Here is a 56546-nt window from a genome sequence, read left to right as displayed (position 1 = left end):
TTCGCCTTCGAGAACGTGACTCCGCTCATCCGCAAGGCCGATGTGCCGAAGGCCGGACAGGACGTGCTCGACACCCTGTCCGCCAAGCTCGACACCCCTGAGCTGATGGAACTCGACGCGCAGGTGCAGTACGAGCACAAGGACGCGCTCGCGGTCGCCCGCGCCTGGCTCACGTCGAAGAGCCTGCTCTGAGAAGACCTGCTCCCGGAAGACCCGCTCCGAGGGGCACTTTCAGGCCGCCGGGACGATCCGGCCCCTCACCTCGCCCAGGCCGACCCGGGTCCCGTCGGGCCCGGGGGCCCAGGCGGTGAGGGTCACCTCGTCGCCGTCCTCCAGGAACGTCCGCTTGCCGTCGGGCAGTTCGACGGGCTCGGTGCTGTTCCACGTCAGTTCGAGGAGGGAGCCGCGCTGCTCGCGCCCGGGGCCGCTGACCGTACCGGAGCCGTAGACGTCTCCCGTACGGAGAGAGGCGCCGTTCACGGTCAGATGGGCGAGCTGCTGCGCCGCCGTCCAGTACATGGAGGAGAACGGCGGCTCCGAGATCACCTGCCCGTTGAGTGCCACCGAGATCCGCAGGTCGAACCCGCCCGGGTCCTCCTCCTCGGCGTCGTCCAGATAGGGGAGCAGCTCCTCCGTACGGGCCGGTGGCGCCACCCGGGCCGCGTCCAGGGCCTCCAGCGGGGTCACCCACGCGGAGACCGACGTGGCGAAGGACTTCCCGAGGAACGGGCCGAGGGGCACGTACTCCCACGCCTGGATGTCCCGCGCCGACCAGTCGTTCAGCAGCGAGAGGCCGAAGACGTGGTCGCGGAAGGACGCCAGGTCCACCGGGGTGCCCTGCGCGGACGGCGTACCGACGACAAAGGCGACCTCCGCCTCGATGTCGAGCTTGGCCGAGGGGCCGAAGACGGGCGCCGCGTCGGCGGGCGCCTTGCGCTGCCCGGAGGGGCGTACGACCTCCGTGCCCGAGACCACGACCGTGCCCGCCCTGCCGTGGTAACCGATCGGCAGGTGCTTCCAGTTGACGGGCAGCGCGAGGCCGTCGGGGCGGAAGATCCTGCCGACGTTGGTCGCGTGGTGCTCGCTCGCGTAGAAGTCGACATAGTCGGCGACCTCGTACGGCAGGTGCAGCGTGACCGTGCCGAGGGGGTGCAGCAGCGGCTCCATCTCGGCGCGGTGCGCGGGCACGGTGACCCAGGCGGTCAGGGCCCGGCGCACATCGCGCCAGGCCGTGCGGCCGGCCGCCATCAGGGGGCCCAGGCCCGGCTGGTCCAGCAGCTTCGCGTACGGAGAACCCAGGGCGTGCGCCGCCGCTCCCGCGTCGAGCACCGCGTCGCCCAGGCGGACACCGAGACGGCGCCTGCCGGGCTCCTCTGCGGTCGAGAAGACGCCGTACGGGAGGTTGTGGGGGCCGAAGGGGTCACCTTCGACCGGTTCGAGCGGGCTCTGCTCGGGCATGTGCTGCCTCGCTTTCCGGATCGATGCAGGACACGTTACGTCGGCGCCACCCCGCCGCGGCAGTGGCGAAAGGCCCGCAATGCCCGAAAAGCGGACTGATCGCGACCATACGGGCGGTGCCGGGAAGGCGCCCATGGTGATCGAAAGCCGACCGGATACGCTGACTTGAGTGAGGACAGCGACACATCGACAATCAGCGTGAGCGTCAGCAGACAGGAGTACCCCTCGTGACCGTCGTCGGGCCGTTCGGGCTGAGCGTGCGGGACCCGGCTCTTGAAGCCGATGTCCAAGCCGGATTGTCGGCCGTGGAGGCGGGTCTGCTCGACGCCACCAAGAGCGAGGTCTCGTTCATCACCGAGGCGGCGCAGCACCTGGTGCGCGCCGGTGGCAAGCGGCTGCGGCCGCTGTTCGTGATGCTCGCCGCCCAGTTCGGTGACCCGTACGCGCCCGGCATCGTCCCGGCGGCCGTGGTGGTCGAGCTGACCCACCTGGCGACGCTCTACCACGACGACGTGATGGACGAGGCGGACGTACGCCGGGGTGTGGACAGCGCCAACACCCGCTGGGGCAACTCCGTCGCCGTCCTCACCGGGGACTTCCTCTTCGCCCGCGCCTCGCACACCCTGGCGGACCTGGGCCCCGAGGCCGTCCGCATCCAGGCGGAGGCCTTCGAGCGGCTGGTCACGGGACAGATCCTGGAGACGGCGGGGCCGCGCGACGGGCGCGACCCGGTCAGCCACTACCTCGACGTGCTCGCCGGGAAGACCGGCGCCCTGTTCGCCGTCTCGGGCCGCTTCGGCGCGCTGATGTCCGGCGCCGACGAGTCGGTGGTCGACATCCTCACCCAGTACGGCGAGCGCCTCGGCGTGGCCTTCCAGCTCGCGGACGACGTCCTCGACATCGCGAGCGACTCGCACGAGTCAGGCAAGACCCCCGGCACCGACCTGCGGGAGGGCATCCCGACGCTGCCGGTGCTGCTGCTGCGCGCCCAGGCGGAGGCGCACGGGAGGCAGGCGGACCTGGACCTGGTCGCGATGCTCGACGGCGACCTGTCGGACGACGCCCGGCTGACGGAGGCGCTGCGGCTGCTGCGGGCCCATCCGGCGATGGAGCAGGCCCGGCGCGACACCGTGCGGTACGCGGAGGCGGCGCGCGCCACCCTGGCCCCGCTGCCGGAGTGTTACGCGAAGTCGGCGCTGGTGGAGCTGTGCGACGCGGTGGTGCACCGGGCGGGCTGATCCCCGTACCCCACCGGTCCTGACCCCCGTCCCCTACGGGTCGGGGGCGGCGGCCGTCCGGCTCTCATCCTTCAGCAGTACGACAAGTTGCTCCCCGGGACTGACGCTTACGCACCGCCGATTTGGTGAGATGGAGAAGACCGAGAGCACCGCCGAGCCGGAGGTAGGGCACACATGGCACCGAACGACAGCGCGCACATCGCCGAGGAGGACGACCTCGGTACCGGCCGCCGCAGGGCGGCGCGGTACGCGGTCCCGGTCGCGGTCATCGGAGTGGCCGCGGCGACGATCGGCCTCGTGCCGGCCCTCGCCGCCGCGGGCGACCCCAGCCTGCCGAAGATCAGCGCCCAGGAACTCATCGAGAAGATCGCCGCCTCCGACACCGAGCGGCTCTCCGGCTCGGTGAAGATCAGCACGGACCTGGGGCTGCCCTCGCTGGCCGGCCTCGGGGACCTGGCGGGCGGCGCGCTCGCCCCCAAGGACGGCGCGGGCGGCGGCGGTTCGGCCTCCACCGCCGACCCGAGCACCAAGCTGATGGAGCTGGGTTCCGGTACGCACACCCTGCGGGTGGCGGCGGACGGGCCCGACAAGCAGCGGGTGTCGATCCTGGAGGACGCGGCCGAGTACAGCCTGATCCACAACGGGGACGACGTCTGGGCGTACGACAGCGCCTCGAACGAGGCCTTCCACGCGACCTCCCCGGAGGGCACGGAGAAGGGCAGGTCCGGAAACAAGGCCGAGGGGCTGTCCGGCAAGGACGTTCCCGCGACCCCCCGTGAGTTCGCCGAGCAGGCGCTCGCGGCGGCGGGCGACACCACGTCGGTCACCGTGGACGGCACCGCGCGGGTCGCCGGGCGTGAGGCGTACCGCCTGGTCCTCAAGCCCAAGCAGAGCGGCTCGACGGTCGAGTCCGTCAAGATCGCGGTCGATGCCGAGACCGGCACCCCGCTCAAGTTCACGCTCGCGCCGAGCAGCGGCGGCAAGGCCGTCGTCGACGTGGGCTTCACCAAGGTCGACTTCGGCAAGCCGGCCGCCTCCACCTTCGACTTCACCCCGCCGAAGGGCACGAAGGTCACCCAGGGCGACGAGGCGCGGCAGGCCGACCCGGTCGAGCCCAAGCTCCCGAAGGGCGGCGAGGGCGCCGGGAAGACCGCGCCTCCGACCGTCATCGGGAAGGGCTGGAGCGCGGTGTACGCGTTCACGTCCCCGGACGGCGCGCCCACCGCGAAGGACACCGCCGGTCTGCCGAAGGAGGCGCAGGGCTTCCTGGACGCGCTCGGCGACAAGGTCACCGGGAAGTTCGGCTCGGGCACGGTCTACAAGACCCGCCTGGTCAACGCCCTGATGACGGACGACGGCAAGATCTACGTCGGCGCGGTGACCCCCGACACGCTCGTCAGGGCGGCGGACGGCGCCAAGTAGCCGCGGAGCGGACGCGCACGCCACGCACGACCCGCTCGTACCGCCCCGTCGTACGCTTCGTACGGCGGGGCGGCACGCTGAGCGGCCCACGGAACCGGCAGGACCACACGAGCGGGGTGCGCGATGACAGCGGCCGTCATCGAGACACGCGGTCTCACCAAGCGCTACCGGGGCGGTCAACTCGCCGTCGAGGGGCTCGACCTGGCGGTGCCCGCAGGCAGTGTCTTCGGCTTCCTGGGACCCAACGGCTCCGGCAAGACCACGACCATCCGCATGCTGATGGGCCTGATCGAGCCGACCGCCGGTTCGGCCACCCTTCTCGGGCAGCGGATGCCCCGCGCGGCCCGTACCGTCCTGCCGCGGGTGGGCGCTCTCATCGAAGGCCCGGCGTTGTACGGGTACTTGAGCGGCCGGGACAATCTCGTACGGTACGACTCCGCCGACCCGACGGCCGACCCCCGCACCCGGCGTACGCGCGTCGCCACGGCCCTGGACCGGGTCGGGCTGACGGCGGCCGGGACCAAGAAGGCCAAGGCGTACTCCCTCGGGATGAAGCAGCGGCTCGGGCTGGCGGCGGCGCTGCTCCAGCCGCGCCGCCTGCTGGTGCTGGACGAGCCGACGAACGGCCTGGACCCGCAGGGCATGCGGGAGATCAGGACGCTGGTGCGGGAGCTGGCAGCCGACGGCACGACCGTCTTCCTCTCCTCGCACCTCCTGGACGAGATCGAGCAGGTCTGCACCCACGCGGCGGTGATGGCGCGGGGCCGGCTGATCACGCAGGGGCCGGTCGCCGAGCTGGCGGCGGGGACCCGGGGCCGGCTGGCGGTGGTCACACCGGATCCGGCGGAGGCCGCGCGGGTGCTCAAGGAGCTGGGCGTGGGCGGGGTGACGGTGACGGAGGACCGGGTGAGCGGTGACCCGCCGGCGGCCGGGGTGGAGCTGGCCGACCTGAACGCGGCGCTGGTACGGGCCGGGGTACGGGTGCGGTCGTTCGGCGTCGAACGCGCGTCGCTGGAGGACGCCTTCGTGGCGCTGACGGGGGAGGGCTTCGATGTCGCGGGCTGAGGCGCGTGAGGGGGGATTCCGTACGGAAGGACCCCGTACCGAAGGACCCCGTACCGAAGAATCCCGTACCGAAGAATCCCGTACCCCTTCCCTCTGGTGGACCCTCGGTCTCTTCCGGTCCGAACTGACCACCACCCTGCGGCGCTGGCGCACCGTCGCCCTGCTGGGCGTGCTGGCCGCGGTCCCTGTCCTCATCGGGATCGCCGTCAAGATCGAGACGAGCGACGACGGCTCGGTCGGCGGTGGCGGGGGAGCCGGGCCGGCCTTCCTCACCCAGGTCACCAACAACGGCCTGTTCCTGGTCTTCGCCGCGCTCGCCGCCACCCTGCCCGTCTTCCTGCCCATGGCCGTCGGGGTCGTGGCGGGTGACGCGATCGCGGGCGAGGCCAACAGCGGCACCCTGCGCTATCTGCTGGTCGCACCGGCGGGCCGTACCAGACTGCTGCTCGCCAAGTACGCGTCCACGCTGGCGTTCTGCCTGGTCGCGACCTTGGTCGTGGCACTTTCCGCGCTGCTGGTCGGCGCGCTGCTCTTCCCCCTGGGCGACGTCACCACGATCTCGGGCACGCGCATCTCCTTCGGGGACGGCCTGCTGAGGGCCCTGCTGATCGCACTCCTCGTGGCGGCCTCCCTGACCGGGATCGCGGCGCTGGGCCTGTTCCTCTCCACCCTGACCAACAGCGGCATCGCGGCGATGGCCGCGACGGTCGGCCTGCTCATCACGGTGCAGATCCTGGGCGCGATCCCCCAGCTCCACGGCATCCAGCCCTACCTCTTCCCCACCCACTGGCTGTCCTTCGCGGACGTCCTGCGCGAACCGGTCCACTGGGACGACATCGCCAAGAACCTGGAACTCCAGGCGCTGTACGTGGCGGTGTTCGGGGCGGCGGCGTGGGCGCGCTTCACGACAAAGGACATCACGGTCTGAAAACAAGGGAACGGCCCGCCGTGCGGTCCTTGGGGCGAGCGTGCAGTGCGAAAGGAATTGCCTGTCGCCGAAAAGGCTGCGAAATGCGCGCGGGAATGCGTGTACGCGTGCGCGTATATCGCATGCATATGTGTGTACGCGCATGCGCCCCGGCCCACCGGATTTCGGAGTACGGGATCCGGGCGTCACAAAAGGCCGGTGGTCACCTGTTTCGCTTCACGGGCGTAAACGGACCGTCCTCGGGGGCTCCGTACGCCTCGACGACGGCCTTCGTTCCGGTCACGGTCCCTTCCAGGCAGAGCGAACCGCCGAGGACGCGCAGGTCGAGGTAGAAGTGCGTCGTCGCGCCTGACCGTTCAAGGCGGTGGATGCGCTCGTCGAGGTAGCCGAGGTCGGTCAGGGCCTTCCTGACCTGGGCGGTGGTGAGTTCCTCCGGGCCGCTGAGCGCCTTGGTGACGCGCGCCGCATGCAGTCGGCCCTCACACTTCTGGAGGGCGTTCAGCGCCACCTCCCGCGGTGTCGCGCCGGGCGACGGCGGGGGGCTGCCGGAGGGCGGGACGCTCCCGACCGGCAGCAACTCCACCGGCGCGCTCGGAGGCTTCTCCCCCGCCGGAACCGGTTCCTCATCGGACGGTGCGTCCGGCCTGCACGGCTGCCCCACCGCTTCCAGCATGTCCAGGAAGGCCGGCCACGGATCGGGGCGCGACGGCGTGTCCGCGGGCCTGGCCGTGACGGCGCCGGCGGGTCTGACCTGCGAACCTCCGGCACCTGTGGTCGCTGTCCCGCAGGAGGCGAGCGACAGCGTGGCGAGGGCGGTGACCGCGAGGGTGAGGCCCAGGCGGGGGGAGCGGGCAACAGCGGCGACCGGGGCGGGAATTCGCATCATGGGCACAGCATCCGGTCGTGCCGCCCGGCACACATGAGTATCCGTACTCAGAAGCCTCTCCCTTTAAGCGGAAGGGGATTGCCTCACTTATCCGCCGGGCGAAAATGGAGTCTCGGGCTCCAATTCTGGGCCTTGTGGGCGCGTTGATCGGCGATCTATGGTCTGCATCAATCACCCACCATTCATTTACCCGAGGGGGGACTTGTGCGCAGAACCGTAATTCCGGTCATTGCCGCGCTTTCGCTGTCTCTGTTGCTGCCGCAGCAGCCTGCGGCGGCGGCGGACAAAATCGCCGCACCGGCACTGGCGGCGGACGAAATACAGCAGATAGGCCCCGGGATCTATCTCTCGGAAATCCGGTCCTTCGAGGTCGCGGACACCGATGTGTCCGCCGGCTCCGTCGGCCGAAGACACAGCGTCGTCGCCCCGGCGTCCGGCGGCCCCGCCCAGCCGGAATCGGCCCCCGCCTCCCGCGCCGACCTGGGTGTCTTCGGCCCTGGCTGGGAGGCCGAGTTCGCGGGCGGCAGCCTCAGCCGGAAGCTGGAACAGCAGTCGGGCGCCTACGTCGTCACCGACCTCGGCGTGAACGAGCCGGTCCGCTACGACTTCGTCAGCGGCGCCGCCTTCCCGGACGGCGGCGGCGTCGACAAGTACCGGAGCGCCGACGGCTCCACGGTCACCGAGACCACGAAGTGGGACGCGGCGGCCGGATCCCTGGTCACCACCGTCGTCGAGGTCCTCAACGCGAACCTCTCCACGACGGAGGAGGGCGACGACACCTTCACGGACGCGGACGGCAACCCCATACCCGCCGACGACCTCAAGCCCACCTACACGTGGAAGCAGGCCGCTCCCGGCAGCGACCCGTGGCGGGTCACCGGCGTGGGCAGCAAGGCCAACGGCACCTCCAGCGCCGGCTACGACGCCCAGGGCCGGGTGACCACCATCAAGGAACCGGCCGGAGCGGACGAACCGGCGGAGTCGCTGACCATCAGCTACGCGCCGACCACCACGGCCGCCGGATCGGTGTTCGGAGACTTCGCCGGCCGCGCCAAGGCGATCACTCTCACCAGCGGCACCACGACGCAGACGGTCGCCCGCTACGCCTACGACGCGTCGGGCCTGCTGCGCACCGTGACCAACCCCGTGGAGAGCGCCGAGCCGTCGGCGTCGTACAGCTACGACACCGCCGGCCGCCTGGCCCGGACAGCGTCGGCGGCCAACGGCGCGTGGAACCTGGACTTCTCGGCGGGATCGGCCGTCCCGAACGTCGAGGCCACCGGCCCGGCGCGGCCCGCCTCGGAATCGGTGATCCAGGGCGCGCCCGGGATCACCGACCCGAACGCCACGGCCCCTCCGGTCTCGGACTTCCCCGGCGGTGAGACCTCCGATCCGCAGGCGTACCCGCGCCACTGCTCTGCCGCCACGTCGTGGTTGTGGTACACGAAGAGCGGCTGCGCCGCGTGGGCGGCGCACTACGGCTGGCGCGCCCCGGCCTGGAAACAGCTCCCCAGCCGGCTGTGGGTGGTGGGCATCAAGTACGACCACTGCACCACCTCTCCCGACAAGCCCTCCGGTTACGACTTCCGGTCCGCGTGCGACATGCACGACTACGGGTACGGACTGATCGGCAACACGTACAAGGGCTACCGCTACTACCTCGACCGCAGCAAGAAGTCGAACGTGGACAACGCCTTCCACACGACGCTCCGCGACTACACCTGCTCGGCCTACCGGGTGAAGCGCCTGTGCCGCTCCATCGCGTACGGCTACTACCAGGCCGTCAAGAAGGGCGGCAATCCCAAGAACGGCGCCAACCGCACCTGATGCCCGGCCCGGCCTTCTGAGGAGCACGTCCCGCACGGGAAGGCCGGGTGGCGGAACGTTTCGCCACCCGGCCTTCGATGCCCGGTGCCTTCGATGCCCGGCACCTTCGATGCCCGGCACCTTCCACGCCCACCACCCCGCGGGCCGAGCCACGCCCGCTTCTCCCAGGAGAGACCTTGACGAGACCGAAGCGACCGAAGAGACCGATACGGATCAGGGTCGTCATCGCCACGATGACGACCGTGGCCCTCGGCGCCCTCGGCGCCCTGCCGTCCCACGCCGTCGAGCCGCGCGACGCCCCCGCGGCGGCCGGCGCGGCGAGCGGCCCGATCGACCCCCCGCTGTACGACGAGACCGCCGACGGCGGCACCGTACGCGTCAACGTCGTCACCGAGAACCGCACGGACCTGTCGACCGCGGCGACCGCCGGGCGGACGCTGCGGTCCTTCGACACCCTGCCGGTCGTCACCCTCAAGGTCGGCACGGACGGCCTGGACAGGCTGGCCTCCCAGCCGGGCGTGGTCAGTGTCACCGAGGACATCGCCGTACCGCCGTCGCGGGACGACAGCGTCGCCCTCACCGGCGCCGCCCCGGCCGCCGCGCCGGGCCGGGCCGGGCGCGCCGCGGCGGCCGGGGACGGAGCGGGCAGCGCGATAGCCGTCCTGGACACCGGCGTCGCCACCCACCATCCGTACCTGAAGGACCGGATCGTGGCCGAGGCGTGCTTCTCGCCCGTCGACGCCGATTCCTCCGCCTCCAGCCTGTGCCCCAACGGCACCGAACAACAGGAAGGGCCCGGCACCGCCGATTCCGAGGCCGGCCCCTGCGCGGCCATGGCCGGGTGCGATCACGGCACCCATGTGGCCGGTATCGCGGCGGGCGACGGCGCCGGCCTCGCCGGAGCCCCCGCCTCCGGGGTCGCCCCCGGCGCAGGCATCGTGGCCATCCAGGTCTTCAGCAAGTTCGACTCCGAGGACTACTGCGGCGGGCCCGACGTCACGCCCTGCGTCCTGAGCTACACCAGCGCCCAGATCGCCGCGCTGGAGAAGGTCATGGAGCTGCGTCAGGCCGGCACACCGGTGATCGCGGCGAACCTCAGCCTCGGCGCCGGACGGTACGCCACCGCCTGCGACGGCGACCCGCGCGGGCTCGCCGTCGACCTGCTCCTCGGCCTCGATGTCACCACCGTGGTCGCGGCCGGCAACAACGCGTACGGTGACGCCGTCAGCGCCCCCGCCTGTATCGCGTCCGCCGTCGCGGTCGGCTCGACCACCGCCGACGACGAACTGTCCTCCTTCAGCAACCGGGGCGCGCTGCTGGACCTCCTCGCCCGGGGCACCGGGGTCGTCTCGTCCGTACCCGGTGGCGGGTACGCCTCGAAGAACGGCACCTCCATGGCCGCGCCGCAGGTGGCCGGCGCCTTCGCGGTACTCCGGCAGGCCTTCCCCGAGGAAAGTGCCGCGCGCCTCGAATCCCGGCTGAAGGCCGGCGGCAGGACCATCTCGTACACGGGGGGCAGCACGCCCCGGCTCGACATCACCGGCGCGCTCGGTGACACGGGCCAACCGGCCCCCGGTATCACGGACTTCAACTGCGACCGGATCGAGGATCTCGCCGTCGCCGACCCCGAGGCGACCGTCGGCGGGGACGCCAGGGCGGGACTGGTACGCATCGTCTACGGCGGCGGGAAGGGGACGTCCGAGGTCCATCAGGATCTCGCCGCGGTCCCCGGCGACGCCGAGGCGAACGACTACTTCGGCGAAGCGCTGGCCACCGTCGACCACGACGGGGACGGCTGCACCGACCTGGTCGTCGGCACTCCCCGCGAGGACCTCGGGTCCCAGGCGGACGCCGGCACCGTGGACGTGATGTACGGAGCCTCCGGCGGCCTCGCCTCCGGCGGGGCGGCGGAGCACCTTGAGCAGGGCACGGGAACCGGGGACATCCTGGCCGCGGCCTCCGAGGCCGGGGACCGCATGGGCGCGGCCGTCGCCGCGGGTCTCACGGACGCCGGCGAGCCGTACCTCGTCATCGGAGTCCCGGGTGAGGACGTCGACGGCAAGGCGGACGCCGGAGGCGCCTTCTATCTGCGGGGCTCCGTCAACCGGGCGCTGGTCCAGGGGAAGGCGGGCGTGGCCGGCACCCCGGAGGCGGGTGACAAGTACGGGTCCTCCGTCGCCGGGGCGCCCGAGCACCTGGTGATCGGCGTCCCGGGCGAGGGAATGGTTCCCTCGCGGGTCACGGGTACGACCGAAGTGGTCGCGGGCCAGGTCGACGTGATGGCCCATCAGCTCAACTCCGACGGGGTGCCCCTGCACCGGGGATCCATCGATCAGAACAGCTTCCGTGTGACCGCCGAGGTGGAGGCGGGGGACCAATTCGGCGCGGCGGTCTCGGCGGCCCCGGGCCGGTTCACGCGGGGAGTGTCCTTCTCCTTCCCGAGCACGTACATCGCCATCGGGGTCCCCGGTGAGGACATCACCTACGGAGGGGCCGCCAGGGCCGACGCCGGACGTGTGGTGGTCGTCAGGATCACCGAGGGCTGGGGACTTCTGCTCAACCAGGTCAACAACGGCTACGACCAGGGCCCCGACGACGTCGTCGGATCGCCCGAGGCAGGTGACCGCATGGGAGCCGCGGTGACCGTCGTCAACCGTACGCCCGGCCCCCTCGCCACCGCCGCCAGCCTGGTGATGGCCGTCGGCGTACCGGGCGAGGACGTGGGTACGGTCGCCGACGCGGGCGCGGTCAGCGTCTTCGGCCTGGTCGGCGAGCCGGGCGCCAACGACCGGTGGATCGAGGCCGGCAACCCCTCCGGCATGCCGGGCGCCCCGGGAGCCGGCCGGAAGACGGGTACCAGCCTGCACGGCACGCCGACCCGCCTCTATGTCGGAATGCCCTACGGCCCGGGTGCCTACGGCTCGCTGTACGCGATGACGTGGACCAACGTGACCGGCGGTGGCGCCCAGCCGGTCACCACCTACGCGCCGGGGACGGGCGGACTCCCGGCCGCCGGGCTGCGGTTCGGCATGACGGCCCGCTGAGGGACGGCGCTCCGGTTGTGTGAACACCGGAGACAGGCAGAGGCCCCGCCCACCCGGTGACGGGTGGGCGGGGCCCTCGCTGTTCAGTTCAGCACGACTCCGTACGGCTAGAAGGTCAGCTTCCAGCTGTCGATGTAGCCCGTGTCCGACGCGGCGATGTCCTGGACCTTGAGCTTCCAGACGCCGTTCGCCACCTCCGACGAGGCGTTGACCGTGTACGTGGCGATGACGTTGTCCGCCGAGTCGCCGCTGCTGGAGGGCTTCAGGCGGTACGCCGTCCCGTCCGGGGCGACCAGGTCGATCACCAGGTCACCGCGCCAGGTGTGCTTGATGTCCACGCCGACCTTCAGCGTGGTGGGGGCGTTGCCCGTGCGGCCCGAGACGGTCAGCGACGAGGTGACGGCCGCGCCGTTGTCGGGGATGGCCACGTCGGCGAGGTTCTCGAACACCGTGCCCGCCGGAGGTACGGGGGTCTCGCCCGAGAGCCCCCAGACCGCGTAGGCCACCGCGTCGCTGTTGCGGTCGAGCGCCGTGTCGTTGATGTTCGCGGTCGTGTCGCACGACGTGTGGTAGCAGCGGTCGAAGGCCTGCCCCGAGGTGCCGCCCCACTTCGTCGCCTGCGCGGCGGTCTTGATGTAGTCGGCGCCCGCGAAGAGGCCGCCGACCGGGATGCCGATGTTCTTGAACGCGGTGTGGTCGGAGCGGCCGTCACCCTCGGTCTCGATCTCCGTCGGGACACCGAGCCCGGCGTAGTAGTCCTTGAACGTCTGCTCGATCGTCGGGTCGTCGTCGTAGACGAAGTACCCCGGGTTGGGGGACCCGAGCATGTCGAAGTTCAGGTAGCCCTTGATCTTGGTGCGCTCGGCGGACGGCAGGTTGTTGACGTAGTACTTGGAGCCGACCAGGCCCAGCTCCTCCGCTCCCCACCAGGCGAACCGCAGGTGCTTCACGGGCTGGTACCCGGAGCGGGCGACGGTGAGGGCGGTCTCCAGGGTGGCGGACGAACCCGAGCCGTTGTCGTTGATGCCGGCGCCGGACGTCACGGAGTCGAGGTGCGAGCCGGTCATGATGACCTGGTCCGGGTCCCCGCCGGGCCAGTCGGCGATCAGGTTGTAGCCGGTGGCGCCGCCGGAGGTGAACTGCTGGAGGCTGGTGGTGAACCCGGCCGCGTCCAGCTTGCCCCGCACGTAGTTGACCGACGCGAGGTAACCGGCCCTGCCATGGGCGCGGTTGCCGCCGTTGGCGGCGGCGATGGACGACAACTGGGTCAGGTGCGCCTTGACGTTGGCGAGCGGTATGTCGGGGGCGGCGAGCGCGGGCGCGGCCGCGGATCTCTGTCCGGCCGCCGCGGTCGTGGGGGCGGCGGTCGCGGCACTCGCGCCGGCGGCCAGCAGCCCGGCCAGGGCGAGCCCGGCGGCGACTGCCGTACGGACGGATATGTGAGGCGCTCCGTGAACGGAGAGTTTCATGTGGGGGCTCCGGATTCCGAACGGGGGTGGGACGGAACGTGACTGCGCCCCACGGCGACGGTGACGTGGGGCGTTGGAGCTGTACGTGTGCCGAGTGTGGCGGTGCGTGCTGAATGGTGGGGGAGAGGTTGACTCAACGTCAAGAGTGCAAACCGGACACGGCTGTTCGCTGAACGGACGGGGTGGGTGACCGCGGCCGGAGCCCGTCCGTCTTCGCAATGAATTAAGGCAGTCGACGCAAGAAACAAACGAACTGACGTAGCTGGACTGCAATGTTACGAAATGAGTTCGCAGAAACCTTGTGGAGAGAGGGGGCCGGGTCCTAATGTCACCTCACCCTCATGGCGGCCGCTCCCGCCGGGCGTCCGGGCCGTGGAGCGTTCAGCCGTGGAGCCTCCCGAGAGAAACGAGCTTTCGATGTCGTGGAGCATCAGAGGTGCCGGCGCGAGACGGTCCGGCAGACCCCCGCGACGGGCGGCGGTGGTGGTCGCGTCGATGACCGCGGCCGCGGTCGGTCTGAGCGTCCTGGCCGGTGGTACGGCGGTGGCGCGCCCGGGCGGCGACAGCGGGGCGGTCGGGGCCGCGGGTGCGAAGGCCACCGCACAGGCCCCCGCCGTGACCCGCGCCGCCCTCGCGCCGTCGCTCGTCGCGGGCCGGGGCGCCGACGTGGACTTCGCCGAGCAGGAGGCGGAGGGCGCGGTCACGAACGGGACGGTGATCGGCCCGGACCGTACCGCCTACACCCTCCCGGCGGAGGCCTCCGGCCGGCAGGCGGTCAGGCTGACCCCGGGCAAGTACGTGGAGTTCACGCTGCCGAGCGCCGCCAACGCGATCAACGTGCGCTACAGCATCCCGGACGCGCCGGGCGGCGGCGGCATCACCGCGCCGCTCGACGTCACGGTCAACGGCAAGAACCGCTCGACCCTGACGCTCACTTCGCAGTACGCCTGGCTCTACAACCAGTACCCGTTCTCCAACGACCCCGGCGCGGACCTGCTGCACCCCGACTGGTGGATCACCGAGTGCGCGTGTGTGCCCAGCGCCACCACCCCGGCACCGGTGATCAGCAAGCCGTTCCGCCCGAACCACTTCTACGACGAGCAGCGGCTGCTGCTCGGGAAGACGTACCGCGCGGGCGACAAGGTACGGCTCACGGTCCCCGCCGGGAGCAGGGCCGCGTGGACCGTGGTCGACCTGCTCGACTCGCAGCTCGTCGGCGCGCCGCACGTACGGCTCAACGCGGCCAACGTGCTGGCGTTCGGGGCCGATCCCTCGGGCCGGCGTGACTCCGCGCCCGCGCTCGACCGGGCGATCGCCTTCGCCAAGCGCGCGCACCTCAAGGTGTACGTCCCGCCGGGCACGTACCAGGTGAACCGGCACATCATCGTGGACGACGTGACGATCGAGGGCGCGGGCAGCTGGTACACGATCTTCAAGGGCCGCGAGGTGGCCCTCGGCACCCCGGCCCCCGACGGCTCGGTGCACACCGGCGTCGGCTTCTACGGCAAGGACGCGTCGGCGGGCGGCAGCCGCAACGTCCACCTGTCGGGCTTCGCGATCGAGGGGGACGTCCGCGAGCGCATCGACACCGACCAGGTGAACGGCGTGGGCGGCGCGATGAGCGACTCGACCATCGACGGGCTCTACATCCGCCACACCAAGGTGGGCCTGTGGTTCGACGGCCCCATGACCAACACGCGCGTCACGGACAACGTGATCGTGGACCAGATAGCCGACGGCCTCAACTTCCACACAGGCGTGACGAATTCGTCGGTCTCCCACAACTTCGTCCGCAACTCGGGTGACGACGGCCTGGCGATGTGGTCGGAGAAGAAGTCGAACGCGAACAACACCTTCTCCCACAACACCGTCCAGTCACCGGTCCTCGCCAACGGCATCGCGATCTACGGCGGTACGGACCTCACCGTCTCGGACAACCTCGTCGCCGACCCGGTCAGGGAGGGCAGCGCGATCCACGTCGGCTCCCGCTTCGGCGCGGAGGCGTTCGCGGGGAAGCTGCGGATCACCGACAACACCACGGTCCGCGCGGGCACGTACGAACTGAACTGGAACATCGGCCTGGGCGCCATCTGGTTCTACGCCCTCGACAAGGACATCGACGCGGACATCCAGGTGACCGGGGACCACTACCTCGACAACACCTACAACGCGATCATGCTGGTCAGCGACTTCCCGGTGAAGGACCTCTACTCCATCAAGAACGTCCGCTTCAAGGACATCAGGGTCGACGGCACCGGCACCTCGGTGGTCAGCGCCCGCGTGGCCGGCTCCGCGTCCTTCGAGAACGTGGACGCCCGCAACGTCGGCGCGGTCGGCGTCAACAACTGCGGCTCGTTCAACTTCACCCCGGTGGGCTCGGAGTTCGCCCTGACAGACCTGGGCGGCAACGACGGCGGCGGCACCACAGGCCCCTGGCTGGCCCCCTGGGAACTCCCGAACACCATCACCTGCGACGACCGCCCCCCGGTGGTCGTACCTCCGGCTCCCACAGCTTGGTGACGTCTCGTCAGGAAACCTTCTAGGCAAGGAGATCCGTGCCCGACGGGCCGCCCGACACGCTCGGGCGGCCCGTCGTGGCGTTCACGACACGCAGAACTCGTTGCCCTCCGGGTCCGTGAGGACCGACCAGGAGCCGCCCGGCTCCTTGACGTGGTGGAGGACCGCGGCGCCCAGGGACTCCAGGCGGTGGATCTCTGCCTGGCGGTCCGCGTCCGGGCCTGGGTGGACGTCGATGTGGAGGCGGTTCTTCAGTGTCTTCGGCTCGGGGACGCGTTGGAAGAGGATGCGGCGGCCCAGGCCCAGGCCGTTGTCCTCCTGGTACGGGTCGTCCGGGTGGCGGACGGCGGCCAGGTCGCGCCAGGCGCTGTGGCCGTGGGACTCCACCGTGTCCGTGTCCGAGACCTGGCCCAGTGCGCGCAGCCGCTCGATCAGGGGGCTGTTGTCCTCCACCAGGTAGCCGAGGGCCTCCGCCCAGAAGTCCGCCTGGGCGTGCGGGTCGGCGGCGTCGATGACCAGTTTCCAGTGCAGTGTCATGGAGTCATCGAAGCAGTTGCGGGGGACTGCCGGCGGGCGTCGGCGCCGATGTCCCCGCCCCGACGCTCACCCCGAGAAACAGGGGCTCGCGGGCGGTCTGCCGGCGACCGCCACCCCGTTCGGCGCGGCGGTCGGCTCAGCGGTCGGGATCTCGGCGGTCACGGCCGTGTACGGCATCGCCTTTCTCGGCGCGTCAGGAGGTGGAGTCGACGGCTCCCTGAGTAGGTGCTCCTTGAGCAGGGGTTCCGGCCGGTGCGGTCGAGGACGTACGAGCCTCCGCACCGGCCCCCGGACCCGCCGACCGCTCCGCCTCCGCCACCCGTACCGCCTCCGTCAGCCGCGCCTTCTCCGCCCGCGCCCTGCGCCCCGTCCGCAGTGCCTCCCACGTCAGGATCGTCAGCGCCAGCCAGACCAGCGAGAAGCCGGCCCACCGCTCCGCAGGCATCTCCTCGTGGAAGTACGCGACACCGAGGGCGAACTGGAAGAGCGGCGCAAGGTACTGCAACAGCCCCAGCGTCGACAGCGGCACCCGTATCGCCGCCGCCCCGAAGCACACCAGCGGCACCGCGGTGACCAGGCCCGTCGATGCCAGCAGCAGCGCGTTCCCCGCGCCCTCCGCCCCGAAGGTGGCCATGCCCCGGGCCTGGAGCCACACCAGATACCCCAGCGCGGGCAGGAAGAGGATCACGGTCTCCGCCGCCAGCGACTCCAGGCCGCCCAGGTTGACCTTCTTCTTGACCAGGCCGTACGTGGCGAACGAGAACGCGAGCGTCAGCGAGATCCACGGCGGCTGTCCGTACCCGATCGTCAGCACCAGCACGGCCAGCACCCCGATGCCCACCGCCGCCCACTGCCCGGGCCGCAGCCGCTCCTTGAGCAGCAGCACGCCGATCGCGATCGTCACCAGCGGGTTGATGAAGTAGCCGAGCGACGCCTCCACCACATGGCCGGAGTTGACCGACCAGATGTAGAGGCCCCAGTTGACGCTGATCACGATCGCCGCGACCGCGATGAGCGCCAGTTTCCTCGGCTGCCGTACCAGATCCTTGATCCAGGCCCAGCGGCGCAGCGCCACCAGCGCGACCGCGACGAACAGCAGGGACCACACCATCCGGTGGGCGAGGATCTCCAGCGCCGCGGACGGCTTGAGCAGCGGCCAGAAGAGCGGGACGAGCCCCCACATCCCGTACGCGCCGAACCCGTACAGCAGTCCTGTCCGCTGTTCGCTCTGCGCCGTCGTCTCCGACTTCACCCGCGACTTCATCGGCGATTTCACCGGCCCGGCTCCTCCCCACCCCACACGCGCCATTCCCCACGCGCCATCCCGATGAAGGTAGCGCCGAGAGGGGCCGGGTGTCATGTCCGTGTTGCCATACGGTCATGACACCCGCGCGCACCCCCTAGGTCAGGCCGGGTGGGACGCCAGCGCCTCCGCCACGCTCTCCGCGAGCGGCGTGGTCGGGCGCCCGATGAGCCGGGCCAGGTCTCCGGTGACGTTCGCGATCTGCCCCCGCCCGATCCCGGCGTCGAGGTCGACGAGGATCGGGACGAACGCCGCCGGCACCCCCGCGCCGCCCAGGATCTCCCCGTACACCTCGGCCGGCACGTTGTCGTACGTGATCGTGCGGCCGGTCTGCCGGGACAGCTCGGCGGCGTACTCCGCGAAGGACCAGGCGGTGTCGCCGCTCAGCTCGTACGCCCGGTTCAGGTGCCCCTCGCCGGTGAGGACGGTGGCCGCGGCGGCCGCGAAGTCCGCGCGGCTCGCGGAGGCGATCCGGCCGTCGCCCGCGCTGTGGACCACCTTCCCGTGCTCCAGGACCGGCGCGAGGGCCTCGGTGTAGACCTCGGTGTAGAAGCCGTTGCGCAGGAGGGTGTACGGCAGGCCGGAGTCGAGGATCAGCCGCTCGGTGACCTGGTGCTCGGCCGCCAGCTGGAGTTCGGAGTCGGGGCCGCCGAGGATGCTGGTGTACGCGAACCGCGCCACCCCCGCCGCCCGCGCGGCGTCGATCACGGCGGAGTGCTGCGGCACCCGGCGTCCGACGTCGCTGCCCGAGATCAGCAGGACCCGGTCGCCGGCTCTGAACGCGTCCGCGAGCGTCTCGGGCCGGTCGTAGTCGGCGACCCGCAGCTCTACGCCGCGCGCCGCCGGCTCCGCCGCCTTCTCCTTGTCGCGTACGACGGCGGCGATGTCGCCGGGCGCCGTGCCGGAGGCCAGCAGGGACTCGATGACAAGGCGGCCGAGGTGGCCGGTGGCTCCCGTGACAACAATGCTCATGGGGGGTCTGCTCGCTTTCAGGTGATTATGTGCGCTCTGTCGTGCTCTGTACACTCACCCTAGGGGTGGTACTTACTCAGCGAAAGTACCCACCTTGAAGTAAGGTACGGGCATGGGAGTAAGCGCGACAGAACAGGACGCCCGGCCGCCCCGGGCGAACGTCAACGAGCCCATGTGCGGCTCCCGGCTCGTGCTGGAGCACGTCACTTCCCGCTGGGGGGTCCTGGTCCTCGCCAACCTGCTGGAGCGCTCGTACCGCTTCAGCGAACTGCGGCGCACGGTCGGCGGCGTCAGCGAGAAGATGCTCGCCCAGACCCTCCAGACCCTGGAGCGGGACGGCTTCGTCCACCGCGACGCCAAGCCCGTGATCCCGCCGCGCGTGGACTACAGCCTCACCGACCTGGGGCGCGAGGCCGCCGAGCAGGTGTGGGGGCTGGCGCGCTGGACGGAACGGCGGCTGGGCGACGTCGAGGCGGCGCGCGAGACGTACGACGGGGCCCGGACCTCCTAGCGCGAGGGCATACGAAAGGGACCGAGGGCATACGAAAGGGCCCGGACCTCCTGAGAGATCCGGGCCCCGGGTGAAGCTTCGAAAAACGGGCTCAGCCCGCGACCGTCCAGGTGTCGCCCCCGGCCAGCATCGCCGCCAGGTCTCCCTTGCCCTGCCGCTCCACCGCCTGGTCGAGCTGGTCCGACATCAGCGTGTCGTACACCGGCCGCCGCGCGCTGCGCAGCACCCCGATCGGCGTGTGGTGCAGCGTGTCCGCGTCCGCGAGGCGCGAGAGCGCGAACGCGGTCGTCGGGCTCGCCGCGTGCGCGTCGTGGACCAGGACCCGCGACTCGTTCTCGGCGGTGACGGTCACCACCTCCAGGTCCCCGGACGCCATGTCCCGTACGACCCCCTTGGACCCCAGCCCGTTCTCCAGCGGCGCGCCGAAGCGGATCGGCCGCCCGTGCTCCAGCCGGATCACGGCCTCCTGCGCCTGGTCGCGGTCCTTGAGGACCTCGAAGGCACCGTCGTTGAAGATGTTGCAGTTCTGGTAGATCTCCACCAGCGCGGTGCCCGGGTGGTCGGCGGCCTGGCGCAGCACCTCGGTGAGGTGCTTGCGGTCGGAGTCGACCGTACGGGCCACGAAGGACGCCTCCGCGCCGAGCGCCAGCGACACCGGGTTGAAGGGCGCGTCGAGCGAGCCCATCGGGGTCGACTTGGTGATCTTCCCGATCTCGGAGGTGGGGGAGTACTGGCCCTTCGTCAGCCCGTAGATCCGGTTGTTGAACAGCAGGATCTTGAGGTTGACGTTCCGCCGCAGCGCGTGGATCAGGTGGTTGCCGCCGATGGACAGCGCGTCGCCGTCCCCGGTGACGACCCACACCGACAGGTCGCGCCGCGAGGTGGCCAGGCCGGTGGCGATGGCCGGGGCGCGGCCGTGGATGGAGTGCATCCCGTACGTGTTCATGTAGTACGGGAAGCGGGAGGAGCAGCCGATGCCGGAGACGAAGACGATGTTCTCCTTGGCCAGGCCGAGTTCGGGCATGAAGCCCTGGACCGCGGCCAGCACCGCGTAGTCACCGCAGCCGGGGCACCAGCGGACCTCCTGGTCCGACTTGAAGTCCTTCATGGACTGCTTGCCCTGGGCCGGGGGGACCAGCGTCAGCAACTCGTTCGCCTGAGTCTGAGTCTGAGCGTGCGCATGAACCTGAGCCTGAGCCTCAGACATCGATGGCCTCCTTGAGAGCCGTGGCCAGCTGCTCCGCCTTGAACGGCATGCCGTTGACCTGGTTGTACGAGTGGGCGTCGACCAGGTATTTCGCCCGGAGCAGGGTGGCGAGCTGGCCGAGGTTCATCTCGGGCACGACGACCTTGTCGTACCGCGCCAGGATCTCGCCGAGGTTGCGCGGGAACGGGTTGATGTGGCGCAGGTGGGCCTGCGCGATCGCCTCGCCGTCCTTGCGCAGCCGGCGTACGGCGGCGGTGATCGGCCCGTACGTGGACCCCCAGCCCAGCACCAGCGTGCGGGCGCCGTCCGGGTCGTCCACCACCAGGTCGGGCACCTCGATGCCGTCGATCTTCGCCTGGCGCGTACGGACCATGAAGTCGTGGTTGGCGGGGTCGTACGAGATGTTGCCCGTGCCGTCCTGCTTCTCGATGCCGCCGATGCGGTGTTCGAGACCGGGGGTGCCGGGGACGGCCCAGGGGCGGGCCAGCGTCTTCGGGTCGCGCTTGTACGGCCAGAACACCTGGGTGCCGTCGGCCAGTTCGTGGTTGGGGCCGGACGCGAACTCCACCCGCAGGTCGGGCAGTTCGTCGGTCTCCGGGATACGCCACGGCTCGGAGCCGTTGGCGAGGTAGCCGTCGGAGAGCAGGAAGACGGGCGTGCGGTACGTGACGGCGATCCGGGCGGCGTCCATGGCCGCGTCGAAGCAGTCCGCCGGGGTCTGCGGCGCGACGATCGGCACCGGCGCCTCGCCGTTGCGCCCGTACATCGCCTGGAGGAGGTCCGCCTGCTCGGTCTTGGTCGGCAGTCCGGTCGAGGGGCCGCCGCGCTGGATGGCCACGACCAGCAGCGGCAGCTCCAGGGAGACCGCGAGGCCGATGGTCTCCGACTTGAGCGCCACCCCGGGGCCCGAGGTGGTCGTCACGGCCAGCGAACCGCCGAAGGCGGCCCCCAGCGCGGCGCCGATGGCGGCGATCTCGTCCTCGGCCTGGAAGGTCCGTACACCGAAGTTCTTGTGCCGGGACAGCTCGTGCAGGATGTCCGAGGCCGGGGTGATCGGGTACGAGCCCAGGTAGAGCGGCAGCTCCGCCTGGTGCGCGGCGGCGATCAGGCCGTAGGACAGGGCCAGGTTCCCGGAGATGTTGCGGTACGTGCCGGTCGGGAAGGCGGCCGAGGCCGGGGCGACCTCGTAGCTGACCGCGAAGTCCTCGGTGGTCTCGCCGAAGTTCCAGCCCGCCCGGAACGCGGCCACGTTCGCCTCGGCGATCTGCGGCTTCTTCGCGAACTTGGCCCGCAGGAATCTCTCGGTGCCCTCGGTCGGCCGGTGGTACATCCACGACAGCAGCCCGAGCGCGAACATGTTCTTCGAGCGCTCGGCCTCCTTGCGGGAGAGCCCGAACTCCTTGAGCGCCTCGATCGTCAGGGTGGTCAGCGGCACCGGGTGGACCTGGTACCCGTCCAGGGACCCGTCCTCCAGCGGGGAGACCGCGTAGCCGACCTTGGCCATCGGGCGCTTGGTGAACTCGTCGGTGTTCACGATGACTTCGGCGCCGCGCGGGACGTCGCCGATGTTCGCCTTGAGGGCGGCCGGGTTCATCGCGACCAGCACGTTCGGGGCGTCGCCCGGGGTGAGGATGTCGTGGTCGGCGAAGTGCAGCTGGAAGGACGAGACACCCGGGAGGGTCCCGGCGGGTGCCCGGATCTCGGCGGGGAAGTTCGGCAGCGTCGACAGGTCGTTCCCGAACGACGCCGTCTCCGACGTGAACCGGTCACCCGTCAGCTGCATGCCGTCTCCCGAGTCACCCGCGAAGCGGATGATCACCCGGTCCAGACGGCGGACTTCCTTCGTGCCTTCACCCTCGGGCGCGGGGAACACGGCTCCCTGTTCCCCCACGGCGCCATCACTGACGTCGTCGGCCTCATCGGCACGCTCGGCTGGGCTACTGACCTGGCTGGTCACTGAACTGGACCTCCCTCGAGGCGGCGGCTCGCGACCACCGGCTGCCCGGCAGTCCCGGAGACCACCCTACGTCGGTAAGGGTGGCCTACCCTGGACCGATCGTATGGCGAACGTTGTTTTAGGACGTTGCGATGTCATTGTATGACCCGCTTTGTCCGTACGGTCACGCCTCGCGCGCCGCGTACGGCTCTGGTCCTTTGGGTCTAGGTCGAATGTCCCAGGGGCAGTTGCCCGGTGTCCCGCGGTCAGTTCCTGAGATACGTCAGGACGGCCAGGACCCGCCGGTGATCCCCGTCACTCGGGGAGAGCCCGAGCTTCTGGAAGATGTTGCTCACGTGTTTCTCCACCGCGCCGTCGCTGACGACCAGCTGCTTGGCAACCGCGGAGTTCGTCCGCCCCTCGGCCATCAGGCCGAGCACCTCGCGCTCCCGTGGGGTCAGCCCGGCCAGCACGTCCTGCTTCCGGCTGCGGCCGAGCAGCTGGGCCACCACCTCCGGGTCCAGGGCCGTGCCGCCCCTGGCCACCCGTACCACCGCGTCCACGAACTCCCGGACCTCGGCGACCCGGTCCTTGAGCAGGTAGCCCACGCCCCGTGAGCTGCCGGCCAGCAGCTCGGTGGCGTACTGCTCCTCCACGTACTGCGAGAGCACCAGCACCCCGATGCCGGGGTGGTCCTTGCGGAGCCGTACGGCCGCCCGTACGCCCTCGTCGGTATGGGTCGGCGGCATCCGTACGTCCGCGACCACCACGTCCGGCAGGGCCCCCTGGGCCGCCAGGTCACCCACGGTCTTGATCAGCGCCTCGCCGTCGCCGACGCCGGCGACCACGTCGTGTCCGCGGTCGGTGAGCAACCGTGTCAGGCCTTCCCTGAGCAGTACCGAGTCCTCGGCGATGACGACCCGCACCCTGTCCTCCACCACGACGATGTTGCTCCCCCTGTTGATGTCTCGCTGTCCGCCCCCGTGCCCTCCAGCATCCCAGTATCCGAACGGCTCCGCGCGCACCCGGGCGAATCCGTCGGCCTTCGGCTCCGTACCGGCGCGTCCGCGGGGTCAGCCCCGCCAGGGCAGCTCCGCCGTCACCGTCGTCGGGCCGCCCGCCGGGGACTCCACGGCGAGGATGCCGTCCACCGCGTCCAGCCGCTCCGCCAGCCCCGCGAGACCGCTGCCGCCGGAGACGTCGGCGCCGCCCTTGCCGTCGTCCGTGACCTGGAGCATCAGCCGGTCCCGCGAGCGCCACACGTCCACCGAGGCGGTACGGGCGGCGCTGTGCTTGCTGACGTTCTGGAGCAGCTCGGAGACCGTGAAGTACGCGATCCCCTCGATCGCCGCCGCGGGCCGCGCCGGCAGGTCCACCTCCACCCGTACGGGCACCGTGCAGCGCGACGCGACGGCCGAGAGCGCCGCGTCCAGACCGCGGTCCGTCAGCACCGCCGGGTGGATGCCGCGCGCCAGGTCACGCAGCTCCTGGAGGGCGGTCTTCACCTCGCCGTGCGCCTCGTCCACCATCCGCGCCGCCGCCTCCGGGTCCTCCGTCAGCTTCTCCTTCGCCAGCCCCAGGTCCATGGCCAGGGCCACCAGGCGGGCCTGCGCGCCGTCGTGGAGGTCCCGCTCGATGCGGCGCAGGTCGGCCGCCGCCGTATCCACGACGACCCCCCGGTCCGACTCCAGCTCCGTGACCCGGGCGGCCATCCTGGACGGCCCCAGCAGACCGCCGACCAGCAGCCGGTCCACGCTCGTCAGACCCCGGACCAGCCAGGGGGTGGCCAGCACGAGCACCAGGCCCACCGCGCAGGTGGCGCCGATCTCGAAGGGGGTGTCGAGGTAGAAGTTCCGGCCGTCGATCTCCCCGGTGAAGGTGATGCCGGGCTCGTCCAGATAGCGGGGGAACACCCACTGCCACAGCGGGTACAGGAACAGCGACCACGCCGCCGACCAGAACGCCAGCGCCACCGTGAACGCGAACGCCGCCCACGGGAAGTGCACCAGCCCGTAGGCCAGGTGCCGCCACGACACCCCGCTCTTGAGGACCGCGCCGACCCACCCCATGAGGCCCGGCTTCGTACCGCGTACGGGCTCCGGGTCCCGGATGTCCATGCCCAGCAGCGCCCGCGCCCGCGCCCGCTCCATGGCGCCGAGGGCGCGGCCGCCGGCCAGCCCGGCCGCCAGCACGGGCACCCCGAGGAAGGTGACGAGCAGGCCCACACCCGCGACGAACATGGTCAGCGCGTAGCTGAAGAACACCACGCTGATCGGCAGGCTGAGCATCAGGTACCCGAACTCGCGCCAGGTCCGGCCCCCGACCGGCGCGCGCAGCACCTGCGGGACGAAGGGGCGCCGGGCCGGCGATCCGTAGTCGAGAGCCATGGTGGGGTTCCGTTCTGCGAGCGGGGCGGGGGCGGGGGAGGCGTGTACTGGCATACCTCCATGCTCCGGGCCCGCCGTGCTCGCCACCATGAGGCCGGTAGCCCTCTTCACCCTGGGGTTTTCCCTACCTCCGGGCCCCCGGGCCCGCGCTCAGGCCGTGCCGCGCCGCCGCCACGGCAGCTCGGCCGTGACCGTCGTCGGGCCGCCCACCGGCGAGTCCAGTACGAAGAGGCCGTCGACTGCGCCCAGCCGCTCGGCGAGGCCGGACATGCCCGTACCGCCGTCGAGGGTCGCGCCGCCCCTGCCGTCGTCCGTGACCTGGATCAGCAGCCGCTCCTGCGACCGCCACACGTCCACCGAGGCCGTACGGGCGGCGCTGTGCTTGCTGACGTTCTGGAGCAGCTCGGACGCCGTGAAGTATGCGATGCCCTCGATCGCCGCCGCGGGCCGCTCCGCCAGGTCCACGGTCACCTTCACCGGGACCGTGCAGCGGGAGGCGATCGACGACAGCGCCGCGTCCAGACCGCGGTCCGTCAGGATCGCCGGGTGGATGCCGCGCGCCAGGTCGCGCAGCTCCTGGAGCGCCAGTTTCACCTCGCCGTGCGCCTCGTCCACCATGACCGCCGCCGCGTCCGGGTCCTCCAGGAGCTTCTCCTTCGCCAGGCCCAGTCCCATGGCCAGGGCCACCAGCCGGGCCTGCGCGCCGTCGTGGAGGTCGCGCTCGATGCGGCGCAGGTCCGCCGCCGCCGTGTCGACCACCACACCCCGGTCCGACTCCAGCTCGGCGATCCGCCGCTCCAGCTCGTCGGAGGGCGAGAGCAGCCCCCGTACCATCGCCCGGTCCACGTTGGTGAGCCCCCGCGCCACGAACGGCAGGACCGGCCAGAACACGAACAGGCCCACCAGCGTCACGGAGAACGTCACCACGCTCCACGGCAGCCGGATGAACTCGTACAGCACGGTCCGCCAGGCCACCGGGTCGCTGAGCCCCGTCCACAGCCGGGCGAAGAACCCGCCGGACTGCCCCGGCCCCGGCCCCCGTCCCCGCCCTCGCGCGACCAGCCGGCTCGGCTCGTCGATCCGTAGACCCAGCAGCTTCCGCGCCCGCGCCCGCTCGCCCCGGCCCAGCAGCCGGGCCCCGGACAGGCCGAGGACCAGCCACGGCAGACCGATCACCGTCACCGACAGACCGGCGCCGGTGGACACGGTGAACACCACGTAGACGAACCCGACCAGCGACGACGGCAGATTCGCCAGGAGATGCGCGATCTCCTTCCAGGTCTGCCGCTCGAAGGCGAAGCGCACGGGGGGCGGCCTGTCGTTCTTGCCGCCGGGATCATCGAAACTCACGGTCATAAGGAACCAGACTGCCGGGCCGCGCGCACCCGCGCCATGGGGTGGCTGGGTGCGCGTGAAGTAGGGATAACCCCACCTTCGTACCAAAGGTTCGTACGAGTTCCGGAGGGTCAGGGCGGACGGGCTGCTTACCCTTTCTTTAGCAGGGCCTAGACTCCCGTCCGTACAGATCGTCGAAGAGGCTGCTACGGAGTCAGGGAGCGAGGGGCGGACGTGTCGGAACCGACCGTTCTCGCGGTGGACTACTTCCGGAGCTATTCGGTCGTCGGGCTGCTCGCGGTTGTCGGCGTGCTGTTCGTCGCCGTGGCCTTCGGGGCGGGCCGGCTGCTGCGGCCCGTGGTGCCGACGCCGGAGAAACTGCTCACGTACGAATGCGGCGTGGACCCCGTCGGCGAGGGCTGGGCCCACACCCAGGTCCGGTACTACGTCTACGCGTTCCTCTACGTGATCTTCGCCGTCGACTCGATCTTCCTGTTCCCGTGGGCGACCGTGTTCGCCGCCCCCGGCTACGGCGCGACGACGCTCGTCGAGATGTTCATCTTCCTCGGCTTTCTGGCCGTAGGACTGCTCTACGCATGGAAGAAGGGCGTCCTCGAATGGACGTGACCCCCCGAACGCCGCCGGCCCCGGTGCCGGTGGCGGCTCCCCAGCGCCTCGGTGTGCTTTCCCGGCTGGCGCCCGAGCCCATGAAGGTCGTCCTCAACTGGGGCCGCCGCTACAGCCTCTGGGTCTTCAACTTCGGACTCGCCTGCTGCGCCATCGAGTTCATCGCCGCGTCCATGGCCCGCCACGACTTCATCCGGCTCGGCGTGATCCCCTTCGCGCCGGGACCACGCCAGGCCGACCTGATGGTCGTCTCCGGCACGGTCACCGACAAGATGGCGCCGGCCGTCAAGCGGCTGTACGAGCAGATGCCCGAGCCCAAGTACGTGATCTCCTTCGGCGCCTGCTCCAACTGCGGCGGCCCGTACTGGGATTCGTACTCCGTGACGAAGGGCGTCGACCAAATCATCCCCGTCGACGTCTACGTACCGGGCTGCCCGCCGCGCCCCGAGGCGCTGCTCCAGGGCATCCTCAAGCTCCAGGAGAAGATCTCCCGCGAGTCGCTCGGCGACCGCTACGCCTCGGCGGGCCGCCCCTCGCCGGCCGCGCTCCGCAGCGGTCTGGTGCCTCCGCCGCCGCCCCCGGGGGAGGGCGTTTCGTGAGCGCGTACGACCGGCTGCCGGACGCCGTCGCCGAGATCTTCGGCGAGGAGGCCACGGCGGAGCGGGCGTACGGCCTCCTGACCGTCGACGTGCCCGCCGCGTCCTGGCTGACCGCGCTCGAAACGGCGCGGACCACCCTGGGCTGCACCTACTTCGACTGGCTGAGCGCCGTCGACGAACCGGGCACCGGCTTCCGCGTCTGCGCCCACGTCGCCGCCCTCGGCGCCGGTACGGTCCGCGCGCTCCTCGTCCGTACGACCGTCCCGCACGAGGCACCCGCCCTGCCCACCGCCCTCGGCGTCTACGCGGGCGCGGGCTGGCACGAACGCGAGACCCACGAGATGTTCGGCATCTCCTTCACCGACCACCCGAACCTCGTCCCCCTCCTGCTCCCCGAGACGTTCGAGGGCCACCCGCTGCGCAAGGACTTCGTCCTCGCGGCCCGGGTCGCGAAGGCGTGGCCGGGCGCGAAGGAACCGGGCGAGTCCGAGCACGGCGGCCCCAAGCGCCGCCAGATGCTGCCGCCGGGCGTGCCCGACCCGAACGAGTGGGGCCCGCTCAAGGGCCAACTCCCCGCCGCCCCGGCCCGCCCGGCCCGGGGCGCCCGCGCGGGAGCCACCCCGGCCGACCGCCCGCCGCGCCGCACCCGCAGCGTCACGGAGGGCTCGACCACCCAGGCCCCCACGCCCGCCACACCCCCTACGCCCGACGCCCCTTGGCGCGCCCCGGACACCGAGCGGCCCGCGCGGGACACCGAGCGCCCCGCGCCGGACACCGAGCGTCCCGCGCCGGAGCCGGAGCGTCCCGCGCAGGACACCGACCGCCCCGGCACCGGCCGGCCGGCTCCCGCCCCCGACACCGACACCGACACCGACCGGCCCGGAGGAGACGCGTGAACGACGTGCTCGACGTCGCCCTCCGGCTGATCGTCGTCTTCGCCGTGTTCCTCGTCCTCCCGCTCGTCGTGGGGCAGGCCGAGCACAAGGTGATGGCCCACATGCAGGGCCGCCTCGGCCCCATGTACGCGGGTGGCTTCCACGGCTGGGCCCAACTCGTCGCGGACGGCGTGAAGTTCGCCCAGAAGGAAGACATCGTCCCGGCCGCCGCCGACCGCCGTGTCTTCCAACTGGCCCCCGCCGTCGCCCTCCTCCCGTACCTCCTCGTCCTCGTCGTCATCCCGGTCGGCCCGAGCGAGGGCGCGGTCGGCCAGGTCGTCGACGCGGGCATCTTCTTCGTGCTCGCCGTGATGGGGGTCGGCGTGCTCGGCTCGCTCATGGCGGGCTGGGCGTCCGCCAACAAGTTCTCCCTCCTCGGCGGCCTGCGCACCGCCGCCCAACTGCTCGCGTACGAACTGCCGATGCTCCTCGCCGCCGCCTCCGTGGCCATGGCGGCCGGCACGGTCTCGCTGCCCGGCATCCTCCACGCGTTCGAATGGTGGTGGGTGCCGTGGCAGATCGTCGGCGCCCTGGTCTTCTTCGTCGCGGGCCTCGCCGAACTCCAACGCCCGCCCTTCGACATGCCCGTCGCCGACTCCGAGATCATCTTCGGCGCGTACACCGAGTACACCGGGCTGCGCTTCGCGCTCTTCCTGCTCGCGGAGTACGCGGGCATCGTCGTCCTGTGCGGTCTGACCACCGTCCTGTTCCTCGGCGGCTGGCACGGCCCCCTCGGGGGCGACGGGTTCGGCTGGGTCTGGACCCTGCTCAAGACCGCCGTGCTCGCCTTTGTCGTCATCTGGCTGCGGGTGAGCTATCCCCGCCTGCGCGAGGACCAGTTGCAGAAACTCGCCTGGACCGTGCTCATCCCTCTCGCTCTCGCGCAGATCGCGCTCACCGGCATCGTGAAGGTGGCGATCAACTGATGTCCCCGATCCCCGGCTCCGGCCTGGCCAAGGGGCTGGCCGTCACCCTGCGGACGATGACGCGGAAGACCGTCACCGCCCCGTACCCGGACGCCCAGCCCGAACTGCCGCCCCGCTCCCGGGGGGTGATCGGCCTGTTCGAGGAGAACTGCACGGTCTGCATGCTCTGCGCCCGTGAGTGCCCCGACTGGTGCATCTACATCGACTCCCACAAGGAGACCGTCCCGGCCGCCGCCCCCGGGGGCCGGGAGCGCAGCCGCAACGTCCTCGACCGGTTCGCCATCGACTTCTCGCTCTGCATGTACTGCGGTATCTGCATCGAGGTCTGTCCTTTCGACGCGCTGTTCTGGTCACCGGAGTTCGAGTACGCGGAGACAGACATCCGCGACCTGACCCACGAGCGGGACAAGCTCCGCGACTGGATGTGGACGGTGCCGGCGCCGCCCGCCCTCGACCCCGGCGCCGAGGAGCCCAAGGAACTCACCGCGGCCCACAAGACGGCCGGCAAACTCGCGGCAGCGGCAGCGGCAGCGGCGTCAGCAGCACCGGCACCGGCGGCGGACGAGCCGGGGCAGCCCGGTCAGGAGGCCGGCGAGTGACCCTCGCAGCAACCGCCGCCGCGGCCGGCCACGGCTTCCTGTCCCCGAGCGGCGTCGAGATCGCGTTTGTCCTGGTCGGCCTGGTCACCTTCGGCGCGGCCCTCGTCACTGTCACGACCAGACAGCTGGTGCACGCCGCCCTCTGGCTCGTCGTGACCCTCGGCGGCCTCGCCGTCGAATACCTGCTGCTGACGGCGGAGTTCATCGCCTGGGTGCAGGTCCTCATCTATGTCGGTTCCGTCGTGGTCCTCCTTCTCTTCGGACTGATGCTGACCAAGGCGCCCATCGGCCACTCACCGGACGCCGACTCGGAGAACCGCAAGGTCGCCCTCGCGGTCGCCGTCGCCGCGGCCGCCGCGCTGGTCTGGGTCGTCGTCGACGCGTTCCGTACGACGTGGGTCGACCTGGACGGACCGGCGCGGGGCTCCACGAAGGTGTCGGGACAGTTCCTCTTCCGCCACTGGGTGCTGCCCTTCGAGGCCCTGTCGGTCCTGCTGCTGGCGGCACTGGTCGGCGCGATCGTCCTCTCCCGCAAGAAGAGCGACACCCCGACCGGCCCCGACAGCACCGGCACGGCAGCCGGTCCCCGCCCCGGCCCCGGCAAGGAGAAGCGCTGATGCATCTCGCCTATCCCGCCGTCCTCGCGGCCCTCCTGTTCTGCACCGGGATCTACGGCGTCCTCGCCCGCCGCAACGCGATCCTCGTCCTGATGTCCGTCGAGCTGATGCTCAACGCCGTCAACCTCAACCTGGTCGCCTTCGACGTCTGGCTCCGGGACACCCTGCACTCCGGCCAGGCCCTGACCCTGTTCGTCATCGCCGTCGCCGCCGCCGAGATCGGCATCGGCCTGGCGATCGTCCTGATGGTGTACCGCAACCGCGGCACCTCGGACGTCGACCGGCTCCGCGACACCGCCGAGGCCCCCGACGGCACCAAGACTGAGGCCACCGCGTGACCACCACCACCCTCGCCGTTCTCGTCCCCCTCCTGCCGTTCCTCGGCGCCGCCGCCGGACTGCTCCTGGGCCGCGTCGCACCGGGATTCGTCCGCCCCCTGGCCGTCCTGCCCACCCTGACGGCCACCGCGCTCGCGATCACGGTCGCCGTACGCCAGGGCGGCGGCGCGGGCAACGGCACAGCGCCGCTGGACGCGGCGACCCGGCTCACCCCCACGGGCTCGGTCCCCATCGACCTCGCCCTGCACATCGACGGCTTCGCCGCGCTGGTCGCCGTCCTCGTCGGCACCGTCGCCACCTGCGTGCAGATCTACTCGACGGCCTATCTGCGCGACGACGCCCGCTACCCGTCGTACGCCGCCCTCGTCTCCCTCTTCACCTCCGCGATGCTGCTCGTCGTCTACTCCGGCGACCTGATGGTGCTCCTGGTCGGCTGGGAGATCATGGGCATCTGCTCGTACTTCGTCGTCGGCCACTACTGGGAGACCCCCGAGGCGCGCGCCGCCTCCCTCAAGGCCTTCCTGATCACCAAGCTCGGCGATGTCCCCTTCCTGATCGGCCTGTTCGCCCTCGCCGCCGACACCGGCACGTTCCGGATCACCGGCATCCTGAACGCGGTCTCGGAGGACGGCCTCGACCACCCCACCCTGATCGCCCTGCTGCTGCTCGCCGGCGTCGCGGGCAAGTCCGCGCAGTTCCCCCTCCACACGTGGCTCCCCGACGCGATGGCGGGCCCCACCCCCGTCTCCGCGCTGATCCACGCCGCGACGATGGTCGCCGCCGGCATCTACTTCGTGGCCCGCCTCCTTCCCGTGTTCACCGCCTCGAAGGCCGCCCTGGTCGTCCTCGCCGTGATGGCCGCGATCACCATGGTCGGCTCGGCCCTCGCCGCCCTCGCCCAGGACGACATCAAACGGGTCCTCGCCTACTCGACCATCGGCCAACTCGGCTACATGTCAGGCGCCCTGGCCCTCGGCGACCGCAGCGCGGCCGTCTTCCACCTGATCTCCCACGGCGCGTTCAAGGCCCTCCTCTTCCTCGGCGCCGGCGTGATCATCCACGCCGCCGGCACCAACTCGCTCGCCGCCATGTCGCGCATGGGCGGCCTCGCCAAGCGCATCCCCGACGCCTTCTGGACGATGACGGTCGCCCTGCTCGCCCTCGCCGCGATCCCTCCCTTCGCCGGCTTCTTCTCCAAGGAGTCCGTCCTCGTCGTCGCCGAGCACACCGCCCTCGGCACCGCCCACACCGCGCCCGGCGCCGCCGGCTGGGTCGTGCTCGTCGCCGGCCTGGTGACCGCGCTCCTCACCGCCGCGTACGCCACCCGCCTGTGGCTGCTCGCCTTCCGCGGCCACGGCGCCCAGGCCCCCGACCACGGCAAGCAGCCCGTCGCCATGAACGCCGTCCTCTGGGTCCTCGCCATCCCCTCCCTCGCACTCGGTCTGACCGTCGGCTACCTCGCCGACTGGTTCGACGGCGACAGCCTGGCGCCGAACCTCACCACCTCCGTCCTGGGCACAGGCATCGCGCTCGTCGGCGGCCTCACCCTCTACGGAGCCTGGCGCCACACCTCGGCCCTGACCGGCCGTACCCCCCTCGGCGCCGTCGCCGCGCACCCCGACGCGGAACCGGCCCAATCGGAGATCGAAGCCATCGAGACGCACCTCGCCGCCTACGGGGACATCGGCGCGGCCCACGACCCGGCCGACCCGGGCCGTCTGCTGCTGGGCCGCCTCCACCCCCACGCGGCGGCCGGATTCCACCTGGACGCGCTCTACGACCGCCTGTTCGTGCGCCCCGTCCTCGCCGCGGCCCAGCTCGTCCGCTTCCTCGACCGTGAGGTCGTCGACACGTACGTACGCGGCGCGGGCACCGGCACCCGCTGGCTCGGCGCCGCCGTCCGCCGCGCCCAGACGGGCAACGTGCAGACCTACCTGAGCGCCCTGCTGGCCGGCTCCGTCGTCCTGGCGATCGCCGCCGTACTCGTCGCCGCCGGAGCGTGAGCCGTGATCGATATCAGTGAATCCGTGATGCAGGCCCTTCTGGCGTTGATCGTCGCCGGACCGCTCATCGGCGCCGCCGCCGTGTTCCTCCCCGCGCCGCCCGGACTCAAGGGCAGCGGCCCCGACCAGGCAGTGCTCCGCCACGGCGTCACCGTCACCGGCGCGATCCTCATCGCCGCGATCGTCCTGGCCCTCGGCTTCGACCGCGACCACGCGTCGAGGATGCAGGCCACCACGGACATCAGCTGGATCGCGGCGCTGGACATCCGCATCCACCTCGGCATCGACGGCATTTCGCTCCCCCTTCTGGTCCTGACCGCGCTGCTGACCTTCCTCTGCGCGCTCTACAGCTACTTCAAGATGCCCTCGGGCCCCTCGCCCAAGGCGTTCGTCGCCCTGCTGCTCCTCCTCGAATCCGGCACCCTCGCCACCTTCGCCGTCCTCGACCTGCTGCTCTTCTTCCTGGCCTTCGAGATGGTGCTCATCCCGATGTACTTCCTGATCGCCCGCTGGGGCGGCTCGGAAGGCGTCCCGGGCGGCCGGCAGGCGGCGGCCTGGAAATTCATCCTCTACACCCTGCTCGGTTCCGTGGTCATGCTGCTCGGCCTGCTTCTCATCGGGCTGAGGGCGGGCACATTCGACATGGTGGCACTCGCCACTGACAACGGCCGCGGGCTCAGCACATCCACGCAGGTCATCGCGGTTCTGGCGATCGGCGTCGGCCTCGCGGTGAAGACCCCGATGTGGCCGCTGCACAGCTGGCTGCCCGACGCCCACACCGCCGCGCCGACCGTCGGGTCCGTCCTGCTCGCCGGGGTCCTGCTCAAGATGGGTACGTACGGGTTCGTCCGGATCGTCCTGCCCATCGCCCCCGACGGGATGCGGACCTTCGCGCCCTACCTCGCGGCCCTCGCCGTCGTCGGCATCATCTACGGGTCCCTGGCCTGCCTCGCCCTCGCCCGGCAGGGCGCGGGCGGCGACCTCAAGCGCCTGATCGCGTACTCGTCCGTCGGCCACATGGGCTTCGTGCTGCTCGGCATCGCCACGATGACCCCCACCGGCGTGAACGGCGCGCTCTTCGCCAACATCGCCCACGGCCTCATCACCGGCCTGCTGTTCTTCCTGGTCGGCGCCCTCAAGGACCGGTACGGCACCGCCGACCTGGACACCCTCGCCGGTGCGACGGGCGCCGCGCTCTACGGCCGCGCGCCCCGCCTCGGGGGCCTGCTCGCCTTCGCGGCCGTCGCCTCCCTCGGCCTGCCGGGCCTCGCCGGGTTCTGGGGCGAGATGCTCACGATGTTCGGCGCCTTCGACCCCGCCGCCGGCCTGAGCCGGCCCGCCTTCCTCACCTTCATGGCCGTCGCGGGCCTCGGCACGCTCCTCACCGCCGCATATCTTCTGATCGTCGTACGGAGGGTGTGCATGGGCGTGCAGGCCCCGCACCAGGCCGGCACGGCAGGCGCCCCGGACACTCCGGCGGCCCCGGACATCACGGACACCCCGGCCGCCCCGGACACCGGCGCCCGGGGAACCCCCGCCGCCCCGGGCTTCGCCGACGTACGGACGTACGAACTCGTCGCCTGGACCCCGCTCGTCGCCCTCACCGTCCTCGCCGGCCTCTGGCCCGCGGTCCTCCTCGGCCTCACCGACCCGGCCGTGCAGAAGCTCCTCGCAGGAGGCATGTCGTGACCGTGGCCGCCGACGGCGCCGCCAGCCTCGTCCAGTCCGTCGACTGGTTCGCGATCGCGCCCCCCACCCTCACCGCCGTGGTCGCCCTGGTCATCCTGGTGGCCGACCTCTTCGTCCCCGAGCACCGCAAACAGCTCCTCGGCGGCGTCGCGATCGCCGGCCTCGCCGCCGCGATGGCCCTCCTGCTGCCGCTGTGGAACGACGACCGCTCGACGTTCTGCCTCTCCGGCGAACCAGGCGGGGCCGGCGCGTGCAGCTACACCGCCGACCACTTCACGCTGGTCATCCAGCTGTTGGTGCTCGGCGGGGCCCTGCTCACCGCCCTGCTCTCCCTGACCGGGACCAAGGACCTCCCGGCGGGGGAGTTCTGGTTCCTGCTGCTCTCCTCGGCGGCCGGCGCCGCCCTGCTGCCCGCGTCCCGCGACCTCGCGACCCTCGTCGTCGCCCTCGAAGTGGCCTCGCTGCCCGCCTTCGCCCTGGTCGGGCTCAAGCGAGGCGACCGGCTCTCCTCCGAGGCCGCGCTGAAGTTCTTCCTCTCGTCGGTCACCGCGACGGCCGTGATGCTGCTGGGCGTCAGTTTCGTGTACGCCACGACCGGCACCCTGCACCTCACGGAGATCGCCGGCGCGCTGGACGACGTCCCAGGACAGTTGGCCACCCTCGCCCGGGCCGGTGTCGCCCTCACCCTGGTCGGCTTCGCCTTCAAGACCGCCGCCGCCCCGTTCCACTTCTGGGTCCCGGACACCTACGTGGGTGCCCCGCTGCCCATCGCCGCCTATCTCTCGGTGGTCGGCAAGGCCGTCGGCTTCACCGGGCTGATCCTGGTCACGGTCGTCGCGTTCCCGTCGTACGCGGACGTGTGGGGCCCGGTCCTCGCCTTCCTCGCCGCCCTGACGATGACCGTCGGGAACGTCGCCGCCCTCCGGCAGTCCGCCACACGCGCGTGGAGCGCCGTACGGCTCCTCGCCTGGTCCTCGGTGGCCCAGGCCGGCTACCTGCTGGTGCCGATCGCGTCCTCCGCGTACGCCGACGGGGACCGGATCGGCTCCACCGTCGCATACGCCCTCATGTACGCCGTCGTGAACCTCGGCGCCTTCGCGGTCGTCGCCCTGGTGGCCCGTACGGAACCGGAGAACCGGATCGCCGACTACCGGGGCCTGTACGCGCGCCGCCCGGCCGCCGCCGTCGCCCTGGCGTTCTTCCTGCTCTGCCTGGCAGGGCTGCCGCCCGGCATCATCGGCCTGTTCGCCAAGGTCACGGTCTTCTCCGCGGCCGTCGACGCGGGTCTCGGCTGGCTGGCCGTCTTCATGGCCGTGAACGTCGTGATCGCCCTCTACTACTACCTTCAGTGGACGGCACTCCTCTTCCGCGCCCCGGAGGGCGAGGAGGCACCGTCCGGCGCGGCCGTACGGCCGGCCGGGAACGCGGAACTGACCGCGCACGCCACCCCCGTCCCCCTCGCCGTGGCGATCGCCCTGACCGCCGCGATCGGCGTCGCCCTGTCGGGAGCCCCCCAGCTCGTCCTGCGCTTCGCCGACGTGAACCTGTTCTGAGCCCGTACGACGGCCCCTGAGGCACCCGGCCCGCCAGGAGGTGCCCCCTCAGAGGCCTCCGGCGGCCCCCTGGGTCCCGCAGGGCCGTCCCCGCCGGGACGTCCGCCACCCGGACGGCGTACGCCCCGGGCCGGGGCGGCAGGGAACCCGAACCCTCCGCCTGGCGTTGACCAGTACGGAAGCGTCCACTGAAGAGTGGAGCAGCACTCCGTAGAGGGTTCCCCTGCCGCACGATCTGGAGGGCGTACCGTGCACCGCCGGCACAACGGGTTGAGAACCGCCGTACTCCTCGGGGGCCTCTCCGCGCTCATCATCGTCATCGGCAGCTTCTTCGGCCGTACGGGGCTGATCGTCGCGCTGGTCGTGGCCGTCGGGACCAACGCGTACGCGTACTGGAACAGCGACAAGCTGGCCCTGCGCGCGATGCGGGCCCGGCCCGTCAGCGAATTCGAGGCCCCCCAGCTCTACCGCATCGTCCGCGAGCTCTCCACCGCCTCCCGCCAGCCCATGCCCCGGCTGTACATCTCACCGACCCAGGCGCCCAACGCCTTCGCCACCGGCCGCAACCCCCGCAACGCCGCCGTGTGCTGCACGGAGGGGATCCTCCAGATCCTCGACGAGCGCGAGCTGCGCGGCGTCCTGGGCCACGAGCTGAGCCATGTCTACAACCGCGACATCCTGATCTCGTCGGTCGCCGGTGCGCTCGCCTCGGTCGTCATGTTCCTGGTGAATTTCGCCTGGCTGATCCCCGTCGGCCGCTCGGACGACGACGACGGCCCCGGCATCGTCGGCTTCCTGCTGGTCCTGGTCCTGGGGCCGCTCGCCGCCTCGGTGATCCAGCTGGCCGTCAGCCGCTCCCGCGAGTACGAGGCGGACGCCTCGGGCGCCCAGATCACCGGCGACCCGCTGGCCCTCGCCAGCGCGCTGCGTAAGCTGGATGCGGGGACGAAACAGTTGCCCCTACCGTCCGAGCCGCGGATCGAGACCGCGAGCCACATGATGATCGCGAACCCCTTCCGCCCTGGCCAGGGGGTGTCCAAGCTGTTCTCCACGCATCCGCCGATGGCGGAACGTATCGCCCGACTAGAGCGAATGGCAGGTCGACGATCATGAGAACTCTCCTGAATGTGGTCTGGCTCGTGCTGTGCGGCTTCTGGATGTTCCTGGCCTATGTCGTGGCGGGGCTGGTGCTCTGCGTCACGATCATCGGAATCCCCTTCGGCCTCGCGGCCTTCCGCATCGGCTTCTACGCCCTGTGGCCGTTCGGCTACACGGCGATCGACCGCCCCGACGCGGGCGCACCGTCGTTCGTCGCCAACATCCTGTGGCTGGTCCTGGCCGGCTGGTGGCTCGCTCTCGGCCACATCTTCACGGGCATCGCGCTGTGCGTCACGATCATCGGCATCCCGCTGGGCCTCGCCAACTTCAAGCTGATCCCGATCTCGCTGATGCCGCTGGGCAAGGAGATCGTGCCGACCGACCAGCCGTTCGTGGTGCGCTGAGGCAGGGTCGCCCGCACGGGCCCACGGACCGACCTGCGGAGAGAAACCGCAGGTCGGAGTGGTTCCAGGCCCATTGTCAGTGCCATGGTCCACCATGAACACATGACCGACACCGAGCAGTCGCCGGAGGCCGCGGCCCCGGCCGGACCCGTCCTGTTCCCGGCCCTCGCCGCGTGGCAGCGTGACTGGGTCGACGGCACGTCCTGGTCGGAGGACGAGGAGAGCGACGCGGAGGCCCGGCCCTGGCCGGACTTCCGCACCTACATACCCGCGGCCTGAGTCCTCCGCCCCGGCCGGCGCCGCCGCCCGGCGTAGACGAGTGCTCCCATCGCCAGCACCCCGGCACCGGAGATCACCGAGGCGAGCGGCAGGGCCCACGCCAGCGCCACACAGCCCACCAGTCCACCCGCCGCCCGCACCCGGCCGGCGCCGACCGCCCGGCCCGTGCCCAGCGTCCACGCCGAGGCGTTGGCGATCGCGTAGTAGGCCAGTACGCCGAACGACGAGAAACCGATCGCCCCGCGCACGTCCGTGGTGGCCGCCACGACGGAGACCACGACGCCCACCGCCAGCTCCGCCCGGTGCGGCACATGGAAGCGCGTATGGACGGCGGAGAGCCCGCCCGGCAGATGCCCGTCCCGCGCCATCGCCAGTGTCGTCCGGGACACCCCCAGGATCAGCGCCAGCAGTGAGCCGAGCGCCGCCACCGCGGCTCCGGCCCGCACCACCGGTACGAGCCACGACGCGCCCGCGGCCCGTACGGCATCGGTGAGCGGCGCCGACGCCCGCCCCAGCTCACCGGCCCCCAGCACGGAAAGGACCGCCACGGCCACCGCCGCGTACACCACCAGCGCGATACCGAGCGCGAGTGGCACGGCACGCGGGATCGTACGGACCGGATCACGCACCTCCTCGCCCAGCGTGGCGATCCGCGCGTACCCCGCGAAGGCGAAGAACAGCAGGCCCGCTGCCTGGAGCACCCCGCCGGCGGACGCGTCCGCGACCGGCACCGGCCGCCCCGCCCCGGCCGCGTCCGAGCCGAGGCACACCACCACGACCACGGAGAGGATCACGAGCACGACCGCCACCACGACCCGTGTCAGCCACGCGGACTTCTGAACGCCCCGGTAGTTCACGGCAGTCAGCGCCACGACAGCCGCCACGGCCACGGCGTGTTCCCGCCCCGGCCACAGGTACGCGCCGACCGTCAGGGCCATGGCCGCGCACGACGCCGTCTTCCCCACGACAAACGCCCAGCCCGCCAGGTACCCCCAGAACGGGCCGAGCCGTTCCCGCCCATAGATGTATGTCCCACCGGATGCGGGGTAGAGGACGGCCAGCCGGGCGGACGACATGGCGTTGCAGTACGCGACCACCGCCGCCAGCCCGAGCCCCAGCAGCAGACCCGACCCCGCGGCCTTCGCCGCGGGCCCCAGAGCGACGAAGATCCCCGCCCCGACCATCGCCCCCAGTCCGACCACCACCGCGTCGAACACGCCCAGCGTGCGCCGCAACTCCTGTGTCATACGGCGCAGGCTACGGATCTCCGCAACCGCGCCCGGTCCCCGGGGCGTCTTCCGGGACAACACCGCACGAAAGGCAGGTTCAGGACATGGGCATCCTCGGCTGGATCATTCTCGGACTCCTCGCCGGAGCCGTTGCCAAGATTCTGCTCCCGGGACGGGACCCGGGTGGGCTGATCGGTACGACGCTCATCGGTATCGCGGGGGCCTTCGTCGGCGGCTGGATATCGGCGCGCTGGCTCGACCACCCCATCAACAAGGACTTCTACGACGGGCCCACCTGGCTCGCGGCCATCGGCGGGGCGTTTGTCCTGCTGGTGATCTACCGGCTCCTCTTCGGCAACTCCCGCTCCAGGACGCGCTGACAGGGCCCCGACGGCCAGGACCCGCCGACGGGGACCCACCGACCACCGCTCACCCACCCAGCCCGGTCTCCCGCAAGGTGATGTTCAACCGCCCGCCGGCCATCCCCGTGGCCGGATCGCCCGTCCCCGGGCGGACCTTGGGCACGCCGTGGTACGCCAGGCGCGACGCCCCTCCGAAGACGAAGAGGTCCCCGGAGGACAGCTCCACGTCCCGGTACGGCCGCCCCCGGTTCTCCGTGTTGCCCAGACGGAAGACGCAACTGTCCCCGATGCTCAGGGACACCACCGGAGCGAGGGACTTCTCGTCCTTGTCCTGGTGCATGCCCATCGTCGCGTCGCCGTCGTAGAAGTTGATCAGCGCGGTGTCGGGGGTGTACGCGGCCGCGCCCGCCGGATCGCCGTACGCCTCGGCCACCGCCGCCCTGCCCCACTCCACCAGCCAGGGCGGAAACGCCGCCACCCGGGCGCCGTTCACATCCCCGGCCGTGCGTGTGTAGCGGTAGGGCTGCCAGTGCCAGCCGAGACAGACGGTCCGTACGGACATCACGCCCCCGTTCGGCAGCACCGTGTGCCGGATCGGCACCGGACCCCGGGCCCACTCCCGGCAGGCCCGTACCAGCTCACGCTGCCGCTCCCCGGACAGCCACGCAGGTACGTGCACCGCCCCGGGCGCGACCACCTCCCGCGGCCTCGGGAACAGCTCGCCGCTCATGGGACCGGGAGGTCCGGCGTGCGGAGGAAGGGTGCGGAGGCGGGGGCGGACCGGCCGCCCCGCCCCCGTACCGCCGTCGTCACCGGTAGTTCACGAACTGGAGGGCGAAGTCGAAGTCACGCCCCTTGAGCAGGGAGATCACGGTCTGGAGGTCGTCCCGGCTCTTCGAGCTGACCCGCAGCTCGTCGCCCTGGACCTGCGCCTTGATGCCCTTGGGGCCCTCGTCCCGGATGATCTTCGCGACCTTCTTGGCGTTGTCCTGGGAGATGCCCTCCTCGATCGTGGCGAAGATCTTGTACTCCTTGCCGGAGAGCTGCGGCTCACCCGCGTCCAGCGACTTCAGCGAGATCCCGCGCTTGATCAGCTTGGACTGGAAGACGTCGAGGATCGCCTTGACCCGCTCCTCCGAGTTCGCCTGCATCAGGATCTTCTCGCCGGACCAGTCGATCGACGCTCCGACGTTCTTGAAGTCGTACCGCTGCGCGATCTCCTTCGAGGTCTGGTTGAGGGCGTTGTCGACCTCCTGCCGCTCGACCTTCGAGACGATGTCGAAACTGGAGTCGGCCATGTTCTGTGGCTCCTTCGATCGGGTGCGATGAGGTACGGGCCGGGTGCGCGTCCGCCGCGAACCGGGCGCCGGTCAGGCGCCCGACGCACGACCGGCAGCGCCCGACCGCTGCCGTAAAGCCTAGTCACCCGCACCCGCCCCCAGCGCTGATCAATCGGGTGGCGGAGCACCCCCGGGCATCGGGTATCGTTTACGTCGTCGCCAAGGGACACCAGCACCAACGGTCCTCCCGAGGCGACAGCACCATCCCATGGCGGTGTGCCCGAGTGGCCAATGGGAGCGGACTGTAAATCCGCCGGCTTAGCCTTCCCAGGTTCGAATCCTGGCGCCGCCACATCGAACGGCCCCTGTTCCGCGGAGACGCGGGGCGGGGGCCGTTGTCGTGCGCGGCCGATCGGCGGCAGGCCGGCCGCCGATGGGCACGCCGGGCATGAAATCTCATCGTCATCGTTTCGGGCTACGATCCGCTCACACATGATCGGAAATGGTCGGGTGGCCTTGCTTCGCAGGGCCTTCGGCGGGCTTCGCCTGCCCTGATGACGAAGGAGCTTCGCGATAGCACTACGGATATGGCTCAGCAGCGCAGGGGTGGCCACGACCCAGGTGATGCGGATGCTGCGCGACAACCCGGACGCCGTTGACGTCCGTATCTACGGGACCAACGTCGACCGGGACGCCCCCGCGCTCTCGGCCTGCGACGTGGGCGAGGTCGAGCCCCGTCATGTCAGCGACGACAACTACGCCGACTTCGCCCTCGACTTCTGCCGGCGGCACGGGATAGACGTCCTCATCCCGCCCCGGCGCCTGGCCGCGCTCGCCGGGCTGACCGACGTCTTCGCCCAGGGCGGCACGCGGCTGATGTGTTCACCGCCCGCCGCGATCGACGCGCTGACCAGCAAGAGCCGTGCGTACGAGGAGGCCGGGGCGGCCGGCATTCCCGTACCGCCCTGGCGGGTCGCCTCCGACGCCGCGAGCTTCCGGGAGGCGGTGGAGGAACTCTCGGCCACCGGGGAGAGAGTGTGCGTCAAACCCGCCGGTGAGTACTCGGCGTTCGGGTTCCGCATCCTGGACGACCGGCCCCTGCGCCTCAAGGACCTGCTGGCCGCGCCCGCTCCGCTGGCCTCCGTGGACGCGGTGGCCCACGCCTTGCGGCGGGCCGCCGACGAGGGGGAGACCGTTCCCGAACTCCTCGTCATGCCCTTCCTCGACGGGCCCGAAGTGAGCGTCGACTGCCTGTCGGCCCCCGGCGGCACCATGCTCGCCGGTGTCGCGAGGTCCAAGCAGGGCCGCTACCGGTACCTGCTCGACGACCCCGCCCCCACCGCGATCGCGCGCCGCCTCGTGGGCCACTTCGGGCTCGCGTACCTCTCCAACGTCCAACTGCGCCAGCGCAACGGCGAACCGGTACTGCTGGAGGCCAACCCCCGGGCGTCGGCGGGAATCTTCCAGACGGCGTTCACCGGGGTGAACCTGCCCTGGGCGGCCGTACGACTCCTGCTCCACGGCGACGCGGGCCCGCTCCCCGCCCCACGGCTGGGCGGCCGGCTCGCGATCACCGAAACGGCCACGGAGGTCCAGGGCGCCCCGTCCCACGGCGTTCCGGCGAACGGCCTTTCCGCGCACGGTGTTCCCACGCATGGCCTCCCCACGCACGGCGTCCCCGCGCCGCGCACCAGCCCGGAAGCAGAGTCGCTGCTCGACGAAGCGACAGCCACCACCGCGGCCGCCGCCCACGCCGCGGCGACGGTCACCGCCACAGCCGCAGTGGCGGCCGGCTGAGCGCGGGCCCCCGCGCGAACAGGACGGCCCCCGTCCGGCGGAGAACGCCGACCGGGGGCCGCTTGCACAGGGGCCGTGAGCTGCTGAGCCGGGGCCTACCCCTTCGCGGCCGCCACCGCCGCGACCGCTTCCTTCACCGGGGTCGTACCGCCGATCAGTTGCAGGGTCAGGCCCGCCGTCCCCGGCGTCTCCAGCAGTTCCGCCAGGACCGCCGCCACGTCGTCGCGCTGGACCGGCCCCCGGCCCGTCCTGTCCGCCAGGCTGACCAGACCCGTCCCGCCCTGGTTCTTCATCGCGCCCGGGCGCACGATCGTCCAGTCGAGCCCGGTCCTGGACTGTACATACTCGTCCGCCTGGCCCTTGGCCCGCAGGTAGACGTCGAAGACCTCGTCGCCCTCGTGGGTCGCGTCCGCGCCCATGTACGAGACGACGACGTAGCGCCGCACACCGGCCCGTTCGGCCGCGTCCGCGAAGAGGATCGCGCCGCCCTTGTCGACCGTCTCCTTGCGCTGCCGGTTGCCGTCGCCGCCCCCGCCCGCCGCGAAGACGACCGCGTCGGCGCCCTCCAGCACCGCGGCGACCTCCTCGACCGTGGTCGACTCGATGTCCAGGACGACGGGTTCGGCGCCGGCGGCCCGCAGATCGTCGGCCTGCTCCGGTTCGCGGATGACGCCCGCGACGTCGTGCGACCGTCCGGCGAGCAGCCGCTCCAGCCGTAGCGCGATCTGACCATGTCCTCCGGCGATGACAATTCGCATGATTCCGACGGTACGTCGGCCGGGCCCGTCCCGCCCACGGACGGGGCCGGCCGGATCACCGCCCGGCGGGGACGGGCACGCCGTCCGCGCTCACGGACGCGCGGCCGGACGCGCTCACGGACGCCTTCACGGACGCGCGTCCGGCCCTCCCTGGCGCGGCAGTTCGAGCGCGACCGCCGCCTCGGAGTCGCAGTACTCCCGTACCGCACTCGTACGGGCCACCACCCGCCCCCGGTGAACGACGATCCTGCTGTACGCGAGGGACAGCACGCCCGCGATCCCGTCGCCCCGTACCGCCAGCAGCTCCGCCGGAAACCCGGCCTCCACCCGTACCTCGGGCAGCCCCATCGCCGCCCGCGCCACCGTGCTCACGCTGTCGTACGCGTCCTCCGCCGCCAGCCCGCCCCGGGAGGCCAGCAGGTACGCCGCCTCCAGCGGATCGCCGCGCCCGACGGGGTTGGCCACGTCACGCAGGGCACCGCTGCCGGCCGCCACCCGTACCCCGGCGGCCCGCAGCAGCCGGACGGGCGCGACACCCCGGGGATCCGTACCGCCGCACCCGCCGCTCCCGTACGGCGTCCCACCGGATCCGCCGTTCCCGTACGGCGTCCCCACCCGCCGCCTCCCCGTACCCCCGTACTCCGCCGACCCCGACCCCGCCCCCGGCCCCACGCCCCCGCACGCCCCTTGCGGCAGGCAGACCACCGTCACCCCGGCCGCCGCCAGCTGGTCGGCCGCCCTCCCCGCCACCTCCACCGGCAGCAGGCTCAGCCCCGCGCACGGCCCGAGCGTCACCCCCGGCCGCAGCCCGCCCGCCATCGCCGCGAGCCGGGCCAGCCGGGCCGGATCGCCGCCGTCCGTGTGCAGGTCCACCGGGCAGCCGTGCTCGGCGGCCACCTCCAGCACCGCCTCCACGTACCCCGCCGGGTCCGGATCGAGGTCGGGGCAACCGCCCACCACCCCCGCGCCCATCTTCACCGCGTCCCGCAGCATCGCCAGCCCGTCGGCGCCCGCCACACCCGTGAGCAGCCGCGGCACGGCGACGGCGGTCACCTCGACCAGCCCGCGCAGCGAACGCCGCGCCTGGAGCAGCGCCTCCAGACGGCCGAGACCCTGGGCGTCCCCGATCCGTACATGCGAACGGAGGGCCGTCGCACCGTGCCCGAGCTGGAGGAGAGCGGCCTCGGTGGCGCGCCGCTGCACGTCCTCGGGGGAGTACGAGGGCGCGTACGAGGAGGAGGCGGCGGAGGAGTCCCCGGCGTCCCCCGCGTCCGCCGTCAGCGCCGTGTCGCTGTGCGCGTGCGGCTCGGCCGGGGCGGGCAGCAGCAGGTGGCCCGTCAGGTCCAGGCGCGCGCCGTGCGCGGTGAGGCTGCCCGCCGTACCCACGGCCTCGATCAGGCCGCCGCCCAGCCGCACGTCGACGATCCGGCCGTCGGGGAGTCGCGCACCGCCGAGGAGGAGCCCGGCGGCGGCCCGGTCGGACGGCTGCGACGGGGGCTGCGGCTGCGGGTGGCTGTCGGGCATCGCGCTCCTGGAGGGATCACCACGGGCGGCGGAGGGGGACAGAGGGGGGTCCGGATCTGTGATTGATGTCTCCGCCGAGGTCAGGATCACGCAGAGTGGACCGAGCCTAGGTGCGCCCCGGCCAGGCTTCGCGGAGGAGCGCAATAGTCGTACCGGCGAGGCCACCAGTGGCCTACGGGGCACAGGGGACCAGGGGCTCGGAAGGGGCCACGAAACGGATTTGGGCGATCGGCGAGGGACCGTGTAATGTCTTCATCGCTCGCCCCAATAGCTCAGTCGGTAGAGCGTCTCCATGGTAAGGAGAAGGTCTACGGTTCGATTCCGTATTGGGGCTCAGGTGTTCGGTGATCCTCGCCCTCGGGCGAGGGGATCCGACATCGAAGCGGTGTAGCTCAGACGGTAGAGCAAGCGGCTCATAATCGCTGTGTCACCGGTTCAAGTCCGGTCACCGCTACACAAAGTAGCCGATTGTGGGGTCGGTCCTTCGATCGGCTACTCTTTTCTGCGTTCATCTTTTCATCCGTAAACTGTCCGTCCAAGGAGCACTCACGTGGCTGCCACCGACGTCCGCCCGAAGATCACGCTGGCCTGCGTGGAGTGCAAGGAGCGGAACTACATCACCAAGAAGAACCGGCGTAACAACCCGGACCGTCTTGAGATGAAGAAGCATTGCCCGCGCTGCAACTCGCACACCGCGCACCGCGAAACGCGCTGAAACAGGCTCGCATGCGAGGCCGTCCCCTCTGGGGGCGGCCTCGTGTCGTTTGTAGTGGTCACATTCATCAGGAGGGAGCGAGTCCATGGCGCTCGATCAGTCCTTCGTGGGGCGGAGCTATCCGCCCACCGAGCCTTACGAGGTCGGCCGCGAGAAGATCCGTGAGTTCGCCGAGGCGGTGGGGGACACCAATCCGGCGTACACCGATCCCGAGGCGGCCAAGGAGCTCGGGCACACCGACGTGATCGCCCCGCCGACCTTTGTGTTCGCCATCACGTTCAAGGCGGCCGGCGATGTCATCGCCGATCCGCAGCTGGGGCTGGACTACAGCCGCGTCGTGCACGGGGACCAGAAGTTCGCGTACTCCCGGCCCGTCCGCGCGGGGGACCGGCTGACCGTCACGTCGACCATCGAGGCCATCAAGTCCCTCGCGGGCAACGACATCATCGACGTCCGCGGCGAGGTGCGCGACGAGGCCGGCGAACACGTCGTGACCGCGTGGACCAAGCTGGTGGCGCGCGCCGCCGAAGGGGCGTGAGGCGGATGGCCGCGAAGATCGGTTACGACGAGGTCGAGGTCGGTACGGAGCTGCCGGCCGGGAGCTTCCCCGTCACGCGGGCGACGCTGGTGCGGTACGCGGGTGCCTCCGGGGACTTCAACCCGATCCACTGGAACGAGAAGTTCGCCAAGGAGGTCGGGCTGCCGGACGTCATCGCGCACGGCATGTTCACCATGGCCGAGGCGGTCCGTGTGGTCACCGACTGGGTGGGCGACCCCGGAGCCGTCGTCGAGTACGGCGTGCGCTTCACGAGGCCCGTGGTGGTGCCCAACGACGACAAGGGCGCGCTGGTCGAGGTGAGCGCCAAGGTCGGCGCCAAGCTGGACGACAACCGGGTCAGGGTCGACCTGACGGCCATGAGCGCCGGTCAGAAGGTGCTGGGGATGTCCCGCGCCGTCGTGCGCCTGGCCTGAACGCCCGTACGACAGGACAGTGAGGGGCGCCCGCGCTTGCGGGCGCCCCTCACCCCTGTCCGAAGGCCCGCGTCCTTGAGACCCCCGGTCGGCCAGGGATTGACAAGGTTAGTTATCCATCAATAACTTAGTCGCATGGTCAGGATGAGCGCAGAGGAGCGGCGGGAGAGCGTGATCCGCGCCGCGGTCACCGAGTTCTCCCGCAGCGGCTACCACGGCACGTCCACCGAGACGATCGCCCGCCGCGTCGGTGTCTCGCAGCCGTACCTCTTCCGCCTCTTCCCGAACAAGCAGGCCATCTTCCTCGCGGCGGCGGAGCGCTGCCTCGCCGACACCACCCGGCTCTTCGGGCAGGCGTCCGAGGGGCTCACCGGCGAGGAGGCTCTGCACGCCATGGGCGCCGCGTACGTGGAACTCATCGCCGAGGACCCGGAGATGCTGCTCATGCAGATGCAGATGTACGTGACGGTCGCGGCCGCCGAGGCCGCGGGCGACCACTCCTTCGGTGAGCCGCTCCGGGCCGGCTGGACGAGGCTGTACGACTCGATCCACGGGACGCTCGGCGGCGACGAGGCCGGCACCAAGGACTTCCTGGCGCACGGCATGCTCATCAACACGCTCGTCTCGCTGGGCTTCCCGCCGGAGCACCGGCTCTGGGTGGGCGTGAAGGACGATCCTCCGGCCTTTCCCGTGGAGTGAGTCGTCCGCGGGCATCCGCAAGGCGTCCCGCAGGGGATCAGGGGGCCTTCCCCTGTCCGGCAAAGTTAGTGATCAATAACTAATCAACCATCTCGGCACAGCCGATCAGCAGGGGGAAAGAAATGACCCAGCCAGCAGCCAACCCGCCCCAGGCACTCGGCCCCCGGGCCGTCTGGGCCCTCATCATCACCGGTGTCGCCGGCTTCATGGCGGCCCTGGACAACCTCGTCGTCACCACCGCCCTCCCGTCCATCCGCGCGGACCTCGGCGGCGCGCTGGAGGACCTGGAGTGGACGGTGAACGCGTACACGCTCACCTTCGCCGTCCTCCTGATGTTCGGCGCGGCCCTCGGTGACCGCTTCGGCCGCAGGAAGCTCTTCCTCATAGGCCTCACGATCTTCACCGGCGCCTCCGCCGCCGCGGCCCTCGCCCCCGGCATCGACGCGCTGATCGCCGCCCGTGCCGTCCAGGGCGTCGGCGCGGCGATCATGATGCCGCTCACCCTCACCCTGCTCACCGCCGCCGTCCCGGCCGAACGGCGCGGCGCGGCCCTCGGCATCTTCGGCGCCCTCACCGGCCTCGCCGTCGCCAGCGGTCCCCTCATCGGCGGCACCCTCACCGAGCACCTCTCCTGGCAGTGGATCTTCTGGCTGAACGTCCCGATCGGCCTCGCCCTGCTGCCGCTCGCCCGGCTGCGCCTCCAGGAGTCCCGCGCCCCCCACGCCCGCCTCGACGTCCCCGGCACGCTCCTCATCAGCGGCGGGCTCTTCGGCCTCGTCTACGCCCTGGTCAACGCCAACGCCGACGGCTGGACCAGCTCCACCGTCCTCATCGGCCTGTTCGGGGGCTCCGCGCTGCTGGTGGCCTTCGTCCTCCACGGCATCCGCCGCCCGGACGCGATGCTTCCGATGCGACTGTTCAAGGACCGTGCGTTTTCCGGCATCAACGCCGCGAGCCTCCTGATGTTCCTCGGGATGTTCGGCTCGATCTTCCTGCTCAGCCAGTTCCTCCAGAGCGTCGTCGGCTACTCGCCCACCGAGGCCGGCCTGCGCATGCTCCCGTGGACCGGTATGCCGCTGCTGGTCGCACCGCTCGCCGGCATTCTCTCCGACCGCATCGGCGGCCGTCCCGTCGTCGTCGCCGGGCTCGCCCTCCAGGCCGTGGGCCTGGGCTGGTTCGCGACGGTCATCGCCCCTGACGTGTCGTACGGGGCCCAGCTCCCCGGTCTCATCCTCAGCGGCATCGGCATGGGCCTGTACTTCGCGCCCGCCGCCAGCCTGGTCATGTCCAGCGTCCGCCCGGCGGAACAGGGCATCGCCTCCGGCGCCAACAACGCCCTGCGCGAGGTGGGCGGAGCGCTCGGCATCGCGATACTCGGCGCGGTCTTCGCCGCACAGGGTGGTTACGAGAGCCCGCAGAGCTTCGCCGACGGTACGGTGCCCGCCCTGTGGATGGGCGCGGGTGTGGTGGCCCTGGGAGCCCTGTGCGCGTTCCTCATCCCGTCCCGCCACGCCCAGCGGCCTGGCGGCGCGCGGGACACCAAGGACGAGCGCGAGCCGGCGACGGTCTAAACAAGTCCGAACAGTCCGCACAACACCTCTCTGTACGGTCCGCCGGCAGCCGGTCTCCGGCCGTCGGCGGACCGTACTCTTGTCCCGTGCAGGAACTCCACGACGCGCCCCTCGCCCCCCTGACCACCCTCCGCCTCGGCGGTCCCGCCGGCCGCCTCCTCACGGCCACCACCGACGCCGACGTCGTCGACGCCGTACGGGCGGCGGACGAGGAGGGCACCCCCCTCCTGATCATCGGCGGCGGCAGCAACCTGGTCATCGGCGACAAGGGCTTCGACGGCACCGCCCTGCGCATCGCGACCACCGGCTTCCACCTCGACGGCACCACCCTCGAACTGGCCGCCGGCGAGGTCTGGACCGACGCCGTCGCCCGTACCGTCGAAGCCGGCCTCGCCGGGATCGAATGCCTCGCCGGAATCCCCGGATCGGCCGGCGCGACCCCGATCCAGAACGTCGGCGCGTACGGCCAGGAGGTCTCCAGCACCCTCACGGAAGTCGTCGCCTACGACCGCGCCGCCCGTGAGACCGTCACCCTCACCAACGCCGGGTGCGCCTTCTCGTACCGCCACAGCCGCTTCAAGGAGGACCCGGCGCGCTACGTCGTCCTGCGCGTCCGCTTCGCACTGGAGGACGCGGGCGGCCTCTCCGCCCCGCTCAAGTACGCCGAGACGGCCCGCGCCCTCGGCGTCGAGCCGGGCGAGCGCGTGCCCGCCGCCCTCGCGCGCGACACCGTCCTCAAGCTCCGGGCCGGCAAGGGCATGGTGCTGGACCCCGAGGACCACGACACCTGGTCGGCGGGGTCCTTCTTCACCAACCCGATCCTCACCGAGCAGGCCTACGCGGACTTCCTCACCCGCGCCAGGGCCCGCCTCGGCGACGACGTGACCCCGCCCGCCTTCCCGGCGGGGGAGGGCCTCAGGAAGACCTCGGCGGCCTGGCTGATCGACAAGGCCGGGTTCACCAAGGGGTACGGGACGGGCCCGGCCCGTATCTCCGGCAAGCACACGCTCGCCCTGACCAACCGCGGCGGGGCGACCACGGAGGACCTGCTCGCCCTCGCGCGCGAGGTGGTGGCCGGGGTACGGGACGCCTTCGGCATCACGCTCGTCAACGAACCGGTGACGGTGGGCGTCAGCCTGTAGCGCCCCGCCGGGGCCGCGTCAGCCCGCCAGCCAACTGTCGATCCCCGCCAGCAGCTTGTCCTGCGTCGGCGCGTCCGCCGCCGACCCCCGGACCGACTGGCGGGCCAGCTCGGCCAGTTCGGTGTCGTCAAAACCGTTGTGGTCGCGCGCCAATTCGTACTGCGCCGCCAGCCGCGACCCGAACAGCAGCGGATCGTCCGCGCCCAGCGCCATCGGCACCCCCGCGTCGAACAGGGTCCGCAGCGGTACGTCCTCCGGCTTCTCGTACACGCCCAGCGCCACGTTCGACGCCGGGCACACCTCGCAGGTCACCCCCCGGTCCGCGAGCCTGCGCAGCAGCCTGGGGTCCTCCGCCGCCCGTACGCCGTGCCCGATCCTGGCCGCCCGCAGGTCGTCCAGGCAGTCCCGTACGGACGCCGGGCCCGTCAGCTCACCGCCGTGCGGCGCCGCCAGCAGCCCGCCCTCCCTGGCGATCGCGAAGGCGCGGTCGAAGTCCCTGGCCAGCCCGCGCCGCTCGTCGTTGGACAGCCCGAAGCCGACCACGCCCCGGTCCGCGTACCGCACCGCGAGCCGCGCCAGCGTCCTGGCCTCCAGGGGGTGTTTCATCCGGTTCGCCGCCACCAGCACCCGCATGCCGAGACCGGTGTCCCGGGAGGCGGTGTCCACGGCGTCCAGGATGATCTCCATGGCCGGGATCAGCCCGCCGAGCAGGGGGGCGTACGAGGTGGGGTCGACCTGGATCTCCAGCCAGCCCGAGCCGTCCCGTACGTCCTCCTCGGCCGCCTCGCGGACCAGCCGCTGGATGTCCTCGGCGGTACGGAGGCAGGAGCGGGCGATGTCGTACAGGCGCTGGAAGCGGAACCAGCCGCGCTCGTCGGTGGCCCGCAGCTTCGGCGGTTCACCGCCGGTCAGCGCGTCGGGGAGGTGGACGCCGTACTTGTCGGCGAGTTCGAGCAGGGTCGTGGGCCGCATCGACCCGGTGAAGTGCAGGTGCAGATGGGCCTTGGGCAGCAGCGTCAGGTCGCGCGGTCGGGTGGTGCTCTCCATCTGAAGATCCTGCTGCATGCGAGCACCCCCGGGCAGCCCTTTTCCCCCTACGAGTTCTTGCCCGAATGTCTGCGCGAACGAACGGGGGGCCGGATACGCGGGGAAACGGACGGAAAAACGGCCCCCGGCCAGGGCCGGGGGCCGATCTCCACGCTCACGTACCGCGCGGGCTGTGACGCAAAACTCAGTCCCTGGCGGTCACCGGGCTCAGTCCCTGGCCTCCGCCAGCAGCTTCTGGATCCGGGCCACGCCCTCCGCCAGGTCCTGGTCGCCGAGCGCGTACGACAGCCGCAGGTAGCCCGGCGTACCGAACGCCTCGCCCGGTACGACCGCGACCTCGGCCTCGTCGAGGATCAGCGCGGCCAGCTCGACGGAGGACGCCGGGCGGACGCCGCGGATCTCCTTGCCCAGCAGGCCCTTCACCGACGGGTACACGTAGAACGCGCCCTCGGGCTCCGGGCAGACGACACCCTCGATCTCGTTGAGCAGCCGCACGATCGTCCGGCGCCGCCGGTCGAAGGCGGTCCGCATCTCGGCGACGGCCGTCAGGTCGCCGGTGAGGGCGGCGATCGCGGCGACCTGCGCCACGTTCGACACGTTGGACGTGGCGTGCGACTGGAGGTTCGTCGCCGCCTTCACGACGTCCTTGGGGCCCACGAGCCACCCCACCCGCCAGCCGGTCATCGCGTACGTCTTGGCGACGCCGTTGACGACGAGGCACTTGTCCCGCAGCTCCGGCACGACGGCCGGGAGCGAGGTGAACGTGGTGTCTCCGTAGACGAGGTGCTCGTAGATCTCGTCGGTCAGCACCCACAGCCCGTGCTCCAGGGCCCAGCGGCCGACGGCCTCGGTGTCCTCGCGGCTGTAGACGGCACCGGTCGGGTTGGACGGCGAGACGAAGAGCACCACCTTCGTACGCTCCGTACGGGCGGCCTCCAACTGCTCGACGCTGACCCGGTAGCCGGTCGTCTCGTCGGCGACGACGTCCACCGGCACCCCGCCGGCGAGGCGGATCGACTCCGGGTACGTCGTCCAGTACGGGGCCGGGACGATGACCTCGTCGCCCGGGTCCAGGATCGCCGCGAAGGCCTCGTAGATCGCCTGCTTGCCGCCGTTGGTGACCAGGATCTGGGCGGGGTCCACCTCGTAACCGGAGTCGCGGAGCGTCTTCGCGGCGATGGCGGCCTTGAGCTCGGGAAGCCCCCCGGCCGGCGTGTAGCGGTGGTACTTGGGATTGCGGCACGCCTCCACCGCGGCCTCGACGATGTAGTCGGGCGTCGGGAAGTCGGGCTCGCCTGCACCGAAACCGATCACCGGGCGGCCGGCGGCCTTGAGGGCCTTGGCCTTGGCATCGACGGCGAGGGTCGCGGACTCGGAGATCGCGCCGATGCGGGCGGAGACCCGGCGCTCGGCCGGCATCGTCGGGGGGATAGCTGCGCTCATGCCTCCCATGGTCCCAGACACGAAACCTCGTGGGCACACAGGTTTCGTAAGGTGGACATATAAGGAGTTGAGCAGCGGACATGCGGCGGGCACCGCGGGCGGCCGGAGGAAGCCGGGCTTAGCTGTTCGACGTCGGGCCCCCGACCACGTACACTCACTGGTCGTTGGCCCTCATCAGCCACGTCCGGACGGCACACTCAACGCGTCCGGCCGGATGCGGTAGGTTGGGGCAAGCGCAAAGGGTCGTAGCTCAATTGGTAGAGCACTGGTCTCCAAAACCAGCGGTTGGGGGTTCAAGTCCCTCCGGCCCTGCTACACGCACACTGTCTTCAATGGTATGCGTTTCAGGTAAGTACACTTCGATCTATGCATCGCCGTGCGGCTCCTCCGGGCGCGGCACGGCCACGACCCGGAATCAGGTGAGTGAGCGTGACGGACGCCGTGGGCTCCATCGACAAGCCTGATGCCGACGATGAAGAGTCCGCAGAGTCGAAGAAGCCCCGTAAGGGCGGTAAGCGCGGCAAGAAGGGCCCTCTGGGCCGTCTCGCGCTCTTCTACCGCCAGATCGTCGCCGAGCTGCGCAAGGTCGTCTGGCCGACTCGCAACCAGCTGACGACGTACACCACAGTGGTGATTGTCTTCGTTGTCATCATGATCGGTCTGGTGACCGTGATTGACTACGGCTTCAACCAAGCAATCAAGTACGTCTTCGGCTGATCCCGCGAGGGCGCCCGACGCGGCGCCCCTTTCGCGTGTTTCACCCATTGAGCCAGGAAGAAGCAGCCACAGTGTCTGACCCGAACCTGAACGACGCCCGGGAGTCGGTGGAGTCCGTGGAGGACGAGACCGGCATCGTCGAGGCGGCGGACGCTGTCGAGCCAGACCAGGCCGAAGCCGCTGACGAGGCGGCCGGTGAGCCGGCCGAAGAGGCCGCGTTGCAGGTCGAGGACGAAGAAGCCGAAGAGGCGGCCGAGGCCGCTGCCGAGAGCGACGACGTCGACACCGAGAACGCCGAGGACACGGAAGCTTCCGAGGACTCCGACGACGAGGACGCCGACACCGGCGAGACCGACGAGGACGCGCCCACCGAGGCCGTCGCCGCGGTCGACCCCGTCGAGGCCCTCCGCGAGGAACTGCGCGGCCTGCCCGGCGAGTGGTACGTGATCCACACCTACGCGGGCTACGAGAAGCGCGTGAAGGCGAACCTGGAACAGCGCGCCGTCTCGCTGAACGTCGAGGAGTTCATCTACCAGGCCGAGGTCCCCGAGGAAGAGATCGTCCAGATCAAGAACGGCGAGCGGAAGAACGTTCGCCAGAACAAGCTCCCGGGGTACGTCCTGGTGCGCATGGATCTGACGAACGAGTCCTGGGGCGTCGTACGGAACACTCCTGGTGTGACCGGCTTCGTGGGCAACGCCTACGACCCGTACCCCCTGACGCTGGACGAGATCGTGAAGATGCTCGCGCCGGAGGCCGAGGAGAAGGCGGCCCGTGAGGCGGCCGAGGCCGAGGGCAAGCCGGCGCCGTCCCGCAAGGTCGAGGTCCAGGTGCTGGACTTCGAGGTCGGCGACTCCGTCACCGTCACGGACGGCCCCTTCGCGACCCTCCAGGCCACGATCAACGAGATCAACGCCGACTCGAAGAAGGTCAAGGGTCTGGTCGAGATCTTCGGCCGCGAGACCCCCGTCGAGCTGAGCTTCGACCAGATCCAGAAGAACTGAGCCCACCCGCTCACCGAGCACACCCGCTCGCTTCTGGAACAGCCGCTTCCGACAGGTCAGACAGGCTCCGACAGCTGTCTGACCTGTCGGTTTTGGCCGCGCAGCTATACCCGTTATCGTTGTGCGGTATGCCTCCGTCCGGATGACTGGACGGACGGCCGAGAACTCTCACTAGGACCCGGAGAGAGCAATGCCTCCCAAGAAGAAGAAGATCACGGGGCTCATCAAGCTCCAGATCAACGCCGGCGCGGCCAACCCGGCTCCGCCGGTCGGCCCCGCGCTGGGTCAGCACGGCGTCAACATCATGGAGTTCTGCAAGGCCTACAACGCCGCGACCGAGTCGCAGCGTGGCATGGTCGTGCCGGTGGAGATCACGGTCTACGACGACCGTTCCTTCACCTTCATCACCAAGACTCCGCCGGCCGCCAAGCTGATCCTCAAGGCCGCGGGCGTGGACAAGGGCTCCGGCGAGCCGCACGTCAAGAAGGTCGCGAAGCTGACGCGCGACCAGGTGCGCGACATCGCCACGACGAAGATGCCCGACCTGAACGCCAACGACCTCGAAGCCGCCGAGAAGATCATCGCCGGCACCGCCCGTTCCATGGGCATCACGGTCGAGCGCTGACCCAGCCGGGCAGCCCCAGTGGCAGGACCCTGCGCGGTCCGGACCACGAACTCCACATCTGAAGAAACACAGGAGCAGAAGTGAAGCGCAGCAAGGCACTCCGCGGCGCGGACGCGAAGATCGACCGGGAGCGCAACTACGCCCCGCTCGAGGCCGTCCGTCTCGCCAAGGACACCACTACCACCAAGTTCGACGGCACCGTCGAGGTGGCCATGCGGCTGGGCGTCGACCCCCGCAAGGCCGACCAGATGGTCCGTGGCACCGTGAACCTCCCGCACGGCACCGGCAAGACCGCCCGGGTCCTGGTCTTCGCGACCGGTGACCGTGCAGAGCAGGCGCGCGCCGCGGGCGCCGACATCGTCGGCTCCGACGAGCTCATCGACGAGGTCGCCAAGGGCCGTCTCGACTTCGACGCCGTTGTCGCCACCCCGGACCTCATGGGCAAGGTCGGCCGCCTCGGCCGCGTCCTCGGCCCGCGTGGTCTGATGCCCAACCCCAAGACCGGAACGGTCACCCCTGATGTCACGAAGGCCGTGAACGACATCAAGGGCGGCAAGATCGAGTTCCGCGTCGACAAGCACTCGAACCTGCACTTCATCATCGGCAAGACGTCGTTCGACGAGACGCAGCTGGTCGAGAACTACGCCGCGGCGCTGGACGAGATCCTCCGTCTGAAGCCGTCCGCCGCGAAGGGCCGCTACATCAAGAAGGCGACCCTCGCGACGACGATGGGCCCCGGCATCCCGCTGGACGCCAACCGCACCCGCAACCTCCTCGTCGAGGAGGACCCGGCGGCCGTCTGACCTCGACGGAAGCCAGGTCGCGCGCGTGACGCGTAGCCGTACGTACGAAGAGCCGGTCCCCGCACCTCCCCGGAGGTGCGGGGACCGGCTCTTTCCGGTGGGGGTGGCCCGTACACACGGGCGGATTTGCCTGCTGCGCCCGCGCTCGCGTACTCTTCCGAAGAAGCCAAAGACCGCTGGTCGTTGTCGTGTGCTCGTAAGAGTGTGCGGCGGCCGAAGGATCCGCTAGCTGCGGACGACCTGCGCAGGTGACTGTGGACAGTTCCCGGATTCCATTCGGTTGAGCTACGCCCTGGCGCCTGCGCCGGGGCGTTTCGTTTTGCGAAGCCCCTTCTGAGCGGTCCTCATCACCCGGAAGGAGGCCGATGCTCATGGCAAGGCCCGACAAGGCTGCCGCGGTGGCCGAGCTGACGGACAAGTTCCGCAGTTCGAACGCCGCTGTGCTGACCGAGTACCGGGGTCTCACCGTGGCGCAGCTCAAGGAGCTGCGCCGTTCCCTCGGTGCGAACGCCCAGTACTCCGTGGTGAAGAACACGCTGACCAAGATCGCGGCCAACGAGGCCGGGATCAACACGCTGGACGACCTGTTCGCGGGTCCGACGGCGGTTGCCTTCGTCACCGGTGACCCGGTGGAGTCGGCGAAGGGTCTTCGTGACTTCGCCAAGGACAACCCGAATCTCATCATCAAGGGCGGTGTCCTTGACGGTAAGGCGCTGTCCGCCGATGAGTTCAAGAAGCTTGCGGACCTCGAGTCCCGCGAGGTTCTGCTCTCCAAGCTGGCGGGTGCCATGAAGGGCAAGCAGTCCCAGGCTGCCTCCCTCTTCCAGGCGCTTCCCTCGAAGTTCGTCCGCACCGCGGAAGCGCTTCGCGTCAAGAAGGAAGAGCAGGACGGTGCCGGCACGCCGGCCCCCGTCGAGGCCGACTCCGAGTAATCACGCTCGGTCGGTCACAGCGGGCCGGTTCGCCCGCGGAACTTGTACACACGGCACCAGCCGAATTAGTGGAAGGACGCCATCATGGCGAAGCTGTCCCAGGCAGAGCTGCTTGAGCAGTTCGAGAACCTGACCCTCATCGAGCTCTCCGAGTTCGTCAAGGCCTTCGAAGAGAAGTTCGACGTCACCGCCGCCGCGGCCGTCGCCGTCGCCGGCC

At 71.0% G+C, this 56546-nt stretch carries 54 protein-coding genes and 4 tRNA genes (2 of these 58 only partly in view); 40 read left to right on the top strand and 18 right to left on the bottom strand.

What is annotated here, in order from left to right; translation table 11 throughout:
- Nucleotides 1-192, top strand: the final stretch of a protein-coding gene (locus OG349_RS14715) for an ABC transporter substrate-binding protein (RefSeq protein ID WP_327235028.1). Its footprint begins 756 nt before the window's first position; 192 of the gene's 948 nt are visible here — the last part of the coding sequence; its start codon lies off the left edge, out of view; the stop codon is at nt 190-192.
- A gap of 39 nt (nt 193-231) precedes the next feature.
- On the opposite strand, the gene fahA is transcribed toward OG349_RS14715, so the two are convergent.
- The gene (gene fahA, locus OG349_RS14710; RefSeq protein WP_327235027.1) at nt 232-1458 is read right to left on the bottom strand and encodes a fumarylacetoacetase; all 1227 of its coding nucleotides are present in this window, start codon (nt 1456-1458) and stop codon (nt 232-234) included.
- A 227-nt stretch (nt 1459-1685) separates the two neighbouring features.
- Here fahA and OG349_RS14705 point away from each other — a divergent pair, with 227 nt between their 5' ends.
- From OG349_RS14705 to OG349_RS14690, 4 genes are all read left to right on the top strand, one after another.
- A complete protein-coding gene (locus OG349_RS14705) occupies nt 1686-2696 on the top strand; it encodes a polyprenyl synthetase family protein (RefSeq protein ID WP_327235026.1) in 1011 nt (336 codons plus the stop codon).
- Between the two features lie 174 nt (nt 2697-2870).
- Nucleotides 2871-4118 (top strand): LolA family protein, encoded by a 1248-nt coding sequence (locus OG349_RS14700; RefSeq protein WP_327235025.1) that lies wholly within the window; start codon nt 2871-2873, stop codon nt 4116-4118.
- Between the two features lie 123 nt (nt 4119-4241).
- Complete coding sequence (locus OG349_RS14695; RefSeq protein ID WP_327235024.1) at nt 4242-5183, top strand: ABC transporter ATP-binding protein; 942 nt, start codon at nt 4242-4244, stop codon at nt 5181-5183.
- A complete protein-coding gene (locus tag OG349_RS14690) occupies nt 5170-6111 on the top strand; it encodes an ABC transporter permease (RefSeq protein WP_327235023.1) in 942 nt (313 codons plus the stop codon). Before OG349_RS14695 ends, OG349_RS14690 begins: the two co-directional genes overlap by 14 nt.
- 202 nt (nt 6112-6313) lie before the next feature.
- Here OG349_RS14690 and OG349_RS14685 read toward each other — a convergent pair whose 3' ends face one another.
- A complete protein-coding gene (locus OG349_RS14685) occupies nt 6314-6997 on the bottom strand; it encodes a hypothetical protein (protein ID WP_327235022.1) in 684 nt (227 codons plus the stop codon).
- 252 nt (nt 6998-7249) lie between these two features.
- On the opposite strand from OG349_RS14685, the gene OG349_RS14680 reads away from it, so the two are divergent.
- Nucleotides 7250-8824 (top strand): phospholipase A2, encoded by a 1575-nt coding sequence (locus tag OG349_RS14680; RefSeq protein ID WP_327235021.1) that lies wholly within the window; start codon nt 7250-7252, stop codon nt 8822-8824.
- Nucleotides 8825-9000: 176 nt separating this feature from the next.
- Nucleotides 9001-11868 (top strand): S8 family serine peptidase, encoded by a 2868-nt coding sequence (locus tag OG349_RS14675; protein ID WP_327235020.1) that lies wholly within the window; start codon nt 9001-9003, stop codon nt 11866-11868.
- Between the two features lie 107 nt (nt 11869-11975).
- On the opposite strand, the gene OG349_RS14670 is transcribed toward OG349_RS14675, so the two are convergent.
- A complete protein-coding gene (locus OG349_RS14670; protein ID WP_327235019.1) occupies nt 11976-13337 on the bottom strand; it encodes a M28 family metallopeptidase in 1362 nt (453 codons plus the stop codon).
- Nucleotides 13338-13832: 495 nt separating this feature from the next.
- On the opposite strand from OG349_RS14670, the gene OG349_RS14665 reads away from it, so the two are divergent.
- Complete coding sequence (locus OG349_RS14665) at nt 13833-15857, top strand: glycosyl hydrolase family 28-related protein (RefSeq protein WP_327235018.1); 2025 nt, start codon at nt 13833-13835, stop codon at nt 15855-15857.
- A gap of 81 nt (nt 15858-15938) precedes the next feature.
- Here OG349_RS14665 and OG349_RS14660 read toward each other — a convergent pair whose 3' ends face one another.
- The 3 genes from OG349_RS14660 to OG349_RS14650 form a co-directional block, all read right to left on the bottom strand.
- The gene (locus OG349_RS14660; RefSeq protein WP_327235017.1) at nt 15939-16391 is read right to left on the bottom strand and encodes a VOC family protein; all 453 of its coding nucleotides are present in this window, start codon (nt 16389-16391) and stop codon (nt 15939-15941) included.
- A 193-nt stretch (nt 16392-16584) separates the two neighbouring features.
- On the bottom strand, nt 16585-17655 hold the full coding sequence (rarD, locus tag OG349_RS14655) for an EamA family transporter RarD (RefSeq protein ID WP_327238577.1): 1071 nt from the start codon (nt 17653-17655) through the stop codon (nt 16585-16587).
- A gap of 141 nt (nt 17656-17796) precedes the next feature.
- On the bottom strand, nt 17797-18666 hold the full coding sequence (locus OG349_RS14650) for an SDR family oxidoreductase (protein WP_327235016.1): 870 nt from the start codon (nt 18664-18666) through the stop codon (nt 17797-17799).
- 112 nt (nt 18667-18778) lie between these two features.
- Between OG349_RS14650 and OG349_RS14645 the strand changes: the two genes are divergently transcribed.
- Nucleotides 18779-19177, top strand: coding sequence for a winged helix-turn-helix transcriptional regulator (locus OG349_RS14645; RefSeq protein WP_327235015.1), 399 nt, complete (start codon nt 18779-18781; stop codon nt 19175-19177).
- A 91-nt stretch (nt 19178-19268) separates the two neighbouring features.
- Here the strand turns inward: OG349_RS14645 and OG349_RS14640 are convergent, their stop codons facing one another.
- The 5 genes from OG349_RS14640 to OG349_RS14620 all read right to left on the bottom strand — a co-directional run bounded on the left by OG349_RS14640 (nt 19269) and on the right by OG349_RS14620 (nt 26063).
- Nucleotides 19269-20384, bottom strand: coding sequence for a 2-oxoacid:ferredoxin oxidoreductase subunit beta (locus OG349_RS14640; RefSeq protein ID WP_442806251.1), 1116 nt, complete (start codon nt 20382-20384; stop codon nt 19269-19271).
- Nucleotides 20377-22341, bottom strand: a complete 1965-nt coding sequence (locus OG349_RS14635) for a 2-oxoacid:acceptor oxidoreductase subunit alpha (protein ID WP_327235014.1) — start codon at nt 22339-22341, stop codon at nt 20377-20379. Before OG349_RS14635 ends, OG349_RS14640 begins: the two co-directional genes overlap by 8 nt.
- A gap of 245 nt (nt 22342-22586) precedes the next feature.
- On the bottom strand, nt 22587-23246 hold the full coding sequence (locus tag OG349_RS14630) for a LuxR C-terminal-related transcriptional regulator (protein WP_161307788.1): 660 nt from the start codon (nt 23244-23246) through the stop codon (nt 22587-22589).
- A 147-nt stretch (nt 23247-23393) separates the two neighbouring features.
- Nucleotides 23394-24707 (bottom strand): sensor histidine kinase, encoded by a 1314-nt coding sequence (locus OG349_RS14625; RefSeq protein WP_327238575.1) that lies wholly within the window; start codon nt 24705-24707, stop codon nt 23394-23396.
- 150 nt (nt 24708-24857) lie between these two features.
- Nucleotides 24858-26063 carry a sensor histidine kinase gene (locus OG349_RS14620; RefSeq protein ID WP_327235013.1) on the bottom strand — a complete coding sequence of 402 codons (1206 nt, stop codon included), beginning with the start codon at nt 26061-26063 and terminating at the stop codon, nt 24858-24860.
- Between the two features lie 213 nt (nt 26064-26276).
- On the opposite strand from OG349_RS14620, the gene OG349_RS14615 reads away from it, so the two are divergent.
- From OG349_RS14615 to OG349_RS14555, 13 genes are all read left to right on the top strand, one after another.
- On the top strand, nt 26277-26669 hold the full coding sequence (locus OG349_RS14615) for an NADH-quinone oxidoreductase subunit A (RefSeq protein WP_327235012.1): 393 nt from the start codon (nt 26277-26279) through the stop codon (nt 26667-26669).
- On the top strand, nt 26660-27268 hold the full coding sequence (locus OG349_RS14610; RefSeq protein WP_327235011.1) for an NADH-quinone oxidoreductase subunit B: 609 nt from the start codon (nt 26660-26662) through the stop codon (nt 27266-27268). Before OG349_RS14615 ends, OG349_RS14610 begins: the two co-directional genes overlap by 10 nt.
- Nucleotides 27265-28164 carry an NADH-quinone oxidoreductase subunit C gene (locus tag OG349_RS14605; protein ID WP_442806250.1) on the top strand — a complete coding sequence of 300 codons (900 nt, stop codon included), beginning with the start codon at nt 27265-27267 and terminating at the stop codon, nt 28162-28164. The genes OG349_RS14610 and OG349_RS14605 overlap by 4 nt, the downstream gene beginning before the upstream one ends.
- Nucleotides 28161-29129 carry a complex I subunit 1/NuoH family protein gene (locus tag OG349_RS14600; protein ID WP_161310826.1) on the top strand — a complete coding sequence of 323 codons (969 nt, stop codon included), beginning with the start codon at nt 28161-28163 and terminating at the stop codon, nt 29127-29129. The genes OG349_RS14605 and OG349_RS14600 overlap by 4 nt, the downstream gene beginning before the upstream one ends.
- Nucleotides 29129-29728, top strand: coding sequence for a NuoI/complex I 23 kDa subunit family protein (locus OG349_RS14595; protein ID WP_327235010.1), 600 nt, complete (start codon nt 29129-29131; stop codon nt 29726-29728). The genes OG349_RS14600 and OG349_RS14595 overlap by 1 nt, the downstream gene beginning before the upstream one ends.
- Complete coding sequence (locus OG349_RS14590) at nt 29725-30345, top strand: NADH-quinone oxidoreductase subunit J family protein (protein ID WP_327235009.1); 621 nt, start codon at nt 29725-29727, stop codon at nt 30343-30345. The genes OG349_RS14595 and OG349_RS14590 overlap by 4 nt, the downstream gene beginning before the upstream one ends.
- A complete protein-coding gene (nuoK, locus tag OG349_RS14585; protein WP_167028703.1) occupies nt 30345-30683 on the top strand; it encodes an NADH-quinone oxidoreductase subunit NuoK in 339 nt (112 codons plus the stop codon). The genes OG349_RS14590 and nuoK overlap by 1 nt, the downstream gene beginning before the upstream one ends.
- Nucleotides 30680-32686: an NADH-quinone oxidoreductase subunit 5 family protein gene (locus OG349_RS14580; RefSeq protein ID WP_327235008.1), complete on the top strand. Its 2007-nt coding sequence runs from the start codon at nt 30680-30682 to the stop codon at nt 32684-32686. Before nuoK ends, OG349_RS14580 begins: the two co-directional genes overlap by 4 nt.
- A 27-nt stretch (nt 32687-32713) precedes the next feature.
- A complete protein-coding gene (locus tag OG349_RS14575) occupies nt 32714-34375 on the top strand; it encodes an NADH-quinone oxidoreductase subunit M (protein WP_327238574.1) in 1662 nt (553 codons plus the stop codon).
- The gene (locus tag OG349_RS14570) at nt 34372-35928 is read left to right on the top strand and encodes an NADH-quinone oxidoreductase subunit N (RefSeq protein WP_327235007.1); all 1557 of its coding nucleotides are present in this window, start codon (nt 34372-34374) and stop codon (nt 35926-35928) included. The genes OG349_RS14575 and OG349_RS14570 overlap by 4 nt, the downstream gene beginning before the upstream one ends.
- A gap of 249 nt (nt 35929-36177) precedes the next feature.
- Nucleotides 36178-37041 carry a zinc metalloprotease HtpX gene (gene htpX / locus OG349_RS14565; RefSeq protein WP_161310831.1) on the top strand — a complete coding sequence of 288 codons (864 nt, stop codon included), beginning with the start codon at nt 36178-36180 and terminating at the stop codon, nt 37039-37041.
- Nucleotides 37038-37430: a YccF domain-containing protein gene (locus OG349_RS14560; protein ID WP_327235006.1), complete on the top strand. Its 393-nt coding sequence runs from the start codon at nt 37038-37040 to the stop codon at nt 37428-37430. Before htpX ends, OG349_RS14560 begins: the two co-directional genes overlap by 4 nt.
- A 102-nt stretch (nt 37431-37532) precedes the next feature.
- Nucleotides 37533-37709: a hypothetical protein gene (locus OG349_RS14555; RefSeq protein ID WP_327235005.1), complete on the top strand. Its 177-nt coding sequence runs from the start codon at nt 37533-37535 to the stop codon at nt 37707-37709.
- On the opposite strand, the gene OG349_RS14550 is transcribed toward OG349_RS14555, so the two are convergent.
- The gene (locus OG349_RS14550; protein WP_327235004.1) at nt 37691-38956 is read right to left on the bottom strand and encodes an APC family permease; all 1266 of its coding nucleotides are present in this window, start codon (nt 38954-38956) and stop codon (nt 37691-37693) included. The genes OG349_RS14555 and OG349_RS14550 overlap by 19 nt on opposite strands.
- A gap of 86 nt (nt 38957-39042) precedes the next feature.
- Between OG349_RS14550 and OG349_RS14545 the strand changes: the two genes are divergently transcribed.
- Nucleotides 39043-39318 carry a GlsB/YeaQ/YmgE family stress response membrane protein gene (locus OG349_RS14545; RefSeq protein WP_327235003.1) on the top strand — a complete coding sequence of 92 codons (276 nt, stop codon included), beginning with the start codon at nt 39043-39045 and terminating at the stop codon, nt 39316-39318.
- Between the two features lie 49 nt (nt 39319-39367).
- Here the strand turns inward: OG349_RS14545 and OG349_RS14540 are convergent, their stop codons facing one another.
- Both OG349_RS14540 and OG349_RS14535 read right to left on the bottom strand, forming a co-directional pair.
- Nucleotides 39368-40030 (bottom strand): alpha-ketoglutarate-dependent dioxygenase AlkB family protein, encoded by a 663-nt coding sequence (locus OG349_RS14540; protein ID WP_327235002.1) that lies wholly within the window; start codon nt 40028-40030, stop codon nt 39368-39370.
- Between the two features lie 79 nt (nt 40031-40109).
- A complete protein-coding gene (locus OG349_RS14535) occupies nt 40110-40598 on the bottom strand; it encodes a YajQ family cyclic di-GMP-binding protein (RefSeq protein ID WP_161310837.1) in 489 nt (162 codons plus the stop codon).
- Nucleotides 40599-40850: 252 nt separating this feature from the next.
- On the opposite strand from OG349_RS14535, the gene OG349_RS14530 reads away from it, so the two are divergent.
- Nucleotides 40851-40932, top strand: a tRNA-Tyr gene (locus OG349_RS14530).
- 254 nt (nt 40933-41186) lie between these two features.
- A complete protein-coding gene (locus OG349_RS14525) occupies nt 41187-42377 on the top strand; it encodes an ATP-grasp domain-containing protein (RefSeq protein WP_442806249.1) in 1191 nt (396 codons plus the stop codon).
- Nucleotides 42378-42472: 95 nt separating this feature from the next.
- On the opposite strand, the gene OG349_RS14520 is transcribed toward OG349_RS14525, so the two are convergent.
- Both OG349_RS14520 and OG349_RS14515 read right to left on the bottom strand, forming a co-directional pair.
- Complete coding sequence (locus tag OG349_RS14520; protein ID WP_327235001.1) at nt 42473-43135, bottom strand: SDR family oxidoreductase; 663 nt, start codon at nt 43133-43135, stop codon at nt 42473-42475.
- Nucleotides 43136-43261: 126 nt separating this feature from the next.
- Complete coding sequence (locus OG349_RS14515) at nt 43262-44659, bottom strand: amidohydrolase family protein (protein WP_327235000.1); 1398 nt, start codon at nt 44657-44659, stop codon at nt 43262-43264.
- A 261-nt stretch (nt 44660-44920) separates the two neighbouring features.
- Between OG349_RS14515 and OG349_RS14510 the strand changes: the two genes are divergently transcribed.
- The 8 genes from OG349_RS14510 (at nt 44921) to OG349_RS14475 (ending at nt 49758) form a co-directional block, all read left to right on the top strand.
- Nucleotides 44921-44993, top strand: a tRNA-Thr gene (locus tag OG349_RS14510).
- A gap of 47 nt (nt 44994-45040) precedes the next feature.
- Nucleotides 45041-45113 (top strand) — tRNA-Met (locus OG349_RS14505).
- Nucleotides 45114-45209: 96 nt separating this feature from the next.
- Nucleotides 45210-45374, top strand: coding sequence for a 50S ribosomal protein L33 (gene rpmG, locus OG349_RS14500; protein ID WP_003956487.1), 165 nt, complete (start codon nt 45210-45212; stop codon nt 45372-45374).
- A gap of 85 nt (nt 45375-45459) precedes the next feature.
- Complete coding sequence (locus OG349_RS14495; protein WP_327234999.1) at nt 45460-45912, top strand: MaoC family dehydratase N-terminal domain-containing protein; 453 nt, start codon at nt 45460-45462, stop codon at nt 45910-45912.
- A 5-nt stretch (nt 45913-45917) separates the two neighbouring features.
- Nucleotides 45918-46346 carry a MaoC family dehydratase gene (locus tag OG349_RS14490; RefSeq protein WP_327234998.1) on the top strand — a complete coding sequence of 143 codons (429 nt, stop codon included), beginning with the start codon at nt 45918-45920 and terminating at the stop codon, nt 46344-46346.
- 135 nt (nt 46347-46481) lie between these two features.
- Nucleotides 46482-47045, top strand: a complete 564-nt coding sequence (locus OG349_RS14485) for a TetR/AcrR family transcriptional regulator (protein ID WP_327234997.1) — start codon at nt 46482-46484, stop codon at nt 47043-47045.
- Between the two features lie 122 nt (nt 47046-47167).
- Nucleotides 47168-48616 (top strand): MFS transporter, encoded by a 1449-nt coding sequence (locus tag OG349_RS14480; protein WP_327234996.1) that lies wholly within the window; start codon nt 47168-47170, stop codon nt 48614-48616.
- Between the two features lie 86 nt (nt 48617-48702).
- Nucleotides 48703-49758, top strand: coding sequence for a UDP-N-acetylmuramate dehydrogenase (locus OG349_RS14475; RefSeq protein ID WP_327234995.1), 1056 nt, complete (start codon nt 48703-48705; stop codon nt 49756-49758).
- 18 nt (nt 49759-49776) lie between these two features.
- Here the strand turns inward: OG349_RS14475 and OG349_RS14470 are convergent, their stop codons facing one another.
- Together OG349_RS14470 and OG349_RS14465 are read right to left on the bottom strand one after the other, a co-directional pair.
- Nucleotides 49777-50823, bottom strand: coding sequence for an adenosine deaminase (locus tag OG349_RS14470; RefSeq protein WP_327234994.1), 1047 nt, complete (start codon nt 50821-50823; stop codon nt 49777-49779).
- A 189-nt stretch (nt 50824-51012) separates the two neighbouring features.
- A complete protein-coding gene (locus OG349_RS14465) occupies nt 51013-52248 on the bottom strand; it encodes a pyridoxal phosphate-dependent aminotransferase (protein WP_327234993.1) in 1236 nt (411 codons plus the stop codon).
- 239 nt (nt 52249-52487) lie between these two features.
- Here OG349_RS14465 and OG349_RS14460 point away from each other — a divergent pair.
- The 7 genes from OG349_RS14460 to rplL form a co-directional block, all read left to right on the top strand.
- Nucleotides 52488-52560 (top strand) — tRNA-Trp (locus OG349_RS14460).
- Nucleotides 52561-52677: 117 nt separating this feature from the next.
- Nucleotides 52678-52965, top strand: coding sequence for a preprotein translocase subunit SecE (secE, locus tag OG349_RS14455; RefSeq protein ID WP_161309619.1), 288 nt, complete (start codon nt 52678-52680; stop codon nt 52963-52965).
- A gap of 71 nt (nt 52966-53036) precedes the next feature.
- Nucleotides 53037-53969, top strand: a complete 933-nt coding sequence (gene nusG / locus OG349_RS14450; protein WP_327234992.1) for a transcription termination/antitermination protein NusG — start codon at nt 53037-53039, stop codon at nt 53967-53969.
- A 190-nt stretch (nt 53970-54159) separates the two neighbouring features.
- Nucleotides 54160-54594 carry a 50S ribosomal protein L11 gene (gene rplK / locus OG349_RS14445; protein WP_161309617.1) on the top strand — a complete coding sequence of 145 codons (435 nt, stop codon included), beginning with the start codon at nt 54160-54162 and terminating at the stop codon, nt 54592-54594.
- A gap of 80 nt (nt 54595-54674) precedes the next feature.
- Entirely contained in the window at nt 54675-55397 is a 723-nt protein-coding gene (gene rplA, locus OG349_RS14440) for a 50S ribosomal protein L1 (protein WP_161309616.1), read from the top strand.
- Between the two features lie 371 nt (nt 55398-55768).
- The gene (gene rplJ / locus OG349_RS14435; protein WP_327234991.1) at nt 55769-56329 is read left to right on the top strand and encodes a 50S ribosomal protein L10; all 561 of its coding nucleotides are present in this window, start codon (nt 55769-55771) and stop codon (nt 56327-56329) included.
- An 84-nt stretch (nt 56330-56413) separates the two neighbouring features.
- On the top strand, nt 56414-56546 hold the 5' portion of the coding sequence (rplL, locus tag OG349_RS14430; RefSeq protein WP_327234990.1) for a 50S ribosomal protein L7/L12. Its footprint extends 251 nt past the window's final position; the window shows 133 of its 384 coding nt (coding positions 1-133); it begins with the start codon at nt 56414-56416; its stop codon lies off the right edge, out of view.

The organism is Streptomyces sp. NBC_01317 (assembly GCF_035961655.1).
Taxonomy (GTDB): domain Bacteria; phylum Actinomycetota; class Actinomycetes; order Streptomycetales; family Streptomycetaceae; genus Streptomyces.
This window is presented reverse-complemented; position numbering and strand designations above follow the sequence as displayed.

What these genes read in the sequence shown, in the direction of transcription:
- OG349_RS14685 (WP_327235022.1), bottom strand. Translation starts at nt 6,997, where the DNA reads ATGATGCGAATTCCCGCCCCGGTCGCCGCTGTTGCCCGCTCCCCCCGC.
- OG349_RS14625 (WP_327238575.1), bottom strand. Translation starts at nt 24,707, where the DNA reads ATGGCTCTCGACTACGGATCGCCGGCCCGGCGCCCCTTCGTCCCGCAG.
- OG349_RS14700 (WP_327235025.1), top strand. Translation starts at nt 2,871, where the DNA reads ATGGCACCGAACGACAGCGCGCACATCGCCGAGGAGGACGACCTCGGT.
- OG349_RS14550 (WP_327235004.1), bottom strand. Translation starts at nt 38,956, where the DNA reads ATGACACAGGAGTTGCGGCGCACGCTGGGCGTGTTCGACGCGGTGGTG.
- OG349_RS14535 (WP_161310837.1), bottom strand. Translation starts at nt 40,598, where the DNA reads ATGGCCGACTCCAGTTTCGACATCGTCTCGAAGGTCGAGCGGCAGGAG.
- rplK (WP_161309617.1), top strand. Translation starts at nt 54,160, where the DNA reads ATGCCTCCCAAGAAGAAGAAGATCACGGGGCTCATCAAGCTCCAGATC.
- OG349_RS14485 (WP_327234997.1), top strand. Translation starts at nt 46,482, where the DNA reads ATGGTCAGGATGAGCGCAGAGGAGCGGCGGGAGAGCGTGATCCGCGCC.
- OG349_RS14690 (WP_327235023.1), top strand. Translation starts at nt 5,170, where the DNA reads ATGTCGCGGGCTGAGGCGCGTGAGGGGGGATTCCGTACGGAAGGACCC.
- OG349_RS14610 (WP_327235011.1), top strand. Translation starts at nt 26,660, where the DNA reads ATGGACGTGACCCCCCGAACGCCGCCGGCCCCGGTGCCGGTGGCGGCT.
- OG349_RS14695 (WP_327235024.1), top strand. Translation starts at nt 4,242, where the DNA reads ATGACAGCGGCCGTCATCGAGACACGCGGTCTCACCAAGCGCTACCGG.
- OG349_RS14465 (WP_327234993.1), bottom strand. Translation starts at nt 52,248, where the DNA reads ATGAGCGCAGCTATCCCCCCGACGATGCCGGCCGAGCGCCGGGTCTCC.
- OG349_RS14640 (WP_442806251.1), bottom strand. Translation starts at nt 20,384, where the DNA reads ATGTCTGAGGCTCAGGCTCAGGTTCATGCGCACGCTCAGACTCAGACT.
- rplJ (WP_327234991.1), top strand. Translation starts at nt 55,769, where the DNA reads ATGGCAAGGCCCGACAAGGCTGCCGCGGTGGCCGAGCTGACGGACAAG.
- OG349_RS14490 (WP_327234998.1), top strand. Translation starts at nt 45,918, where the DNA reads ATGGCCGCGAAGATCGGTTACGACGAGGTCGAGGTCGGTACGGAGCTG.
- OG349_RS14480 (WP_327234996.1), top strand. Translation starts at nt 47,168, where the DNA reads ATGACCCAGCCAGCAGCCAACCCGCCCCAGGCACTCGGCCCCCGGGCC.
- OG349_RS14645 (WP_327235015.1), top strand. Translation starts at nt 18,779, where the DNA reads ATGGGAGTAAGCGCGACAGAACAGGACGCCCGGCCGCCCCGGGCGAAC.
- OG349_RS14595 (WP_327235010.1), top strand. Translation starts at nt 29,129, where the DNA reads ATGTCCCCGATCCCCGGCTCCGGCCTGGCCAAGGGGCTGGCCGTCACC.
- OG349_RS14470 (WP_327234994.1), bottom strand. Translation starts at nt 50,823, where the DNA reads ATGCAGCAGGATCTTCAGATGGAGAGCACCACCCGACCGCGCGACCTG.
- OG349_RS14560 (WP_327235006.1), top strand. Translation starts at nt 37,038, where the DNA reads ATGAGAACTCTCCTGAATGTGGTCTGGCTCGTGCTGTGCGGCTTCTGG.
- OG349_RS14650 (WP_327235016.1), bottom strand. Translation starts at nt 18,666, where the DNA reads ATGAGCATTGTTGTCACGGGAGCCACCGGCCACCTCGGCCGCCTTGTC.
- OG349_RS14545 (WP_327235003.1), top strand. Translation starts at nt 39,043, where the DNA reads ATGGGCATCCTCGGCTGGATCATTCTCGGACTCCTCGCCGGAGCCGTT.
- OG349_RS14575 (WP_327238574.1), top strand. Translation starts at nt 32,714, where the DNA reads ATGCAGGCCCTTCTGGCGTTGATCGTCGCCGGACCGCTCATCGGCGCC.
- nuoK (WP_167028703.1), top strand. Translation starts at nt 30,345, where the DNA reads ATGCATCTCGCCTATCCCGCCGTCCTCGCGGCCCTCCTGTTCTGCACC.
- OG349_RS14555 (WP_327235005.1), top strand. Translation starts at nt 37,533, where the DNA reads ATGACCGACACCGAGCAGTCGCCGGAGGCCGCGGCCCCGGCCGGACCC.
- fahA (WP_327235027.1), bottom strand. Translation starts at nt 1,458, where the DNA reads ATGCCCGAGCAGAGCCCGCTCGAACCGGTCGAAGGTGACCCCTTCGGC.
- rarD (WP_327238577.1), bottom strand. Translation starts at nt 17,655, where the DNA reads ATGAAGTCGCGGGTGAAGTCGGAGACGACGGCGCAGAGCGAACAGCGG.
- OG349_RS14540 (WP_327235002.1), bottom strand. Translation starts at nt 40,030, where the DNA reads ATGAGCGGCGAGCTGTTCCCGAGGCCGCGGGAGGTGGTCGCGCCCGGG.
- OG349_RS14495 (WP_327234999.1), top strand. Translation starts at nt 45,460, where the DNA reads ATGGCGCTCGATCAGTCCTTCGTGGGGCGGAGCTATCCGCCCACCGAG.
- OG349_RS14620 (WP_327235013.1), bottom strand. Translation starts at nt 26,063, where the DNA reads ATGACCGTGAGTTTCGATGATCCCGGCGGCAAGAACGACAGGCCGCCC.
- OG349_RS14670 (WP_327235019.1), bottom strand. Translation starts at nt 13,337, where the DNA reads ATGAAACTCTCCGTTCACGGAGCGCCTCACATATCCGTCCGTACGGCA.
- OG349_RS14660 (WP_327235017.1), bottom strand. Translation starts at nt 16,391, where the DNA reads ATGACACTGCACTGGAAACTGGTCATCGACGCCGCCGACCCGCACGCC.
- OG349_RS14515 (WP_327235000.1), bottom strand. Translation starts at nt 44,659, where the DNA reads ATGCCCGACAGCCACCCGCAGCCGCAGCCCCCGTCGCAGCCGTCCGAC.
- OG349_RS14665 (WP_327235018.1), top strand. Translation starts at nt 13,833, where the DNA reads ATGACCGCGGCCGCGGTCGGTCTGAGCGTCCTGGCCGGTGGTACGGCG.
- OG349_RS14520 (WP_327235001.1), bottom strand. Translation starts at nt 43,135, where the DNA reads ATGCGAATTGTCATCGCCGGAGGACATGGTCAGATCGCGCTACGGCTG.